Source organism: Gordonia otitidis NBRC 100426, from assembly GCF_000248075.1.
In the GTDB taxonomy this organism is placed as follows: domain Bacteria; phylum Actinomycetota; class Actinomycetes; order Mycobacteriales; family Mycobacteriaceae; genus Gordonia; species Gordonia otitidis.
The window spans coordinates 1-42,263 of sequence record NZ_BAFB01000238.1 but is presented as its reverse complement, the minus strand read 5'-3'; the positions used below and the strand labels follow the sequence as shown (position 1 = coordinate 42,263).

Sequence of the window (42,263 nt, the reverse complement as noted above, 5' to 3'; positions counted from 1 at the left end):
CCCCCGTGTCATTCGCGGCGCTGGCCGGACGTGACCGTGGCGATCGCTTCGACCCGGTGCGTCGAACTCCCATGCACCAGTGGCATGTCGACCACGGTGCGGTGTTCGAGGACGTCGGGCAATGGAAACGTGCCCGCTTCTACCCGCGCGGCGGCGAGGACATGACGTCTGCCGTTCTACGCGAATGTGCCGCCGTCCGTTCAGGGGTCGGCATTCTCGACGGTTCGACACTTGGCGTCATCGACGTCGCCGGCCGCGACGCGCCCGCCTTCCTCGACATGCTCTACACCAACATGATGAGCACCCTGCCGGTCGGCAGTATCCGCTACGGGGTGATGTGCGGACCCGACGGCATGGTGAAGGACGACGGCACCGTGATGCGTATCGCCGACGATCGCTACACGGTCTACACCACCACCGGGAACGCGGCGGCAGTCCTCGACTGGATGGAGGAGTGGCATCAGACCGAATGGCCGCAGCTGCAGGTGTTTACCACGTCGCTGACCGACCATGTTGCGACGTTCCCTGTCGTCGGTCCGCGGTCGCGCGACGTCGTGGGAGCCGTCTTCACCGAGCTGGACGTCAGCAATGACGCCTTCGGCTTCATGCAGTGGCACGACACCACGTTCGGCGGCGTACCTGTCCGAATCGGGCGTGTCAGCTTCTCCGGCGAGCTCGCGTTCGAGGTCAATGTGGCCGCGGAGTACGCGCTGGACATCTGGCACGCACTACTCGACGCCGGAGAGCCTCACCAGATCGCCCCCTACGGAACCGAGACCATGCACGTTCTGCGCGCGGAGAAGGGGTATCCGATCATCGGCCAGGACACCGATGGCACCGTGACGCCCCATGATCTCGGCATGAGCTGGGTGGTGTCGAAGAAGAAGGCCGACTTCATCGGCAAGCGTTCGTTCGCGCGGGCGTCGAACACCGACCCGTTGCGCAAGCACTTCGTCGGACTGCTCCCCACGGATGCGTCGACCGTACTGCCGGAAGGATCACAGATCGTCGCGCTCAGCGTCGACGGCACGCTGCCGCCCCCGCCGGTGCCCATGCTGGGCCACATCACGTCGAGCTATCGCAGCGCAGCGCTCGGGCGTCCCTTCGCGTTGGCCCTGCTGAAGGGTGGACGCGACCTCGTGGGTACGCGGGTGTCCGTACCCGTCGGTGACCGCCTCGTCGAAGCGGAGGTCACCTCTCCCGTGCTCGTCGACCCGGAAGGAACCCGACGCGATGGCTGACACCTCGCTCGCACCACGCTCACCGCTGGACGGCTGGGCGTCGACGTTCGATGCGCTCGCGCCAGCGGTGTACCTCGCCGAAACCCCTGTGGCCCAAGCGATCGTCCGCACCACCGATGCCGATGCCATTACACACCTCGCCCTACCGGGCGTCTGCGCGATGCGTCGCCACGACGACGGTGAGGTCGCCGTCTGGCTCGGACCCGACGAATGGCTGCTCTACCGCGCATACGTCAGCGGCCACGAGTTCGCAGCAGACATCGCTGCCCGCGGTCGCGACGGCGCATACGTCATGGACGCGACCGGGCAGCGTACCCGCCTCGTCCTCGGCGGACCCCACGCGCGCACGATAGTGGCCCACGGGTGCGCCATCGATCTGTCGGACACGGCATTCCCCGTAGACCGCGCCGTCTCGACCCTGCTGGCGCAGACCGGCGTCGTCATCCATCGGTCGACTCACGAATCACCCGATGGACTCGCGTTGTTCGTGCGCTCCTCGTTCGCCGACCATCTCGCCCAGTGGCTCGTCGACGCCGCGACGGAGTACGTGGTTCTCGACTCCTCGGCCCCATAGCGAAAGCACAGCCCATGCCGTCCACTTTCACGCTGACCCTCCGCTGCCCGTCCCGCGGAGGCATCATGCACGCGGTCTCCTCGTTCCTCTACAGCCACGGTTGCGAGGTCATCGACCACCGACAGTTCGACGATCCGACCACCCACACGTTGTTCGTACGAACCGAATTCGTGTCGGCGCGGCAATCGAGCGCCACCGACATCACTCGTGCGTTCGAGCATCTCGCCGCCGGGATCGACGCCGAGTTCGAGATCCACGACCAGACGCCGGCGCGAATCGTCGTCATGGTCTCGCGACTCGGGCACTGTCTCAACGACCTGATCTTCCGCTGGCGTGCGGGCACACTCGGGGGTGAGCTCGTCGCCGTCGTCTCCAATCACGTCGATCTCGAACCGATGGCCACGTCCGCGGGACTGCCGTTCCGGCATCTACCGGTCTCACCGGACACCAGGGCCGACGCCGAGACACGGCTGTTGGCCACGATCGACGAGTTCGACGCCGACCTCGTCGTCCTCGCCCGCTACATGCAGATCCTGTCCGACGAGACCTGTGCGAGACTGCGTGGCCGAGCGATCAACATCCACCACTCGTTCCTGCCCGGCTTCAAGGGCGCCAAACCGTATCACCAGGCACACGAACGCGGTGTCAAATACGTCGGCGCCACAGCACATTACGTGACCGCAGACCTCGATGAGGGACCGATCATCGAGCAGGAGGTCATCCGCATCGACCACACCCACGACCCGCACCGACTGGCCACCGTCGGCAGCGATGCCGAAGCTCTGGCACTCTCCCGCGCGGTGCGTTGGCACAGCGAGAACCGAGTGTTGATGAACGGCACCAGCACCGTGGTCTTCAGCTAGATCCGCACGTTCACACCAGATCCCGCAGGGCACCGGATCCCCACAAGCGCCAGATCCCCACAAGAAGGAAAAGCCTCATGCCAACACCCACAGTCGTCATCGTCGGCGCGGGGATCGTCGGGACCTCACTCGCCGACGAACTCACCGCGCGCGACTGGACCGACGTCACCGTCCTCGACCGCGGTCCGCTCTTCGCCACGGGCGGATCGACCTCGCACGCACCGGGACTCGTCTTCGCGACCAATCCGTCGAAGACGATGACCGAACTCGCCACGTACACGCTCGAGAAGTTCTCGGCGCTCGAGCACCCCGACGGCTGGTGTTTCAGCCATCTCGGCGGGCTGGAAGTGGCGACGACCGAGGCCCGGCTCGACGATCTCCACCGCAAGGCGGGATGGGCGGCCTCGCGCGGCGTCGAACACGAAATCCTTTCTCCCGAACAATGTCACGCGAAGTACCCACTCCTCGATCCCGACCGGATCGTCGGCGGATACTTCACCCCGCGAGACGGTCTCGCCAAGGCATTGCGCGCCGCGCAGGCACAGGCTGCGCGCGCGGCATCGCGCGGTGCTCGGTTCGTCGGCAATACCGACGTGATCGACGTCGTCGAACAGAACGGCGAGGTGCGCGGGGTGCGGACGTCCACCGGGGTCGTCGACGCCGACATCGTGGTGTGCTGCACCGGGTTCTGGGGCAGAGAGTTCGGGAGTCGTGTCGGACTGACCATTCCGCTTGTGCCGATGGCCCACCAGTACGCGTACACGACACCACTCGAATCGCGCCGTGGCGTCAATTCCGAGCTGGCAGAAGCGTCGTTGCCGATCCTGCGCCACCAGGACCACGACCTCTACTACCGCGAACACGGCGACCGACTCGGTATCGGCTACTACGGCCACCGACCCATGCCAGCCGACGTCGGCGCACTCGACTACGACACGACGATCTCGCTCGACGAGATGCCGTCGAAACTGATGTTCACGCCGGACGACTTCGCCGACGCATGGGAACAGACCGTGTCGCTCATCCCCGAACTGTCCACCGGCAAGGTCGACGACGGCTTCAACGGCATCTTCTCCTTCACACCCGACGGGCACTCGGTGGTCGGAGAGCATCGGGAACTGAAGGGGTTCTGGGTCGCCGAGGCGGTCTGGGTCACGCACTCCGCGGGTATCGCGCGCACGGTCGCCGAGTGGATGGTCGACGGGACGCCCGGCGTCGACACCCACGAGTTCGATCTGTATCGCTTCGAGAAAGCGGCCCTCACCGACGACTACATCCTGACGAGTAGTTCGCAGTCGTTCGTCGAGGTCTACGACATCATCCATCCGCACGACCAGCCCGCCGCACCGCGTGGCGTTCGCACCAGCCCGTTCTACGACCGCGAGGTCGACCTCGGCGCGCAGTTCTGGGTCGGCGGGCTGTGGGAGCGACCGGCATGGTTCGAGGCCAACGGTCCACTGCTCGATGAGCTCGTCGCCGGCGGCCTGCAGGTTCCGCAACGCGACGACTGGTCGGCGCGGCACTGGTCGCCTATCTCGGTCGCCGAGGCGTCGTGGACCCGCAGCCACGTCGCGATGTACGACATGACGCCGCTGACACGCTACGAGGTCTCCGGACCGGGTGCGGTCGAATTCCTGCAACAGCTGACCACCAACGACGTCGACAAGTCGGTGGGATCGATCACCTACACACTGATGCTCGACGACGCCGGCGGCATTCGCTCGGATCTGACCGTTGCCCGGCTCGGCGTCGAACTATTCCAGGTGGGCGCCAACGGACCGATCGACCTCGACTGGCTGTCCCGACATCTGCCGGCCGACCGCAGCGTGACCCTGCGCGACATCACGGGTGCCACCTGCTGCATCGGGCTCTGGGGTCCGTTGGCCCGCGAGGTCCTCGCACCGCTCACCCCGACCGACCTCACCAACGACGGGCTCCGATACTTCCGTTGTGTTCGGACAACGATCGGCTCCGTGCCCGTGACGCTGATGCGGGTTTCCTACGTGGGAGAACTCGGCTGGGAGATCTACACCGACGCCGAGTACGGCCGGGGTCTGTGGGACCTCCTGATGATCGCGGGGCAGGCGCAGAAGATCATCGCCGCGGGACGAATCGCGTTCAACTCCTTGCGGATCGAGAAGGGGTATCGATCAGCGGGTGTCGACATGACCACAGAGCACACGCCTGCGGCCGCTGGACTCGATTTCGCGGTGCGGATGACCAAGGACGATTTCGTCGGCAAGAAGGCGCTCGCGCACCGAACCTGCTCGTCGCGCCTGCGCACGCTGCGCTTGGACGACCCCGCCGCGGTCGTACTCGGAAAAGAGCCGGTGAGCGTCGACGGAGATGTCGTCGGATATGTCACGAGCGCGGGGTGGTCGCCCACTGTCGGTGCCTGTCTCGCGTACGCGTGGCTTCCGTCGGATCTGCCCGATTCGACCGCCCTTGAGGTCGATTACTTGCGCACGTCGTATGGTTCCTTAGTGATCTCGGATCCTGTGTTCGACCCCGAGATGGCACGAATCAAGCAGTAAGTGTCGACCGCTACCTGCGAAATGAGGCGCCATGGCGAACCTGAACGAAGTGCGAAAACGCTACACCCTCGACCCTGTGGTCTTCGGGGTGACCGCAGCACTCATCATCGCGTTCCTCATCTGGGGACTGGTCAAACCTCATAATCTCTCGTCCGTCTCGTCGGACGTCCTGAACTGGATCACCGACAACCTCGGCTGGCTGTTCATCCTCACCTCGACCGCCTTCGTGATCTTCGCGATCTGGCTGGCGGTCAGCAAGTACGGTCGGATTCCGCTCGGCAAGGACGGCGACAAACCCGAATACCGCACCGTGAGTTGGATCGCGATGATGTTCAGCGCGGGCATGGGCATCGGTCTGATGTTCTTCGGTGCATACGAACCGCTGTTCCACTTCGTCAAGGCACCACCGGGTTATTCGGCGCGCGACGTCCAGGTCGCCATGGCAACGACCATGTTCCACTGGGGATTCCACCCGTGGGCCATGTACGCGGTGGTGGGTCTGGCCATCGCGTACTCCACGTATCGCCTCGGTCGCAGTCAGCTCATGAGCGCGGTGTTCGCTCCGCTGCTGGGCAATTCGGCGAACGGCCCCATCGGCAAGATCATCGACATCCTCGTGATCTTCGCGACGCTGTTCGGCACCGTCGCCTCGCTGGGGCTCGGTGCGCTGCAGATCGGTTCCGGCCTCGACAAGGTGGGCTGGGTCAAGAGCCCGTCGACCATGGTGCTGGTCACGATCATCGCGGTACTCACCGCGGCATTCGTCGCCTCGGCTGTCTCCGGCATCGCCAAGGGCATCCAGTGGCTGTCGAACATCAACATGGTGCTCGCGCTGATCCTCGCGGTCTTCGTCTTCGTGGTCGGCCCCACCGTGTTCATCCTCAACCTGTTGCCCACCACGATGGGCGCGTACGCCAACGACGTCCTCGGCTTCTCGGCGCGGTCGGGTGCCACCGTCGACGCCGACGGCGAGAGCTGGTTGGCCTCGTGGACCATCTTCTACTGGGCGTGGTGGGTGTCCTGGACGCCCTTCGTCGGTATGTTCCTGGCGAAGATCTCCAAAGGCCGCACCATCCGTGAGTTCGTCGTCGGAGTCATGATCGTCCCGACCGTCGTGTCGCTGCTGTGGTTCTGCATCTTCGGCGGGTCGGCGATCCGGCAGTTCACCGACGGAAAACTGCCCTTCGATCCCGACACGAGCGCGAGCGAGGACACCCTGTTCGACGTCCTGGCGAACCTGCCGTGGACAGCGATCGCCTCAGCCCTGGTGATGATTCTCGTCGCCATCTTCTTCGTCTCCGGAGCCGACTCGGCGTCGTTGGTGATGGGCACGCTCTCACAACGCGGGTCACCCGAACCGAGCCGGTGGGTCACGATCTTCTGGGGTGTCTCGACCGGTGCGGTCGCCGCGGTGCTGCTGGCCGTCAGCGGCGACGACGGGCTCAACGGCATCAAACAGATGGCCATCATCGCTGCCCTGCCGTTCGTCCTGGTGATGGTGGGCATGTGCGTGTCGCTGTACATGGACCTGCGTCGCGATCCCCTGATCGTCGCGCGGACCATGCTGTCCGAACGCGTCGACGAGCACATCCGCGAAGAAGCAGTCAAGATCGAGACCAGCGAGTTCGCCGCACTCGATCCCGAGTCCGGCGATCCGATCGTCCCGCCCGTCAACGACACGGTCGAGACGAACTTCACCGGGGCACGCGTGCCCGGGGCGAAAGGCGACAGAAACGAATGACCACACCGCTCGCAGGCTTGATCGGCACGCACCAGCTCTACATCGACGGCGCATGGCGCTCGGCGTCCGACGGCGGTGTCCGAGCACTGATCAACCCTGCGACCGGAGCGGAGTTCGTCTCCGTCGACGAGGCCACCCCTGAGGATGCACGAGCCGCCGTCGCCGCGGCGCGCGCGACATTCGACGCGGGCGAGTGGTCGGCGACGACCGTGGCCGACAGGGCCGCGCTGCTGCGTCGCATCGCCGACCTCCTCGTCCGCGACAAGGCCGAACTCGCCCGCATCGAGACGCTCGACACCGGGAAGACCCTGGCGGAAAGTGAGATCGACATCGACGATGTCGAATCGGTCTTCCGCTACTACGCGGCGCTGATCGAGACCTCCGCCGACCGGGTGGTCGACGTGGGTAACCCAGCGGTGATCAGCCGCGTGGTGCGTGAGCCGATCGGCGTCTGTGTCCTCATCGCGCCGTGGAACTATCCGCTCCTGCAGATCTCCTGGAAGATCGCGCCGGCACTCGCCGCGGGCTGCACGATGGTCGTCAAACCCAGCGAGGTGACGCCACTGTCGACCATCGCGTTCGTCAGGCTGTGCGAGGAGGCAGGCGTCCCGGCCGGGGTGGTCAACCTCGTGCAGGGTTCCGGTGCTGCTCTCGGCTCCGCGCTCACCGACAATCCCGATGTCGACTTCATCTCGTTCACCGGTGGACTGCAGACCGGCATCGTGATCTCCGAGACCGCGGCCAAACACGTCACCAAGGTCGCCGTCGAACTCGGCGGGAAGAACCCCCACATCGTCTTTCCCGACGCCGAGTGGGAGTCGTCGGTCGATCAGGTGCTCACCGGCGTCTTCCTGCATTCCGGACAGGTCTGCTCGTCAGGCACTCGCCTCATCGTGCACTCGTCGATCGCCGACGACTTCGTCGACGCCCTGGTGGCCGGGGCCGGCACGATTCGCATGGGCGATGGGCTCGACCCGACCAGCAAGACCGGCCCCCTGGTGTCGCAGGCACAACTCGACAAGATGCACGCCTACGTCGCAGCCGCCAAGGACGAGGGCGCGGTACTGCGTTGCGGTGGCGGTCGACCGGACCGCGATGACCTCGATCCGGGAGGATACTTCTTCTCCCCCACCATCTTCGACCACTGCGACCGGTCGATGGCGATCGTCCGCGACGAGACGTTCGGACCGATCCTCACCGTCGAGCGCTTCGACACCGAGGAGCAGGCACTCGCCCTCGGGAACGACACCTCCTACGGGCTCGCCGCAGGCGTCCGGACGTCCGACGCCGCGCTCGGCGAACGCATGGTGCGCGGCCTCCGTCACGGAACGGTGTGGCTCAACGACTTCGGCTACTACACACCAGCCGCCGAATGGGGAGGATTCGGCAAGTCCGGTAACGGCCGAGAGCTCGGGCCAACAGGGCTCGCGGAATATCAAGAGACAAAGCACATCTGGCACAACACCGCGCCGTCGGCGTCGCGGTGGTTCGGACCGGAATGATCACATGATGAGGAACCATGGCCACAGAGTCCACGCCGACATCCACGCCGTCGACGACACCGGGGGCCGACGGCCTCGAAGACTTCGGATACAAACAGTCACTCGACCGTAGTATCGGTAAGTTCGCGAGCTTCGCCGCCGGCGTCAGCTACATTTCGATCCTCACCGGCACCTTCCAACTCTTCTATTTCGGTTTCGGCACAGCAGGACCCGCCTATCTGTGGTCGTGGCCCATCGTCTTCGTCGGACAGCTCTGCGTCGCACTGTGTTTCATGGAACTCGCGGCCAAGTACCCGGTGGCGGGGTCGGTCTACAACTGGGCCAAGCGGCTGGGCACCCAACTCGTCGGCTGGTCGGCGGGATGGCTGATGCTGACGGCGTCTATCGTGACGCTCGCCGCCGTCGTACTGGCACTACAGCTCAATCTGCCCCGACTGTGGAGTGGCTTTCAGATCTACGGCGACGGCACCACTGCGACGTCGTACGCGGTGAACGCCGTCATCCTCGGTGCGATTCTCATCGCGATCACCACCGCGATCAACGCGTGGAGTGTTCGTCTCATGGCGCTGATCAACAGCGTCGGGGTGTTCGTCGAATTGATCGCAGCCGTACTCATCGTAGTCATCCTCGCGTGCAACGTCACTCGCGGCCCCCAGGTCTTCTTCTCCACGCACGGCTACGGTGCCGGCGAGAGTGGCGGGTATCTCGGCGCCTTCCTTGTCGCGTCACTGGCCTCCGGCTACGTCATGTACGGGTTCGACACCGCCAGTTCTCTCGGCGAGGAGACCGTCGAACCTCGACGCACGGCCCCCAAGGCGATCCTGCGCGCCATCCTTGCATCGTTCGTGATCGGCGGCGCGATACTGGTGTTCGCGATCATGGCGGCCCCGGATCTCGACGACCCGAAGCTCGGTCGGCCTGACGGCAGCCTGCAGTACATCGTCGAGGCGGTAATGTGGGGCCCGCTCGGCAAGATCTTCCTCGTCGCGATCGTCATCGCGGTCATCGTGTGTTCGCTCGCGGTGCACACCGCCGCGATCCGCCTGATGTTCGCGATGGCGCGCGACAACGCACTGCCGTTCGGGGCACACCTGGCGAAGGTCGATCCCAAGCGTCAGACACCGGTGATTCCGGCCTTCGTGATCGGCATCCTCGCCGTGCTCATCCTGGTCGTCAACATCGGCCAGCCGAAGATCTTCACGGTGCTCACGTCGATCGCGATCATCATGATCTACCTTGCCTATCTCTTGGTGACGATGCCCATGCTGCTCAAGCGGTTTCGAGGAGAGTGGCCGCCGAAGGATCTCGCCGAGGGCGGGTACTTCACGATGGGCCGCTGGGGTCTGGCGGTCAATCTCCTCGCCGTCGTCTGGGGCATCGGTATGGCGCTGAACCTGGCGTGGCCGCGCTCCGCTGTCTACGGCACACCGTGGTTCAACACGTGGGGCGCCTTCGTCTACATCGGGATCATCCTCGGCCTCGGGTTGCTCTGGTACTTCACGGTGGGGCGTCGCCACATCGGGACCCTCGCGTCGCATGCGAGTTCACCCGCAGACGTGATCGGCGGAGGTCTCTGACATGAATCCTTCGCACGCTGTCTACGACTACGTCATCGCCGGCGGTGGTACCGCGGGATGTGTTCTCGCTGCGCGCCTCTCGGAGGACCCCGAGGTCACCGTCTGCCTCATCGAAGCGGGTCCGAGCGACGTCGACGATCCCGCCATCCTCGTGTTGGCCGACTGGATGCACCTGCTCGATTCCGGCTACGACTGGGACTACCCCGTCGAGCCGCAGGAGAAGGGCAACAGCTTCCTGCGGCACGCGCGTGCGAAGGTTCTCGGCGGGTGTTCGTCGCACAATTCGTGTATCGCGTTCTGGCCCCTGGCGCAGGGTCTGTCCGACTGGGAGGCGATGGGCGCCACGGGGTGGGGGCCCGACGGAGTACTGCCGTATGTATCGCGCGTCGAGAACAACGTGGCGACGGGTACATACCAGGGCTACCCGCATGGTCACAGCGGGCCGGTCGAGTTGCGCGACGTACCACCGAACGATCCGTGCGGGCAGGCAGTGCTGGATTCCGCGGCCAAGGTCGGGCTGCCGACCGTCGCCTTCAATCGCAACGACTGGCAACTGAATGCGGCCGGCTGGCTGCAGATCAACGCCAACGCGCGGGGCGAACGGATGTCGTCGTCGCACGCGTATCTGCATCCGATACTGGGCAAACGGCCCAATCTCACCGTGCTGACCGAGAGTTGGGTCAGCGAGATCGTGATCGATGACGCGCTGCGCGCGACGGGCGTGCGATATCTACGACCGGATCTCACTGGATACGACACCGCCGATGCCCGTCGTGAGGTGATCGTGACCGCGGGCGCCATCGATACGCCGAAACTGTTGATGCTCAGCGGTATCGGACCCGCCGCGCACCTGCGTGAGGTCGGGGTTCCGGTGCGCGTCGATTCGCCCGGCGTCGGCGAGAATCTCGACGATCACGTCGAAGGTCTCGTCTTCTGGGAGGCATCGCGGCCCATGGTCACCGAGTCGACGCAGTGGTGGGAGATCGGGCTGTTCGCGACCACGCAGGACGGTCTCGACCACTCGGACCTGATGATGCACTACGGCAGTGTGCCATTCGACATGAACACGCTGCGCTGGGGCTATCCGACCGCCGAGTCGGCATTCTGCCTCACTCCCAATGTGACGCAGGGCCTTTCACGTGGCACGGTCACGCTGCGGTCGCGCGATTTCCGTGATCGGCCGCGCGTCGACCCGCGATACTTCACCGACCCAGACGGGCACGACGAGGCCGTGATGCTCGCCGGCATCAGACTCGCGCGTGAGATCGGTGCGCAGAGCCCTCTGGCCGAATGGATCGAACGCGAACTCGCACCGGGGATCGACGCCGTCACTGACGACGAACTCGTCGACTACATGCACAAGACGCACAACACCGTCTACCATCCTGCGGGGACGGCGCGGATGGGCGCGACATCGGACCCGATGGCAGTGCTCGACCCCGAATTGCGTGTCAAGGGCGTCACGGGGCTGCGGGTCGTCGACGCTTCGGCGATGCCGAAGCTCCCCGTCGTCAACCCGAACATCACCGTGATGACCATGGCCGAGAAGTGCGCCGACCTGATCACGACGGCGCACCGCGGACGATGACAGCCAGCAGAGCGACGGGCGCGGCGGTACGTACACAACTCGCACCTCAGCGGGGTGTCGAGGAGATTATTGTCGTGGCGCCCCGCTCACGTCCACATTGTGTACGGAGACAATTGGGTGTACGGAGACAACCGGGTGTACGGAGACAACCGGCCCGGCCGGTCGAACCGCAAAGGTAGGCTCATGAGCATCATGAGCACAGACGACGCACCCGGCAGTGACCGGGCTGCGGCCGCTGACGCGCCCGACGGTGACCGGGCTGCGGCCGCTGACGCGCCCGACGGTGACCGGGCTGCGGGCGGCGCCGTGCAGTCCGTCGACCGCGCCCTACGGATCATGGAGCTCATCGCCGACGCCGGTACCGCGGGGATCACCGAGCTGTCCGTCGCTCTCGGCGTGCACAAGTCGACAGTCTCGAGAATCGTCGCGTCGCTGGAGTCACGCGGCTTCGTGGAGCAGGCCCCTGGTGGTCGGAAGTACCGCATCGGATTCACGGTGGTCCGACTCGCCGGCTCGACCACGGCCACCACCGACCTCGCCAAGCTCGGGCAGGACGTCTGCGACGAGGTCGCCGAGAGAACCGGCGAGACAACGAATCTCGCTGTCCTCGACGCCGCGCAGGCCATCAACGTCGTCGAATCGCAGGGATCGTCGAGCGTCGCGTTGAAAACCTGGATCGGCCAACCGTCACCGGCGCACGCCACGTCCTCGGGAAAGGCGCTGCTCACCGGCCTGAGTGAAGCCGAACTGCGTGCGCTCTACCCCGGCGGTCTGCCAGGTTTCACCGACAACACCATCACCGACGTCGACGAGCTCGTCGCCGACGTCGCCACCTCGGCCGCACGCGGTTGGGCACTCGCCGACGAGGAGCTGGAGGTCGGGCTGGTCGCGCTGGCCGCCCCCGTCCGCGATCACTCGGGAGCTGTCGTCTCCGCGCTCAGCATCTCCGGACCGCGCTACCGCCTCGACCCCGCGGACGCCCCCGAACTGGCCGAGGGCGTGGTCCGGGCGGCGAACACGGTCAGTCGGCGCCTGGGCTACCGCGGCTGACCACGCGGCTCGATGTGGGGCCGGTCGGGTCCGGCCCCGTGTGTTCACCGCTGGACTCGATTCACTGTCCGGGCAGCAGTTCCCGCACGGCGTCGATCGTGTCGGCCTCCGCGGCGGTCTTGTCCGGCCGGTACCGCAGCACACGCGCGAACCTCAATGCCACGCCACCGGGATACCTCGAACTCCGCTGAACCCCGTCGAGTTCGATCTCGACGACGATCTCCGGCCGCAGGAACACCGTGTACTCGGTGCGCGACACCTCATGCAGTGGGAACTCGTCGGTCTGCCAGCGGAGGATCTCGTCGGTGAGCCCCTTGAACGTCTTTCCGACCATCACCGGCGGTCCGCCGTCAGGGTCCCGCGCGCCGAGATGCAGATTCGACAGCCACCCTCGTCGACGCCCCGATCCCCACTCTGCGGCGATCACCACCAGGTCGAGTGTGTGGACGGGCTTGACCTTCTGCCACGACCGCCCTCGACGTCCCGCCGCATAGACACCGCTGCGCGACTTCACCATGACGCCCTCGTGTCCGGCGGCGATCGCGGCGTCGAACTGGGCCTGCGCCTGCATCGGGTCGGTGACCGAGGGGATGCGGAACTGCGGCGCAACGGAGTTGAGCGCGTCGAGTCGCTGTGCGAGGGGTAGGTCGATCAGATCGACCCCATCGAGATGCAGACAGTCGAAAAAGAAGGGCTGCAGCAGACGCGGGTTCTGTTCGTCGACCGCCGAACCGAACCTGCTCATCGTTTCCTGGAACGGCCGTGGACGTCCATCGTCGCTGAGCATCAGCGTCTCACCGTCGAGAATGACGGTGTCACAGGGAAGATCGCGCACCGCGGCAACGATGTCCGGTACGCGACTCGTCACGTCGCGCAATGTGCGTGTGAACACTTTCACGTCATCATCGTTGCGGTGCACCTGGATTCGCGCGCCGTCGAGTTTGAAGTCGACGACGACGTCCGGTCCGAGATCGGCGACCGCCGACGTCAGGTCGTCCGCGGGGGTCGCCAGCATCGGCGCGATGGCCCGACCGACTTCGAGGCGCACGCCGGCGAGTGCCTCTTCGCCGCCACGGGCTGCGAGGACCGCCGTCTCAGACAGAGACCCGGTCAGCATGTGCGCCTTCCGAACCAGATCGACGCGCTGATCCGTCGCGGCAGCAACGGCGTCGACCATCAATCCTGCGAGAGAACCCTGCCGTAACTCGCCGGTCAGTAATCTTCGCAGGAACCCCTGCTCGTCATCGGTCGCACGCCCGAAAAGCCCTGCCAGATAGTCGGTTCGCGCGGCTGCCGAACCCGCGCCCCGCGCAGCGGCCAGCAGCTCGAACACGTCGTCGACGTCCACGACGTCGAGCATCGGCTCCGCGACAGGTGCGACGTCGAGTGCCGCCAATGAGCGCCATCCGACGCCGAGCTTGCCCTGCGGCACCTCGCCCGACAGCCATGTGACCACGATCGGCATCTCATCGGCCGAGGCGGCCCGCAGCAGTTCGACGAGCTCGGCGGTCTTTCGTTTGCGCGAGCGTGTGGCAGCCATCTCGGCCGACGCCGTGACCACACGAGTGAGCTTCACGAGGCACCCCCGCCGTCGGCAGCCCCCGAGGATGCACGGCCAGATCCAGCGGTTCCACCCGAGTCATCGCCCTCCGCCGGCGTCTTCGCCGACGTCGAATCCTCTCGGCGCGCAGCCTCGACGGCGTCGGGGTAGTCGGCCTCGTAAGCCCGCACAGCGGCGCCGACGGTCGCGAACACGTGGTCGGGATTCAATCCGGCGAGCACTCCTTCGGTGAGCAGGTCATCGCCGAGTTCGGGGTCGACGCCCGCCAGCACGAAGTGCGCATTCCGCTTGTGCACGAAGGTGATCAGATCTTTCAGCATCGTCGATGCCGTGTAGTCGACATCGCTGATCACCGTGCAGTCGAGCACCATCCATCGCACCGGATGCGGTGCCGCCTTCACCAGGGCCATGACCTCGTCGGCGAATCGACTCGCATTGGCGTAGAACAGGTCGGCGTCGTAGCGGAAGACGATCAATCCCGGCATCGATTCGGCGCCGGGCGTGGCGGACTCGTACCGCCGGTGACGTCCGTGGTCGGAAACGCCCACGACGAACCGCTCCGGCCGATACTGACGCCTGACCATCGCCAGCAGCGACGCCCCCATCGCTGTGATGACACCGGTCTGCACTCCGAACACCAGCACGACGACCGCGGTGAGTATCGCGATGGTGAATTCGTACCTGCGTACCCGCCACATGCGGCGAAACTGCGAGACGTCGATCAGCCGGACGGCGACCACCGCGACGATCGCCGACAGGACAGCATGCGGGAGGTAACCCAGCGCGTCGTCGAAGAAGACCACGACGATCAGCGCCACCACCGCCATCGTCACGTTGGCCACCTGGGTCCGACCGTGTTCTTCCTCGACCAGTTGGGTTTTCGTCGGACTGCCGTTGACGACGAACGTCGACGAGAAGCCCGCGACGATGTTCGCCGCCGACAGGCCGACGATGTCGCGGTTGACGTTGGCCTCCTCACCGTGACGCTGCGCGAAACTCCGCGATGTTGCCGCGCTCTGCGCGAGAATCACCACCGCGCAACCGATCGCCACCGTCGCAGCCTTCGGGATGTCGACCCAGGAGACACCATCGGGGAGTCCGAACTGTGGCCACCCTCCATGCAGAGTGTCGATCACCGGGACGTCGTCGGACCAGCCGAACGCGTAGACCACGACGATCGACGCGACAACGACGACGATCGGCATCGGTATCCGCGTCAACCAGCGCCGCCCCACCGCGAGCAGCAGCAGGGTTGCGACCGCGAAAGCCACTGCGGCCCAACGGATCGAACCAAGTTCCTGGAGTACGTGCTCCCATCGCTCCCAGATCCGCCCGTCGCTGCCCGAGATGCCGAGCATGCCAGGTATCTGCCCGGTGAGCACACTGATGCCGGTACCCGCGAGAAACCCGACAAGAACTGCGGTGGAGAGGAAGTCGCCGAGGAAGCCGAGTCGTGCGAGCCGCGCCACCGCGAGCATCACACCGGTCACGATCGCGATCAGCGAGGCGAATCCCAGCCACTCCGCCGAATCCGGTTGCAATCCGGCCACCCCGATGCCCGCGATGCCCGATCCGAGTATGGCCGCCGTCGCGGAGTCGGCTCCGACGACCATCAACCTCGACGATCCGATGACCGCGAAGACGACGGTCGGCAGGATGATCGTGTAGAGGCCGGACACGACCGGCACGTGAGCAATCGTGCTGTAGCCCATCGATTCCGGTATGGCCACAGCGGCGAGGGTGACACCGGCGAGGATGTCTGCGCGCAGCCAGCTGCGTTGGTACCCGCGCAATGCCGGTGGCAGTGTCCGACGCACCGTCGCCGAGCGCGTCTCCGCCGCGCTCACGCCCGCTGCCTGCGACTCGACGGTTCGCTCACCCCGCCGAGGTTACCCGGCGCGGCACCCACGACGCCCGCCTTGGCGCCGCAGGTTCGTGACGCAGCGCTACTTCGCCACGCAGCGCTGCTTCGTCATGCAGCGCTGCCGATGGCGGCGTCGCCACGGGGATCGCGCTCGGCACGCTTGCGTCCGAACCCGGCGGCGAGCACCGGTCCCAACGCCGGTCGGCCAGGTCCCAGGAACACCAACAGCAGCAGCGACCAGCAGAACAACGCTGCCGCTTCGCCCTCGTTCTCGATGGGGAACAGCCCGTCACCCTGGTGCTTCCAGAAGTACGCGACGGCCATCGCCCCGGAGCCGATGAACGCGGCGATCCGGGTGCCGACACCCGCAATGATCGCCGCACCGCCGATCAGTTCGATCATCGCGACCCACCACGACGGCCAGGCCCCGAATTCGGCGGTGACGCCCGAGTACGGCGGGATCGGCCATCCGAACAGCGTCGACGTGCCGTGGCACAGAAACAGGAATCCGACAACGATGCGGAACACGCCCAGTGCCCACGGCGCAGCCCTATCGAGTGAGGTAAGCATTACCTTACTATCAGGCAAGCGTGGGCGGTCCGCAACCCGTCACACCTCGGAGAGATCCACCGTTCGCGTCTCACGCACCGACCACGGCGCGATCAACGTCAGCACGCCGGCGACCGCGAGGTACACACCCACCCAGGCGACACCGAAATCGAGCACCGCAGTTTGCGAGGCCCGTACCGCCGTATCCCGGTGTCATCGGGTGACACCGGGATACGGCACAGAAGAGCACGGCGCTGAAGGTCCGGCGCTGGGACGGGCTGGCGGGGTCAGCTACCCCGTTTGATCCATTCCTCGAGGTGCGGTGCTTCGTCGCCGACCGTCGTGCCGTCTCCATGCCCGGTGTAGACCTTGGTCTCCGGATCGAGCACGAAGATCTTCTCCTTGATGGATTCGATGATCTTCGGGAAGCTCGAGAAGGAACGACCGGTCGCGCCCGGTCCGCCGTTGAAGAGCGTGTCGCCACTGAAGAGCACGCCGAGTTCCGGCGCGTAGATCACCGACGACCCCGGTGAATGGCCCGGCGTGTTGATGATTTTCAACGACGTCCCCGCGACCTCGATCTCCTGACCGTCGTCGAGGTTGCCGGGCGTCACATCGGGGTGGGTCTCGTTCCACAACATGTTGTCCCCGGGATGCAACAGGATCGGCGCTCCGGTTTCCTTCGACAATTCCGGTGCCACAGTGATGTGGTCGTTGTGGCCGTGTGTCAGCACGATTGCCTTGACGGTCCGGTCTCCGACAGCGTCGAGGATGGGCTTGGCGCTGTGCGCGGCGTCGATGATCACCACCTCGCTGTCGTCACCGACTATCCAGACGTTGTTGTCGACGTCCCAGGTACCGCCGTCGAGCGAGAAGGTGCCGGACGTGACCACATTGTCGATGCTCGCGTTGCTCATGATTTCAGCTCTACCACCGAGCGCAGTACCTTGCCGCCCTTCATCGCCTCGAACGCTGCCTCGACGTCCCCGAGTCCGACGCGTTCGGTGACGAACTTGTCGAGAGGGAGTCGGCCCTGCTCGTAGAGATCGATGAGCATCGGGAAGTCGCGCTCGGGCAGGCAGTCGCCGTACCACGACGACTTGAGCGACCCGCCCCGCGAGAAGTAGTCGACCAGCGGCAGCTCGAGCTTCATCTCCGGCGTCGGAACACCTACCAGCACAACGGTTCCGGCGAGGTCACGCAGGTAGAACGCCTGCTTGTAGGTTTCCGGCCGACCGACGGCGTCGACGACGACGTCCACGCCGTTGCCGTCGGTCAGGTCCTGTACAGCGGTGACGACGTCGTCAACCTCTGCGCCATTGATGGTGTGGGTCGCCCCGAGCTCGGTTGCCCACTCCAACTTCGCCGGGTCCCGGTCGATCGCGATGATCTTCGTGGCGCCCGCCAGTCGTGCGCCCGCGATGGCGGCGTCGCCGACTCCGCCGCAGCCGATGACCGCGACGGAGTCGCCGCGTCCGACGTTCCCGGTGTTCATCGCCGCGCCAAGCCCGGCCATCACGCCGCACCCCAGCAGACCGGCGACAGCGGGATCGGTCTCCGGATTGACCTTGGTGCACTGCCCCTCGTGGACGATCGTCTTCTCGATGAAGGCTCCGATGCCCAGCGCCGGGGTCAGTTCCGTTCCGTCGGTCAGCGTCATCGACTTCGACGCGTTGTGGGTGTTGAAGCAGTACCACGGCTTTCCGCGCTTGCAGGCGCGGCACTCGCCGCAGACAGCACGCCAGTTGAGGACGACGAAGTCGCCGACCTCGACGTGTGTCACCTCCGACCCGACGGCCTCGACGATGCCCGCTGCCTCGTGACCCAACAGGAACGGGTATTCGTCGTTGATGCCGCCTTCCTTGTACGCCAGGTCGGTATGGCACACGCCGCACGCCTCGATGTCGACGACGACGTCGTTGGGTCCCGGGTCGGGCACGACCACGTCGACGAGTTCCGTGGCCGCGCCCTTGCTGCGCGAGATGACTCCCTTGACCGTTTGCGACATTCCGCTTTCAACCTCTCGATGGTGAGAACCTTGTACTCAACACAGTCTTGTGGCAGGCCACGAGACATGCATCCATCCGAATGGATGGTTCTACCTGGTCGAAAGTACAGGAATGTCGCCCCTTCGTTGCTAGTGATCCAGCGACCGGTAGAGCGCGGTCTCGAAGTCCATGTACTTCGTGAATGACGTCGGATCACCGAATGGCAGGATCTGCGTCGCCCAGTATCCGCCGTAGCCGTTCTTCCGATCGATCCAGTAGAAGAGATTCGCCAACCCAGCCCAGCCCAGCGAACCCGCTGGACGTCCGGTCGGCGCCTGTTCATTGTTGATCATGAACGGAAGCGACCACGACTTCGATTGGCCGGGAAAGAATTCCGCATCGTTCGACAGCGACGGGATCACACCCGGAAGCATCGTCACCGGTAGGTCACCGAGATGGTTCTGCACAGCCATCTCGACGGTCTCCTGCTTGAGCACCCGGCCGTGCTCCCCGGCCCCGTCGTTGAGCCACATCCGGATGAACGTCATGTAGTCGCCCACAGTGCCGTACAGTCCGTGACCGCCGAAGTCGACCTCCGGCGGCGACGGCAACTCGAAGTCCATCGGGGTCAGAGACCCATCGGCGTTGCGCGCGTGCATTTCGGCGAGCCGCGGGCGGAAGTCCTCACGCAGAACGAAACTCATGTTCTCGATACCCAATGGCGCGAAGATCCGCTCCTCGAATACCTCTCCGAGCCGCTTGCCGCGAAGTCGCTCGACGACCTGCCCGACCCAGTCGAGGTTGGTGCCGTACTGCCATCGTTCGCCCGGGTCGAAGAGCAGTGGCGTGGTCAACGCGGCTTTGGTCGCCGTGATCACACTCGGCTGGCCCTGCTCGTCGGCGAGCCGGGAGTAGACCTCATCGAAGAAGTCGTATCCGAAACCGCCGGTGTGAGTGAGGAGTTGCCGCGTCGTCGGAATCGACTTCGGTGCCCGGAGCCTTGGTGCGCCATCGTCGTCGAAGCCCTCGATCACCTGGAGTTCGCCGATCTCGGGTGCGTAGTCGGATGCCGGACGGTCGAGGTCGAGCTGCCCCTCCTCCACGAGCTGCAATGCCGCGGTCGCGGTGATCGCCTTGGTGGTGGAGAAGAGCGCGAAGACGTCGTCCGTGGTGATTGCGGCGTCGCCGTCGATGCGACGCTTACCGGCAGCCCCCTCGTAGATGTTGCCGCTGCGATCCGTCACCATCGCCACGACACCCGCCACGGGTGCCTCGGCGTCGATCGCCGACTTCAGAACGGCGTCCTCCGACCGGGTGAGCGTGCCCCGGTCGACACCGGTGATTGAACTGGTCATCTGATCTGTCCTTTCGATGAAAAACTGCGATTGTCAACGTTTTTCGTCATACGGTTGGCCGCTTCACGACAGCGCGAATCCCTTGTAGCCTGCTGCTGCGGCCTCCAACGTCGCAGCCCGGTAGGCCCCCACTCCGCCGACGTAGGACAGCACTCGCCTGGGCTTGCCCGGGACGTTGGAGCCGACATACCACGAGTGCGTCTTCGAGATGAGATTCGCATCGGCCAGTTCGTCGTGGTGGGCCACCCACGCGTCCTGACCCTCTTCGGTGGGTTCGATGACCGACTTGCCGTTGGCACGCAGGTACCCGATGGCGTCGCTGATCCACTCGGTCTGCTGCTGCAGGCAGGTCGTCATGTTGCACAGCGCAGCCGACGGCGCCAGCGGTGCACCGGTGGTCAACAGGTTCGGATAACCGTGCACCATCAGGCCCATGGTGGTGCGGATGTCGTGGCCCCAGTCCTCGCGGAGCGAGCGTCCGTCACGTCCACGTATGTCGATCCTGGTCAATGCGCCAGTGCCGGCGTCGAAGCCCGTCGCCATGACGATCACATCGAGTTCGTACAGCGTGCCGTCCTCGAGCACGATCCCCTCGGGGACGATTCGGGCGATCGGGTTGTTCTTGACGGGCACAGCCTGCACGTTGTCGCGGTGATAGACCTCGAGATAGCCGGACTCCAACGGCACCCGGTGAGTACCGAAACCATAGTCGGAGGGGATCAGCAGGTCGCACAGTTCCGGATCCTGCAGACGGGCGCGCATCTTCTCGCGCACGAACTCCGACACCTCTTCACTGACCTGCTCGTCGGAGAAGATCTCGGCAAACGACGCCAACCACAGCTTGAGCGAGCCGTTCTCGTAGTCGGCCTCGAGACGCTCCCTACGCTGCGCGGGCGTGAGGTCGGCCCACGCGACGTCGAAGTCGTACTCGAAGCCCGTGAAGGTGTTCGGCAGGTTCTCCCGCAGCTCGTCGAAGCGCGCTTTGTAGGCCTCGACGTCGTCGGGACCGTAGCTCGGATTCTTCATCGGCAACGCATATTGGGGCGTCCTGATGAACACCGTCAGTTGGTCGACCTGATCGGCGATCGTTTGGATGACCTGGATACCCGTCGCCCCGTTACCGATCACGCCGACGCGCTTTCCGGACAGTTCGACGCCGTCGCGTGGCCACCGTGCGGTGTGGAAGATCTCGCCGGAAAAGTCGCTCTGTCCCGGGAAGATGTCGGACATCGGCGCCGAGAGCATCCCGCAGCAGGTGACGAGGTACTGGGTGTCGATCGTTTCGCCACTGTCGGTGGTCACCGTCCAGCGGTTGGTCTCCTCGTCGAAGACCGCACTGGTGATCGTCGTGCCGAAGGAGATGTCGCGCCGCAGATCGAGCGCGTCGGCGACGTAGTTGAGCCACTGTTCGATCTCGCGTTGTCCGGGGAACCTGCTGCTCCAGCTCCAGCCTTTGTAGAGATCCTCATCGAACAGGTACTGGTAGATGTAGGCCTCGGAATCGAACTTCGCACCCGGGTACCTGTTCCAGTACCAGGTGCCGCCGACACCGGATGCCGTGTCGTACGCCCTGACGTCAAGACCCTGTTCACGAAGCTGATGCAGTTGATAAAGACCGGCGACCCCGGCTCCGATCACGACCGCGTCGAGTGTTCTGTCAGACATTGTTCTCCTCCATTGATGTGATTGTGATCACCTGGAGGTGAATGTTTGACCTGTCTCACATATCCGACGTGTCCCAAATTGGGACAGCAATCCTGTCCGATCGGTGGTGGTCGCCGGATGGCCACTCGATGAATAATCGGCTGTGCCGTGCGTCACAACGATGCGCGCAGGGCGGGAGGGAGCAGCACATGCGTGACAGACGAGATGAGCAGCTCCGTATCGCTGCTGCTCGTGCAGACTTCCTGGAATACGGCCCGCAGGGAGCAGCCGGTGTCGGCGACGTCGTCGCGGCGTCGTGGTCGAGAAGCGCGTCCGCGGGGCTCGACGCCGACAAGTACCAGGTCGCCTACCACGACGACATCGACTTCGATTCGCGGTTGGCGCGCTGTGCCCGGCCGGTCCTCGAACGGCTCACCGGCGACATGTCCGACGTCCCTGTCACCATCGCCCTCACCGACGCACAGGCCAGGATCGTCGACCGTCGCGATTGCTCGACAGCGGTTGGACGGGTGCTCGACCGCGTCGACTTCGACCGTGGATTCTCGTTCGAGGAGAGCAGTATCGGAACCAACGGGGTCGGCACGGTGTTCGAGGTCGGGGCGCCGGTGAGCGTCGTGGGCTCCGAACACTTCAACCAGTCGCTGGTCCAGTTCGCCTGCACAGGTGCGCCGATTCTCGATCCGCTGACCGGGCGGGTCGTCGGGGTGCTCGACGCGAGCATGTTGGCGGAGAGTTGGAACAGCCTCGTCGACGCGCTGGTGCGTTCAGCAGCGACCGACATCAGCCGCAATCTCCTCCTCGACCGGAGCCAGGACACCCGCGCCGTGTTCGAGACGTATCTTCGAGCTTCCGCCCGACCCGGTCGCGCTGTGATCGCCCTGGGCGAGACGATCATGGTGAACGAAGCTGCCCGCGCACTGCTGGATCCCGACGAACAGGCCACCATCGGCCAGTACGCCGAGTACTTGATGTCCAAGCACGACAACGCTTTACATACGGTGACCCTCGAGGGTGGCCGACAGATCCGGATGCGGACCACACACATCACCAGCCGCGGCGATGTCGTGGGAGTGGTGGCGGTTCTCGACGAGGATCGAGGCCGGCAGCCGGAGACGGATGCCGCCGAAACCGTCTCTCGGACGGCGGCGCTGCCGCCCTCTTCTGCTCACGGAATGCGCAGTCCGACATGGGTTCACGCGTACAACGAGGTCGTGCAGTCACTCGCGTGCGGTCGCGCGGTGGTCGTGGTCGGCGAGCCAGGCAGTGGACGCCTGTCTGTACTGACGGATGCTTTCCGTGGTGACAACCCCACTGCACCGGTGGTCGTCGTCGACATCGCACAGCCGTCCACGTGTAGCGCTCAACCGCCCCCTCCGACCGACGGGAACGGACTGCTGGTACTTCGTCACGTCGATGCCATCGACGGTCAAGTGCTCCCGATGTTGCGCTCTGCCATCGACGACGCCACTGCCGCGGGATACGTCCTCGCGGCTACCGCATCACCTCCGCGGGAGGCAACCGCCACAGACTTCGGAGGGCTCCTCGGATTGTTCGAGCACTCGGTCACGCTGCCGCCACTGCGCCTCCGCGGCCCAGACCTGCAACCGTTGGTGCACCGCATACTCAGGGAGCTTGCACCACAACGCACTACCCGCATCAGTCCGCAGGCCATGCGCATCATCGCCGCGTACTCGTGGCCGAAGAACCTGACGCAATTGCACTCGGCACTCGAGTCAGCTCTTCGACGACGACCCGTCGGAGAGATACAGCCCGAGGACCTGCCCGGTTTCTGCCGTACCACCGCCCATCGGGTCCTCACCACGCTGGAGGTCACCGAGCGCGACGCCATCGTCCGCGTTCTGGACGAATGCGGCGGTAACCGGGTTCGTGCCGCGCAGGCGCTCGGCATGTCCCGCAGTTCGATCTACCGCAAGATCCACAGCTACGGAATCACCGGGATCTGAACCCCCACCGCTGATCGAACAGGCCGGGGCTACCCCGCCGTGATCCCTGCACCCGCGGCGAGCAATCCAGCCTCGCCGCGATTGGACACCTGCAGCTTCTGCAGGATCGCCGCGACGTGGAACTTGATAGTGCTCTCGCTGACCCCGAGTTCGGCTGCGATCGCCTTGTTGCGTCGACCGAGCGCGAGATGGCCGAGCACCTCGACCTCGCGCGGGTTCAGTGAGGCCAGCAGGTCCTTCTCCGGTCGAGACACGGGTGTTTCCAGTGGTATTCGTGCCGTGACCCGGCTTCCCCAGCCGGCGAGTGATTCGACGTCGAGCACCCCGTCCACGGCTCGCAACCGTCCCGCCAGCTGTCGGGTCAGGCCATCGCCGTCGAGCTCGCCCTGTCCTTGGTCCCGGACGTCGATCACGAGGTCGTCGCCGCGACGCCCCCACGCGATTCGCAAGCGTGTCACGTGGGGTTGAGCGGCGACTGCGACGGCCACCGCCCGCACGATGGCCCGTGCCGCGTGGGCGATCTCGCCGGGCAGTGTCGCATCACCGTCGGGTTCCACGAACTCGACGTCGGCGTCGAGGTCGCGCAGCACCGGCTCGAGCTCTGCGCGCAGTCGGCGGAAGGCCACACCGCTGGCCTCAGTGGCGAGGGCCCGGTTGGTGTCTCCGACTGAGCGCAGCGCGATCAGAGCTGCGGACGCCGTCTCCGCCGCGACTGTTCGAGCGGCCCCGTCGTCGAGGTCGCGTGAGCGCAGCGTCCCGAGTATCGACGCCAGTGTGTCCTCGTGTTGCTCGGTCAGCTGCGTGATCGTCCAGGCCCGTTCTGTCGACGCGGCGCGAGACTCGGCGAGATAGTCGGGACTCGCCTGGGCCACCTGCTGCCGGATCGACGTTGCCACCAGGGCGAACCACGCAGCGAGCAGATCGTCGACGACGTGGGGCGTGCTCTTGGTTGTCGCGGTCGTCTTGGTTGCCCTGGTCGTTTTCGGCACCATCACCAGCAGTGTGTCGCTGACGTCGCGCACCGCGAGCACCCTTCGTCGCGAGCCCCCGATCACCGCGTGTCCGTGCAGGACGTTCCCGCGCGCGACCGACTCCTTGATCGCGTCGAGTTCGGCGATCGTCGCGCGCTCGACGATCGCGGCTGCGCCGGCCACCTTGCGGGGTCGGCCGGTGCACTCGCGGGTGTAGATGATCAGCGCGTCGTGCGGATGCGCCGATAGGAGGAACTTGGAGAATCGCTCGGCGATCCGCGGCAACGGGCCATTCACCACACCGACGAACTGCTGCCACCGAGTCGACGACAGCGTCGTCGTCGCATCGCTCGAGCGCTCGGACTGTACTTCCAGGGTCACTTCACCATTGTCACCCGTTGCTGATGATCACCTTCAGTGCGTGCTCGTCGGCCGCGTTGGAGAACGTGTCGTAGGCGCGGTCGAACTCGTCGAAGGTGAAGTGATGCGTCACGAACTTCTCCGGGGAGATGATGCCCTGCTCGATCTGGGTGAGCAGTTCGGGTGCCGTGGTTGCGTTGACCAGGCCCGTCGTCAGCGTCAGGTTGTTGATCCAGTCCCGGTCGATCGGCAATTCGACGGAACGGCCGTGCACTCCGACATTGGCGAGGTGCCCACCGGGACGCAGACAGTCCAGTGACGTGCGGAACGCGGGTCCGAGACCTACCGCTTCGATCGCGACGTCGACGCCGAGTCCACCACGACTGAGGGCCTTGATCTGTTCCACGGTATTGCCACCCGCGAGGATGTCGATGGTGTCGGTGGCGCCGAAGTCGAGTGACCGCTCGAGGCGAAACTTGTTGCCGTCCACCGCGATCACCCGCGACGCCCCACTCGACCGGGCGGTCATCACCGACGCGAGACCGACCGGCCCCGCTCCGACGACGGCAACGACGTCGCCCTCCTTCACGGCACCGTAGAGCACACCGATCTCAAAGCCCGTCGGCAGGATGTCGCTGAGCATGACACCCTGCTCTGCGGTCACACTCTCGGGCAGCGGGATGAGCCCGTTGTCGGCGAACGGAACCCTGACGAACTCGGCCTGCGTGCCGTCGATGAGATGGCCGAAGATCCAACCGATTCCGCCGACCGTCTGACAATGCGACGGCATGCCCGCCACGCAGTATTCGCACCGACCACATTTGGTGACGCACGAGATGATGACGCGGTCACCGACCTTGACACGAGTGCATTCCGGTCCGACCTCGGTGACGACGCCGACACCCTCGTGCCCGAGGACGCGCCCCTTGGTGACCGCTGGCACGTCGCCGGACAGAATGTGCAGATCGGTGCCGCAGATCGTCGTCGTCTCCACTCGGACGATGGCGTCCGTCGGATCCTGGAGTACGGGATCGGGAACGTCCTCCCACGCCTTGCTGCCGGGACCGTGATAGACGAGCGCTTTCATACCTGGCCTCCTTCGGGCCGCACAGCGGTGCGGCATGTCCCCCGGAATCCCCTCCCCAGTATGGGGTGCACCGCATCAATGGAGGCCGAGTTCGCGAAGCCGGTCTCAGGTTGAGACGGGCTGGCTCAGCCCGCAGACCCCAGGGCCGCCTGCAGTTCCGCCTTGGACATCGACGAGTACCCCTTGACGCCCTTCGCCTTTGCCTGCTCGCGCAGCTGCTTGACCGTCGGTGATTTGGCCTTGGCGGACTTCCCTGCCGTCTTCGTTTTGGATGCCGACGACGTCGTCGCAGACTTGGTCCCACCGGGCTGCTTCGCAGCACCGGTCGATGTGGTCGATCCAGCAGACTTTGTGGCAGCGGGCTTGGGTTTCGTTGCCGAGGTGCTCGGTGTGGGTTTCGGCGCGACGACGGCCCTCGCCGAGTCCTTCGTCGATGAGTCGCTGCCCTTGTTCTCGGCTTCGCCGGAGACGGCACCGATTCGCTTCAGCAGTTCCCGACGCAGTGCGTCGGTTTCGCTCGCTGCCTTGCCGATCTGTTTCTCTGCCAACTTCCGCACATCGTCGAGGCTCTGTTGGAGCTCGCCGATCTGCTTCTGCAGACGTTTGATTGCCTTCTTCTCGCCCATGCCTTGTGCCCTTCGTCGTCTCGTACGTACAGGACCCCCGTACCCGAGAGTAGGCACTCCGCTCCTGATGGAGGCGGATTATCGACGAGGTTGCCGTGTCGCGAGCGCGAAGACATCGTCGAGGTCGCGCCGGGCGCGTAGCGTGGGAAGTGTCGCACATCTATCGATCTCAGTCCGACGAGGAGGCGTCATGCCAGAGCGCGATCCGGGCCCGTCGATCAAGGACGACGAGCTCTACGAGAAGCTCCGAGACGAGGGAAACTCCAAGGAGAAGTCCGCACGTATCGCCAATGCGGCTGCCGCACAGGGGCGTTCGAAGGTCGGCGAGAAGGGCGGCGAGTCCGGGTCATACGAGGACTGGACGGTCGACGAACTCCGCTCGCGGGCAAAAGAACTGGGTTTGAGCAACTATTCGGACCTCAAGAAAGACGACCTGATCGACAAGTTGCGTGAGCACTGATCGCCTCGCCGTCACGCGAGGAGAAGTACCGCCAGTGCTGCGTCGCGCGGCACGGTGATGTCGAGGCCGGTGAGATTCTTGAATCTAGCTATCCGATTGAGAACAGTGTTGCGATGACAAAAGCTATGTCGCGCGGCCTCGTTGACGCTACCGGAGTCGAGGTAAGCGCCCACGGTATCGAGAAGCGCCACACGGTCGGGCTCTGACAGCTCGTCGAGTTCAGCACGGACTGTGGCCGTGAATCTCTGCCCACTGTCAAGATGAGCTTTGCTCAACTGGGCCCAGCGATCCTCGACAGTCCGCAGGCCGGGAGTGCTCGAGTCAGTCACCCGCAGAATATCCACTGCAGGCTGCACCGCCGCCGGAACCTGAGCGAGACCGTCGACCCTGAGGAGTAATCCTCCGTTCACCCCGTCCAGCGCCGTCGTCTGGCGTTCGACGAGATGCCCCTCACGGCTCACATCGTCGGCTGGCCAGAACACGACGACATGGCCGGGGCGACGCACCACATACATCTGTGCGTGCGATGCCTCGGCTCTCCGCGCCGCTCTGTGAGCCGCATCCGAATCGGTTTCGTCGAGTGCCGCGACACGAAAAAGGGCGTGAGGGTCGACGTCCAGCGCCCGCGCTATACGCGAGATCCGAATCGGGAGCGAGCCTCCCGGGGCAAACAGTTCTGCGAGATAGGCCTGCTGTTCTTCGCGCATGCTTGCCGACATCACAGCCCGCTCCTCGTGATGACTGTTCTGCACGCTTCGCGCATACTCGTCGACGACGGCCCACAGCTCGTCGACGTGCAACGCCAGCACAGCCATATCCGGCACAGTCGCCTGCCACAACAGTGCTGACCAGATGACATTGAAGTCGATGCGCACGGCGGCCACGAGATCGTCGGCGGGCACGCCTTGGCGCGCACGGCGGCGACCCAGCTCTGCGGGCACCGGGCCCAGTTCACTCACTGGGGTTTCCGACGACACAGCACGGAGGATGAGCCCGATCGACGACACCGCCGTTTCGCGCAGTTCCTCGTCGTCGATGAGTCCTGTTTCGTAGGTCGACGCCGCGCGAACCTCCGCCAAGAAGGCGTCGACGAGCTCGTCGAGCCTTGCTGTGGTCGCTTCGACCAGCGCCAACCAGCGTCGTCGCGTGTCCCGCCGCCGCTCTGCGAGATTCTGCATCAACCAAGCTCGCGGTTTCGGAGATTACGTCCCTGTGACGGGCACGTACCGCCCGATGACGGCGCAGGAACATCAGCGGTCATCGCCACAAGCCGTCGAGCTGCGCAAATACGGCACCCGGCGAGCTGAACGTCGTGAAACACGAACAACCGTGGAGTGTGCATATGCACATTCTAGTGTCGCCAATCGAGGGCGAGTGGCGATTCCGCATCGACCTGGACCGTGACACCGTTGTGTGAGACGACAACGACGTCCGCGAGACCAGCACGTTCGTACGGATGAGGACAGCACATGACACTCTCGACATCACAGCCGCAAGCAAGCGATGCCGACAAGGTCGACACCGCACCGATCGACCCTCCCCCCGCAGGGGCCGTGACTTCCGATATACCGGTCTCGTCTCTGGAGACCACCAAGAAGGTCGCGCTCGCCGCATTCGTGGGTACCGCAATGGAGTGGTACGACTTCTTCCTTTTCACCACCGCCGCGGCGCTGGTCTTCAACGCACAGTTCTTCGTCTCCGGAAGCGCAGCGGCGGCCACGCTTGCGTCGTTCGCGACCCTCGCGGTCGGATTCGCCGCCCGGCCGTTCGGCGGGTTGCTCTTCGGGTGGCTCGGCGATCGAATCGGCAGACGATCGGTACTTCTCACCACGATCGTGGGAATCGGAGTCTCGACGGTCTTGATCGGGTTGCTGCCGAACTACTACGCCATCGGCGTGGTAGCACCGATCCTGCTGGTCACCCTCCGCGTCGTCCAGGGTCTCGCCATCGGCGGTGAGTGGAGCGGTGCGGTTACTATCGCCGCCGAGAACTCGCCGACTGAAGAACGGGCGAAATGGGCGTCCGTCCCGCAGCTCGGTTCACCGGTCGGCACGATTCTCTCGTCGGGTGCATTCTTCATCACTGCGGGACTGATGTCAGAGAGCAACTTCGACGCGTGGGGCTGGCGCATTCCCTTCCTTCTCGCGCTCCCTCTACTCATCGCGTGCGTCATGCTTCGCTCGAGGCTCGAAGAGTCGCCCGCATTTCTGGAACTTCAGGAGGAGGGAGAGGTAGCGAAAGCCCCTGTTCTGCAGGTCTTCTCGAACAGCTGGCGCCAACTGCTCGCAGGAACCGCCGTCGGTCTGCTCGGTGTCGCGGGCTTCTACCTCGTCACTACCTTCGTGATCAGCTACGGCAAGCGTGTTCTGGATCTTCCGGCGAGTCTTCTCCTGTTCGCGACGCTGATAGCGGCCTGTGTCGAACTGCTCGTGATCTGGACAGGGGGCCGTTGGGGCGTCAAGTTCGGCGCGACCAGGGTCGTGATGTGTTCGGGCATCGTCACTGCGCTCGTCGCATTCCCGGTCTTCCTCGTGATCGGAACCGCCAACCCGGTGGCCGTGGTGATCGCCATGACTGTTGCAGTGGCGACGCTCTCCTACGCATACGCGGTGCAGGGGGCTATCGTTACGAGCCTGTTCCCCACCAAGATCCGATACAGCGGCGTAGCCATCTGCTCCAACCTCTCTGGAGTCTTCGGCGGCCTCGTCCCCCTGATCGCCGCATCGGTCCTCACGATCACCGGCGACACTCTGTGGCCCGCAGCAGTGATGCTGATAGTCATCTCTCTGCTCACGGCTCTCGGAGCTCTCGTTTCGCGTCGACTCCACGTGGCCGAGGAGGGTTTGCGGATCTGATCACACCCCGCCGTCCCGAGCAGCACAGTCCCGAGAGGAGTTCACGATGTCCGTTGTATCCGTTCCCGTCACCACCACCGAGCAACAACTGCGGGAGGAACTCGCCGCGGTATACCGCCTCGTCGATCACTTCAAGATGACCGACTTGATCTTCACTCATATCTCCTCGCGCCTCCCGGGAGACGAACCTAGATTCCTCATCAATCCGTACGGGCTGATGTTCTCCGAGATCACCGCATCTAGCCTGGTGGAAGTCGATCTGCAGGGCAATCTGGTTGCGCCGTCGCACTATCGGGTCAATCCGGCAGGGTTCGTCATCCACAGCGCGATCCACGAAGCACGCCGGGATGCACACTGTGTACTCCATACGCACACTCGTAGCGGATGCGCGGTCGCCGCTCAGGCCGATGGCTTACTGCCGCTCAATCAGATGTCGATGGAGTTCTACGAGCGCATCGGCTACCACGACTATGAAGGCATCGCCCTCGACCAGGACGAGAAGTCTCGACTGGTAACCGACCTCGGCGAGCACAACGCCCTGATACTACGAAACCACGGACTCCTCACCACCGGGGAGACCGCCGGTCGAGCCTTCATGCGGATGTTCTACCTCGATCGCGCGTGCGAGATCCAAGTGGCCGCGCAGGCTACCGGTGCACAACTCCTTGTTCCGCCGGCAGATGTCTGCGAGCACACCGCGAGGCAGATCAATCACGAAAGCTCGGACACCTCCGGCAACGACCTCGACAACAGCGACAGTTGGGATCTCGCGTGGGATGCGTTGCTACGCATGGCCGATCGCATTGCTCCTGACTACCGCGACTGACGTCCCGCTACGCCCAACCCCCTCGAAAAAATCCCGGAGATGCAATGACCGACATCATGCCCACGATCGAGTCGACACTCGACACCGATTTCCTCGTCGATTTCGCAACCCTGTCAACGTTCGGCGCGACGCCACGAGGCGGCGTCGATCGGCAGGCAGGGACGACCGCAGACGGGGAACAACGTGCCTGGTTGCACACTTGGCTTACCGATCACGGGTTCGACGTGAGATATGACCTGATCGGAAATCAGTTCGGCCTGTACACTTTCGATGCCGATGCACCCTATGTACTCACCGGATCGCACCTCGATAGTCAACCCCTCGGCGGTAGGTTCGACGGCGCCTACGGTGTTCTGGCATCGGCACACGCAGCCACTCGCGCGATCGCCCGCTGGCGGCAGTCCGGTGAGCGACCCACGTTCAACATCGCTGTGGTGAACTGGTTCAACGAAGAGGGCAGTCGCTTCACCCCCAGCATGATGGGGAGTTCGGTCTTCACCGGCAAACTCGCTGCGGCAGAGGCACTGTCCACCGTCGACTCAGCGGGTGTGAGCGTGCAGACGTCGCTGACGTCGATGGGTACCGTCGGAGATTTCGAGCCACCGAAGCTCAGCTCGTATGCCGAGATCCACATCGAACAGGGTCGCATACTCGAGAACACACACACGACAATCGGTCTCGTTGCCGCCACATGGGCGGCGCGCAAGTTCCGAATCACCGTCATCGGAGATCAGTCACACACCGGCGCCACCGTGATGGCCGACCGACGTGACGCTCTACTTGGTGCCGCCCACCTCATCGTATTCGGTCGTGAACTTGCCGACACCTACGCCGAAGCTCCTCTGCACACCTCCGTCAGCCAGATCGTCGCCGAACCGAACTCGCCAGTTGTCATTACACGTGAAGCCGTGCTGCATCTAGATCTGCGGTCACCCGACGACGAGGTACTGGAGAAGGCTGAGCACGATCTGACCACGCGTATCGCCGAAGTCGAGGACCTGGCGCAGGTCGACATCCGTATCGAGCGAACCCACGCCTGGAACGTCGACTCGTATCAGCCCGAAGGCGTCGCACTCAGTCGCGCCGTCGCCGACGACCTAGGACTTTCCCACCGGACCATGTACACCGTGGCAGGTCACGATTCCACGAATGTGAAAGATGTCGTACCCACGGTCATGCTGTTCGTTCCCAGTGTCGACGGCATATCCCATAACGAGGGTGAGTACACGCGCGACGAGGACTCGACGGCGGGAGTCGCCATGCTCACCGAGGTCGTGTACCGCATGATGGCGGGTCGTCTCTCGGATCGGCGGTGACACGCGATCGGCACGATCAGCGCATCCGTCACGCGGTGATCGTGGACGGCAAACAGATCCTGACGACGGATCATCTCACTCCTCCGCGGGGGTGGTCGTGGAGTATAGCGCGGACCGTACCCCGTGGTGAGGGAATCCACGCGTTGGCAATCAGCCCCGAATCGGGGACAGTCGGACCCTCCACACTCGACGCTCTACCCGATCTCCAGATCCTCCACGCCACCTCAGTGGGCACAGATCACCTCGACGAGGTTGCGGCAGCTGCTCGCGGTGTGATCACCAGCAACACACCTGCGTACTGCACTGCAGAAGTAGCTGACCATGCTCTCGCACTGGTCCTCGCATCAGTCCGACACCTTCCGATACTCGACCGCGAAATACGACGAGGACAATGGGCATTGCCGACTCGACCACCGTCGCTTCTTGCGGACACCACACTGGGTTTGTGGGGATTCGGCCCAATCGCACAAGCGCTGGCACATCGCGCAATCGCACTAAAAATGAAGGTCCTCGTCCACACGCGACGCCCGATCGACGACCACAGTGTGCGCCAGGTCTCCTGGGAGGAACTTCTGTGCTCCAGCAACGTTCTCTCCCTTCACGTCCCACTGATATCAGCCACGCGGGGACGACTCGATCGCGATGCCCTGTCACGCATGCCCGCGCGTGCACATCTGGTGAATGTCGCGCGCGGCGAACTGATCGACGAGGTCGCCGTCGCAAGGGCTTTGCGCGACGGCGACCTCGCGTCAGCGGCGCTCGATGTTCTCTCGACCGAACCGCCACCGGCAGACCATCCGCTCCTCTCAGCGCCGAACGTGTTGCTCACACCGCACGCGGCCTGGTTGTCGGACAGGAGTATTCATCGACCGGTGCAACGATTCGCCGATGTTCTCGCGGCGTCGATCAGAGCCGGATCACCGGTTTGATGGTCTTGCCGTGGTGCATGTCGTCGGTGGCGGCGTTGATCTCGTCGAGCTTGTAGTGCGCAACGATCGACCGCAGCGGGAATGATCCGCTGCGGTACAGGTCGACGAGGACCGGCAGGAGGGTCTCGGGTTCGCTGTCCCCCTCGGTGATGCCGATGACCTTCTTGCCCACCAGCATGTCCTGGACGCCGAGCGACACCTCCGCGCCCGCGACCGATGGTGCGCCGATGACACCGCAGGTACCGTCGACTCCGAGAGCGAGCACCGCGGTCTTGAGGACTGCGGGCACCCCGGTGGTCTCCACCGCGTAATCCAGACCGAGACCTCCGGTGAGCTTGCCGAGTTCTTCTGCGACATCCTGAGTCGACGCGTCGATGGTGTGGGTTGCGCCGAATTCCTTCGCCGTCTCCAGTCGCTCGGCGACCAGATCGATCGCGACGATCGTGGCGTCGGGAGTCTGCGAGGCCGCGTAGATCGCCGACAAGCCAACAGCACCGTTCCCGAACACGGCGATGGTCGAGCCGGGTTCTGGCTTCAGGATGTTCCAGATGGCACCGATACCGGTCTGCACGCCGCAGCCCAACGGCGCGATGATCGACAGGTCGTCGTCAGACAGGTCGTCGGCGACCTTGACGATGCTGCGCTCGGTCACGAGCGCCATCTCAGCGAACGACGACTGACCGAAGAAGCTGCCGCCGATCTCCTCGTCACCGCGATGCAGCGGTGCGCTGCCGTCGGGCCGCGTGCCGCAGATGAGGTTGCGCGGCACGAACTCGAGGCAGTACGCGGGATGCCCCGCGCGACACTTCACGCATCGGCCGCAACTGGTGAAACTGAGCAGAACCTTGTCTCCCGGCTTCACCTTGGTCACGCCGGCGCCGACGCGTTCGACGACGCCGGCCCCCTCATGGCCGAGGACACCCGGAAACTTGAACGGGATGGCACCGCCCTGTACTACCAGGTCGGTGTGGCACAGGCCGGCGGCGACGATGCGGACCACCACCTCGTCTGCGCGAGGTTCGTCGAGGGTGATCGTGTCGATGGTGAACGGCGCCCCGGTGGATTCGATGACGGCCGCACGTGTTTCGGTCATGGCTTTGGTTCTTTTCTTTCTCGGAGGGTGACGATGAAGGGATGTGTGGGTGAGTGACGTCAGGAGATACGCACCGGAACGGAGGCGAATCCCCGTGTGACATTGTTGAGCGCCCGTACCGGTTCGCCGGTCAACTCGAACCCACGCACACGCGGAACGAGCGCCTTGAACACGGCGAGGGCCTCGAGTCGGGCCAGGTTCTGCCCGGCGCAACCGTGATTCCCGAGGCCGAATCCCAGGTGGTCCATGGGATTCCGATCGACGTCGAAGACGTCCGGGTTCTCATAGTGGCGCTCGTCGCGATTGGCTGACCCGTAGCTGTGCAGCACGCGGGCGTCCTTCGGGATCACGACGCCTTCACCGAGGTCGACGTCGCGGGTCGTGGTCCGGGAGAAGTACTGGATGGGACTCTCGAGTCGGATGATCTCGTTGAACGCGGCCGGAACCTTCGAGGGATCGTCGCGCAGCTTCTGCCACTGCTCGGGATGCTGTGCGAACAGCCATGTTCCAGTCGACATCGCGTTGATGGTGGTGTCGAAGGCGGCGACCACGTAGGCAAGCAGCAGGCCGAGCGCATCGTCTTTGGAGATCTCGCCCTCGTAGGCGGCGTCGGCGATCGTCGCGCCGAATGTCCCGGGAGCGAGTCGTCTGGAGTCGAACATCTCGGTGACGTACTCGACCGAGCCTGCCAGCTTGGGCATCGCATTGGCCATGCGTTCGTTCTGCGGCCCGCAGCAGTCGAAGCTGCCCGCTGCGAAGTCGAGGAGTTTGGCCCGTTCGTCGGCAGGCCAGCCGACGAGATCCATGATCACATTCACCGGCAGATCCTCGGCAAGGTCTGTGACACCGTCGAATTCGCCCATCTCGACGAGTCGTTCGGCGAGTTCGTCCGCGCGCTGATCGATGGTCTCGGCCAGCGGACGGAGCTGGCGTGGTCCGAGGCGATCGGTGAACAGCTTGCGCAGCTTCGTGTGGACGGGCGGGTCTACCGCGATGATCGCGTGTGCCCACGCCTCGTTGATGACAGGGTTCAGGCCGGGGCCTGCCGCCGACGAGAAGGTCTCCCAATCGCCGAGCGCCTCGCGCACGACGTCGTAGCGGGAGAGGAACCAGATGTCATGGGCGGTCAGACGCGTCGCGGGACCGAGATCGCGCAAGGTCTTGTACAACGGAAACGGATTGTCCAGTGCCTCATCGGTGAACAGATCGATGTCACTGTCGACCGAGATCGGGGCTGTTGTCATTGTGACGGTTCCTTCCTCATTGAAATTGAACTGTTGGGACGTTCTGGGGTCGGCGTGCCTGCCTCCGCAGTTTGGCGACGGGGATGCGGTGATTGACTGCTGCGACCGTCGTTCCGGCCGCGCCTGCCCACCGAACGAGTGCACAACGGTCGTCGAGATCACCCTTGATGACCTCTGGTTCGCCCTCTGGTGGAATCGGTCCTGCGATCTTGTAGGCGATGCCGAACGCTTCCGTCCAGAAGTAGGGGTCAGGTGTGTACGTTTCCCTGGGACCGTCGACGAGCGTTCGAGCGACCGCCTTCGCCTGGCCGATGGCGTTCTCCCAGTGCGGCATTCGCCGATACTCACCAGACTGCGGGAGCAGGGCGACATCGCCGGCGGCGAGGATCTCACCGGGCGCGAAGCCGTCACCGTGCGCCCTGGCGTAGTCGTCGACGACGACCCACCCCTGTGCGTCGAGAGCAACGCCGCTTCCGCGCAACCATTCGGTGTTCGGCATGTCGCCGATCGCCGTGACCACAACGTCTGCCGGGAAGGCACGTCCATCACGCGACGTGACACGACGAACCTGCCCCGACTCCTCGCATTCGACGACGACCCCGGCGGGGCAGACCTCGACCTTCACCCCGTGCTCGTGCGCGGCGGCCAGAGTCAAGCGGCCCAGCGTCTCACCCAGGACCGGCACGAGCGGAGTCCTGACGTCGATGACACGCACGCGTGCCCCGAACGAGAGAGCGGCAGAAGCGACCTCCATGCCGAGGAAACCACCACCGATCACCACGACGTCAGCGGCATCACGAAGCGCGTCCCGTAGCCGGAGGGTGTCGTCGATCGTGCGCACGACGTGCTGTCCGGTCCCGTCGCCGAGTCGTCGTGGGCGTCCGCCACTGGCGATGACGAGGTTGTCGTACCCGATCACCCGGCCGTCGGCCAAGGCCACCTGGCGCGCTGCCACGTCGAGCCCGATCACGGCACTCGACACCCGAACCTTGATCTGGTCGCTGGGAGAATCGGGCAGCAGCACCGAGTTGTCGGCATCCGTCCCTTTCAGCACTCCTTTCGACAGCGGTGGGCGCGCATATGCCTGGTGCCTCTCGTCCCCGAGAACCGTGATGGGGTGCGGATATCCGAGGTCGGCCAATTCACTGGCAGTCGTCATGCCCGCGAGACCGCCGCCGACGATCACGACACCGCGTGCGCTCATCGCTGTGTCTTCGCGAGCTTGAGAGCCGCCACCGGGCATGCGCGGGTGGCCGCTTCCACCTTGTCGGCGAGCTCGTCAGGTATCTCATCCATCAGAATGGTGAGCATTCCCTCGTCGTCGGTCTCGAAGACCTCGGGAGCGACTTCCTCGCAGAAGCCGAATCCATCGCAACGCGGTTCGTCGAATTCGACGCGCATCGTTCCTCCTCCGCTCGTGGACGTGATGTACCCCACTGGGGAAGTACTGATGCAATGGTGGTCACATACGGGATTCGGGGCGTCCGTAGGACTACTGCAGTGCCTACGGCAGTGGAGGTGCCGCAAGTGGGCTACCGCCGAGGACGACTCCACAGCGCTTAAGATCGCTGCCGATGCGCTATCTCACGCGCTCGTATGCGCGGCGATGTACCAGGAGGCGAGTTCGGTTCTGGTGTGAAAACCCAGTCGCACAAGGGCTCGTTCGACGTGGCTCTCGACGGTGCGCACCGAGACCACGAGCCGCTCGGCGATCTGCTTGTTGCTCATACCGCGTGCAACCATTGCGGCGATCTCGGTCTGCCTGCTGGTCAGTGGATTGTCGAGTGCCTGTCCTGCGACCGACTGTGCCGGCGGGGAGTCGTGCGCGTCTTCGGCGCACTCGTCACCGCACAACGGACAGCACCCGCCAAGCGGTACGGAGACCGACGTCTGACCGTCCTCACCCAGCACACGCGTGTCACCCAGTACACGCTCCACCAGTTCCGCGTGTGAGCGATCGGCGAACATCCGGAGGTGATCTCGCAACCTGCTGGGCGACAGCTCTGTTCGAACCCCGATCTCGCAGCGGGCGTGACGTTCTGACAGGTCGGGACCGAACGCTGCTATCGATGTCCCCGACCGGTCCCACAGCGCTCCCGCTGCGCCCAGGAGTTCAGCCGAACGATCGGGGTCACCTGCCGACTGTGCGATCCACGCGAGCAGTTCGGTCATCAGCGCGGTACCGACGGAGTGATTGAAGATCACATGAAGCGCCACGGCCTCCCGCCCGAGCGTCTGCGCACTCTCGAGGTCACCGCACAACCAATGATCCAGCGCACGGACCCATTGGATGTAGGACCGGTCCCACCGCTCGTCGTGTTCGGCGCACACGGCCAACGCATCGGCCGTGACGGCCCGACACTCCTCGCTACGCCCCACCAGTGCCAACGCCAACGCGTACTGGAACGAGGCCGACAGGTAGCCGGCCCACTCACCACAGCCGCGCAATGCCGTGGTGGCGACACGGTAGTTGTCGATGGCGAGATCCAGTTCTCCGGTGAAGAGCGCTGTCAGGCCCCGCAGCTTGTGCACGTAGCCGTCGATCAGCGGATCGTCGAGTTCGAATGCCAGACGCGCACATTCACCGAGTCGACGGTCGGCAGCACGCTGCTCCCCCTGGAGCAGACAGACCCAGGTGGCGACCCAGAGTGCGTTGGCACGGATGTGCGGTGCCACGTGATCGGATGCCGCGTTGTCGAGCAGTTGGTCTGCCCGACGTCGCCCTTCCGCGATGTGGCCGTCGGCGTACCACCGAAATCGCAGGGCGCTGAAGATTTTCAGCGCCGTCTCGTAGTCATGACGTGCAGTGCACCAGTCCATCGCCGCGCGCACGTTGCTCCGCTCGTCGCGCAGGCTCTCGACCGCCACCTGCTGATCCGGGCCACACCAGGTCTCGGCGATCGCCTCGGTGAGCTCCAGGTAGTACCGGCAGTGGCGTCGTGCGATTTCCTGCGCCTCGCCGAGCAGAGCCAAGCGCTCCGCGCCATACTCCCTGATGGTCTCGAGCATCCGAAATCGTCTGGTGGGGCCGGTCGTGTCCACGTACAGCAACGACTGATCGATCAGTTCGCCGAGCAGATCCACCATGCCCGACTCACTCGGCACCGCGTCGTCGGACTTCGCCTCGTCAGATACGACGCCGGCGCACACCCCTTCGGCCGCGGTGAGATCGAATCCACCCGCGAACACAGACAGGCGGGCCCAGAGTCGACGCTGCGAGGGGGTGCACAGCGCGTAACTCCAGTCGATCATCGCGCGCAGGGTCTGCTGACGCGGCGCGGCGCAACGACTTCCCTTGGACAACAACGCGAAACGATCGGACAAACGCGCTACGAGCTCCGACAACGTCAGGGTGCGTAAGCGTGCGACGGCGAGTTCGATCGCCAGCGGTGACCCTTCCAGCCGGATGCACAGTTGCGCCGCGTCGGCGGCCGTGGCGTCGTCGAGCCTGAACTCCGGCGCTGCGGCGGCAGCCCGCTCGGTGAGCAATCGCACCGACTCGTACTGTGCGACCGAAGCGGCGCTGTGGTGTTCGTCGTCCGGTGGGATCGTCAGATGCGGGACGCAACACAGGCGTTCCTCGGTGATTCCCAACGAGATCCGCGACGTTGCCATGATGTGCACGCGGCTCGACGACCGCAGGATCGCGTCGGTGATCGCCGTGCTGCCCTCGAGCACGTGCTCGCAGTTGTCGAGCACCAGCAGCATCTCGCGAGCGTAGAGATGGTCGATGACCTTCTGTACCGGATCTCGCGCAGATTGGTCGCTGATTCCGAGGGCGTGGACGATCGCCGCCGGAACCTCAGCGTCGTCGGAGATCGAATCCAGCTCCACCAACGCGACGCCGTCGCGGTAGAGCCTGCCGACCTCGCGCGCCATCTCAACTGCGAGACGGGTCTTTCCGACGCCGCCCGGACCTGTCAGCGACACCAGTCTCGATGCCCCGAGCGCCGCGCGGATCTCCGACATCTGTCGCCGACGACCCACGAAGCTGGTCGAGCGGATCTCGCCCCGCCGCACACCGTTGGGCAGGTCGATACCCGCTGCGCCGGCGACCGACGACGCCGGAGTCACCCCTGTTGTCATGCACAGCCCTTCGTTGCACTGTGAAGATCGTCGACCTATGTAGGAGAACCCGTGCCGAGGTTTGGGTTGGACGCACCCGGAACCCTCGACACAACAACGGCGGTCGTCGACAGCGGTGGTGTCGACGACCGCCGAGTGATCAGGCGTAGATCGACTTGTAGACGAGGTAGGAGTCCAGCGACTGCGGCCCGAGTTCGCGCCCGATACCGCTGTCCTTGACGCCGCCGAACGGTGCACCGGGATCGGGAAGGTAGCGATTGATCCCGATCGTGCCGGTCCGCACGCGACGTGCGACATCGCGACCACGATCGGGATCCGACGTCCACACACTGCCGCCGAGGCCGTAGTCCGAGTCGTTGGCGATCGCGATCGCGTTGTCGACGTCGGAGTAGCGGATCACCGACAACACCGGCCCGAAGATCTCCTCCTGGGCGATCGTCGACTTGTTGTCGACGTCGGCGAACAAGGTCGGCTCGACGAACCATCCACGGTCGCGGTCGCTTCTGCCCCCGCCGACCACCACACGAGCGCCGTCGCCCTTGCCCTTGTCGATGAATCCCTCGACACGGTCGCGATGTGTGCGGCTGGCCATCGGACCGATCATCGTCGACGCGTCGAGCGCGTCACCCACGGGCAAGCTGGACATGAACGCGGCGAGCGTGTCGACCACCTCGTCATACCTGTTGTCGGGGGCCAGGATTCGGGTCCCCAGATAGCATGTCTGACCATTGTTGACCAACAGGCTCTCGAAGAGCCGCTCCCCCATCACCGACAGGTCGAGGTTCGCGTCGTCGAGCACGATGGCCGCCGACTTCCCGCCGAGTTCGAGCGTGACCGGGCGCAGCATCTGCCCGCAGGTGGTGGCGATCTGCCTACCCGCTGCCGTCGAGCCGGTGAACGCCACCTTGTCGATGTCGGGGTGGGCAACCAGGTAGGCGCCGATCTCCCGTCCACCGGGGACGATGTTGACCACCCCCTCGGGAATGTCAGTCTCCGCCACGGCTTCGGCGAACAAGAAGGCGTCGAGGACCGTCTCCGGAGACGGCTTGAGAACGATCGCACAGCCCGCCGCCAAGGCGGGGGCGTGTTTGAACGCGGCAAGTGCCTGAGGGTAGTTCCACGGAGCGATCGCACCGACAACGCCGACCGGCTCGCGGCGCACGTAGGTCTTGCCGCCCATGAGATGGTCCTGCTCGACCTCGAACTCGAAGCCACGCAACAGATTCGCGTAGTACCTCAACAAGATCAACGGGAATCCCGCTTCGAGCTGCGACGAAATGGTGATCGGCATACCGTTCTGCGCCGACACCCGGCGAGCCATCTCCTCCCCCTTGGCCTCGAGCTTGTCGGCGAGCTGATCGAGTGCATCCGCGCGACGAGCAGGCTCCCAGTTCGCCCACCCCTGCGGATCGTCGAATGCCCTGCGCGCGGCGGCGACCGCGGCATCCACGTCGGCTTCTGTGGCCGCGGGTACCGAGCCGATGGGCTCCTCGGAGCTCGCCGAGATGACGTCGATGCGCTCGTTCGACGCGGGTGTGGTCCATCCGCCGATGAAGAGCTTGTCGTAGGTGATCATGTCGTTCTTCTCTCTGTTGTGGACTGGATGCGGGTTGTGGACTGGATGCGGGTTGTGGGCTGGATGTGGACCGCAGATGTCAGGACACGAGCGCGATGGGAAAGTGTTCCCACGCACGCAGCGTGTTGTTGTGGTGTCGACGGGGGACCCCGACGACGTCGAGTCGTCGGAATCTGCGCACGAGTGCGGTGAGAACCGCCTCGGCTTCAAGCCGCGCGACGTGCTGTCCGACGCACTGGTGAATGCCCATCCCGAAGCCGACATGGCCCGAGGGATCACGGGAGAGGTCGAAGGAGTCGGGGGCACGCCACCGACGCGGGTCCCGGTTCGCCGATCCGAGGAACATCAGGATCTTCTTACCGTCCGGCACCAGATGGTCGCCGACCATGACCGGATGCGTCGCGGTACGGAAGAACGTCTGCACCGGCGACTCGAGACGCACAGCCTCGTCGAATGCGATTCGGGCCAGAGATGGGTTGCGGCGCAGCATTTCCCACTGATCGGGATGCGTGGCGAAGCTCGCGAGCACCGCTCCGATACCGAGCACGGTGGTGTCCACGCCCGCCGACAACAGCGAGCGCACGATGGTCGGGGCCTGCTCGGCGGTGATGTCACCGCGGTCGGCTGCGGCCCAGATCTGTCCACCGAAGGTGGGCTCGCCGTCGTACACGGTCGCCGACAGCGACTCGCGTGCACACTGCTCGTTCACCCACGCCGAGATCTCGCCGATACGTGGAAGTCCCTTCTGTACGAGTTCGTTCGACGGCCCGAACGCGTTGAACAGATGGTCCCCGTAGGGCAGCAGATTCTCGCGGCCGTCGAGGCCGACGCCGACCGCGTCGGGAAAGACGCGCAGCGGGAACTTCTGTGCGATGTCGGTGATCGCGTCGAGTTCGCCGTCGGGCAGCGAGTCGACGAAATCCTCGGCGTCGGCGAACCAGTGCTCACGCAGTCGGCGCAGCGCACGGGGGCTCAGGATCGACGACAACACCGACCGAGGTGCGTCGTGGACTGGAGGATCGCTCTCCAGCAGCAGACTCGGCGGGCGCCAGGGCTTTTCGAACCGGAAGTTGCTCAGGCCGACGCCAGCGCCGGACTGGAAGGACTGCCAGTCGGTGAGAGCAGCATGGACCTCTTCGTACCGTCCCATCGCGTAGACGTCGTAGCGGGTGAGATGGACCAACGGGTCCGGCGTCGCGTAGCGCCGTATGGAATTCG

At 64.8% G+C, this 42,263-nt stretch carries 32 protein-coding genes and 1 pseudogene; 15 read left to right on the top strand and 18 right to left on the bottom strand.

What is annotated here, in order from left to right; translation table 11 throughout:
- The 9 genes from GOOTI_RS22560 to GOOTI_RS22520 all read left to right on the top strand — a co-directional run.
- Positions 1-1,241: glycine cleavage T C-terminal barrel domain-containing protein (locus GOOTI_RS22560; RefSeq protein ID WP_007240915.1), on the top strand; the 1,241-nt coding region annotated here is incomplete at its 5' end.
- On the top strand, positions 1,234-1,815 hold the full coding sequence (locus GOOTI_RS22555) for a sarcosine oxidase subunit gamma (protein ID WP_007240914.1): 582 nt from the start codon (positions 1,234-1,236) through the stop codon (positions 1,813-1,815). The genes GOOTI_RS22560 and GOOTI_RS22555, both read left to right, overlap by 8 nt.
- Before the next feature lie 14 nt (positions 1,816-1,829).
- Positions 1,830-2,678: a formyltetrahydrofolate deformylase gene (purU, locus tag GOOTI_RS22550; RefSeq protein ID WP_007240913.1), complete on the top strand. Its 849-nt coding sequence runs from the start codon at positions 1,830-1,832 to the stop codon at positions 2,676-2,678.
- A 77-nt stretch (positions 2,679-2,755) separates the two neighbouring features.
- The gene (locus GOOTI_RS22545) at positions 2,756-5,212 is read left to right on the top strand and encodes a GcvT family protein (protein WP_007240912.1); all 2,457 of its coding nucleotides are present in this window, start codon (positions 2,756-2,758) and stop codon (positions 5,210-5,212) included.
- A 31-nt stretch (positions 5,213-5,243) separates the two neighbouring features.
- Positions 5,244-6,953 (top strand): BCCT family transporter, encoded by a 1,710-nt coding sequence (locus tag GOOTI_RS22540; protein ID WP_007240911.1) that lies wholly within the window; start codon positions 5,244-5,246, stop codon positions 6,951-6,953.
- Positions 6,950-8,455: an aldehyde dehydrogenase family protein gene (locus GOOTI_RS22535; protein WP_007240910.1), complete on the top strand. Its 1,506-nt coding sequence runs from the start codon at positions 6,950-6,952 to the stop codon at positions 8,453-8,455. Before GOOTI_RS22540 ends, GOOTI_RS22535 begins: the two co-directional genes overlap by 4 nt.
- 17 nt (positions 8,456-8,472) lie before the next feature.
- Entirely contained in the window at positions 8,473-10,032 is a 1,560-nt protein-coding gene (locus GOOTI_RS22530) for an APC family permease (protein WP_007240909.1), read from the top strand.
- Between the two features lies 1 nt (position 10,033).
- Positions 10,034-11,620 carry a GMC family oxidoreductase gene (locus GOOTI_RS22525; RefSeq protein WP_007240908.1) on the top strand — a complete coding sequence of 529 codons (1,587 nt, stop codon included), beginning with the start codon at positions 10,034-10,036 and terminating at the stop codon, positions 11,618-11,620.
- A gap of 192 nt (positions 11,621-11,812) precedes the next feature.
- A complete protein-coding gene (locus GOOTI_RS22520) occupies positions 11,813-12,670 on the top strand; it encodes an IclR family transcriptional regulator (RefSeq protein ID WP_007240907.1) in 858 nt (285 codons plus the stop codon).
- Positions 12,671-12,731: 61 nt separating this feature from the next.
- Here the strand turns inward: GOOTI_RS22520 and GOOTI_RS22515 are convergent, their stop codons facing one another.
- The 7 genes from GOOTI_RS22515 to GOOTI_RS22485 all read right to left on the bottom strand — a co-directional run bounded on the left by GOOTI_RS22515 (position 12,732) and on the right by GOOTI_RS22485 (position 21,652).
- Positions 12,732-14,246 carry an ATP-dependent DNA ligase gene (locus GOOTI_RS22515; protein ID WP_007240906.1) on the bottom strand — a complete coding sequence of 505 codons (1,515 nt, stop codon included), beginning with the start codon at positions 14,244-14,246 and terminating at the stop codon, positions 12,732-12,734.
- Entirely contained in the window at positions 14,243-16,078 is a 1,836-nt protein-coding gene (locus tag GOOTI_RS22510) for a SulP family inorganic anion transporter (RefSeq protein WP_007240905.1), read from the bottom strand. Before GOOTI_RS22510 ends, GOOTI_RS22515 begins: the two co-directional genes overlap by 4 nt.
- Positions 16,079-16,203: 125 nt before the next feature.
- Positions 16,204-16,665 carry a DoxX family protein gene (locus GOOTI_RS22505; protein WP_007240904.1) on the bottom strand — a complete coding sequence of 154 codons (462 nt, stop codon included), beginning with the start codon at positions 16,663-16,665 and terminating at the stop codon, positions 16,204-16,206.
- Between the two features lie 266 nt (positions 16,666-16,931).
- Positions 16,932-17,561: an MBL fold metallo-hydrolase gene (locus GOOTI_RS22500; RefSeq protein WP_007240903.1), complete on the bottom strand. Its 630-nt coding sequence runs from the start codon at positions 17,559-17,561 to the stop codon at positions 16,932-16,934.
- Positions 17,558-18,652, bottom strand: a complete 1,095-nt coding sequence (locus tag GOOTI_RS22495) for an S-(hydroxymethyl)mycothiol dehydrogenase (protein ID WP_007240902.1) — start codon at positions 18,650-18,652, stop codon at positions 17,558-17,560. The genes GOOTI_RS22500 and GOOTI_RS22495 overlap by 4 nt, the downstream gene beginning before the upstream one ends.
- Before the next feature lie 129 nt (positions 18,653-18,781).
- Entirely contained in the window at positions 18,782-19,987 is a 1,206-nt protein-coding gene (gene acmB, locus GOOTI_RS22490) for a methyl acetate hydrolase AcmB (RefSeq protein WP_007240901.1), read from the bottom strand.
- A 63-nt stretch (positions 19,988-20,050) separates the two neighbouring features.
- Positions 20,051-21,652, bottom strand: a complete 1,602-nt coding sequence (locus GOOTI_RS22485) for a flavin-containing monooxygenase (RefSeq protein WP_007240900.1) — start codon at positions 21,650-21,652, stop codon at positions 20,051-20,053.
- Between the two features lie 188 nt (positions 21,653-21,840).
- On the opposite strand from GOOTI_RS22485, the gene GOOTI_RS22480 reads away from it, so the two are divergent.
- Positions 21,841-23,616, top strand: coding sequence for a sigma-54-dependent Fis family transcriptional regulator (locus GOOTI_RS22480; RefSeq protein WP_007240899.1), 1,776 nt, complete (start codon positions 21,841-21,843; stop codon positions 23,614-23,616).
- A 29-nt stretch (positions 23,617-23,645) separates the two neighbouring features.
- Here the strand turns inward: GOOTI_RS22480 and GOOTI_RS22475 are convergent, their stop codons facing one another.
- The 3 genes from GOOTI_RS22475 to GOOTI_RS22465 form a co-directional block, all read right to left on the bottom strand.
- A complete protein-coding gene (locus GOOTI_RS22475) occupies positions 23,646-24,962 on the bottom strand; it encodes a helix-turn-helix transcriptional regulator (protein ID WP_373279046.1) in 1,317 nt (438 codons plus the stop codon).
- Between the two features lie 16 nt (positions 24,963-24,978).
- Positions 24,979-26,034 carry an alcohol dehydrogenase catalytic domain-containing protein gene (locus GOOTI_RS22470; RefSeq protein WP_007240897.1) on the bottom strand — a complete coding sequence of 352 codons (1,056 nt, stop codon included), beginning with the start codon at positions 26,032-26,034 and terminating at the stop codon, positions 24,979-24,981.
- Positions 26,035-26,159: 125 nt separating this feature from the next.
- Positions 26,160-26,660: a hypothetical protein gene (locus GOOTI_RS22465; RefSeq protein ID WP_007240896.1), complete on the bottom strand. Its 501-nt coding sequence runs from the start codon at positions 26,658-26,660 to the stop codon at positions 26,160-26,162.
- Positions 26,661-26,850: 190 nt separating this feature from the next.
- Here GOOTI_RS22465 and GOOTI_RS22460 point away from each other — a divergent pair, with 190 nt between their 5' ends.
- Positions 26,851-27,120, top strand: a complete 270-nt coding sequence (locus GOOTI_RS22460; RefSeq protein ID WP_007240895.1) for a DUF7218 family protein — start codon at positions 26,851-26,853, stop codon at positions 27,118-27,120.
- Between the two features lie 11 nt (positions 27,121-27,131).
- Here GOOTI_RS22460 and GOOTI_RS22455 read toward each other — a convergent pair whose 3' ends face one another.
- Positions 27,132-28,298 (bottom strand): RsbRD N-terminal domain-containing protein, encoded by a 1,167-nt coding sequence (locus GOOTI_RS22455; protein ID WP_039994581.1) that lies wholly within the window; start codon positions 28,296-28,298, stop codon positions 27,132-27,134.
- Positions 28,299-28,589: 291 nt separating this feature from the next.
- On the opposite strand from GOOTI_RS22455, the gene GOOTI_RS22450 reads away from it, so the two are divergent.
- From GOOTI_RS22450 to GOOTI_RS22435, 4 genes are read left to right on the top strand one after another with little or no spacing between them, the layout of a single operon-like run.
- The gene (locus GOOTI_RS22450) at positions 28,590-29,975 is read left to right on the top strand and encodes an MFS transporter (protein ID WP_007240893.1); all 1,386 of its coding nucleotides are present in this window, start codon (positions 28,590-28,592) and stop codon (positions 29,973-29,975) included.
- Between the two features lie 46 nt (positions 29,976-30,021).
- Positions 30,022-30,801 carry a class II aldolase/adducin family protein gene (locus GOOTI_RS22445; protein ID WP_007240892.1) on the top strand — a complete coding sequence of 260 codons (780 nt, stop codon included), beginning with the start codon at positions 30,022-30,024 and terminating at the stop codon, positions 30,799-30,801.
- A 44-nt stretch (positions 30,802-30,845) separates the two neighbouring features.
- The gene (locus GOOTI_RS22440) at positions 30,846-32,117 is read left to right on the top strand and encodes a M20 family metallo-hydrolase (RefSeq protein ID WP_007240891.1); all 1,272 of its coding nucleotides are present in this window, start codon (positions 30,846-30,848) and stop codon (positions 32,115-32,117) included.
- Positions 32,114-33,046 (top strand): 2-hydroxyacid dehydrogenase, encoded by a 933-nt coding sequence (locus tag GOOTI_RS22435; RefSeq protein ID WP_051998045.1) that lies wholly within the window; start codon positions 32,114-32,116, stop codon positions 33,044-33,046. Before GOOTI_RS22440 ends, GOOTI_RS22435 begins: the two co-directional genes overlap by 4 nt.
- Here GOOTI_RS22435 and GOOTI_RS22430 read toward each other — a convergent pair.
- The 7 genes and pseudogenes from GOOTI_RS22430 to GOOTI_RS22400 form a co-directional block, all read right to left on the bottom strand.
- On the bottom strand, positions 33,024-34,139 hold the full coding sequence (locus GOOTI_RS22430; protein ID WP_007240889.1) for an NAD(P)-dependent alcohol dehydrogenase: 1,116 nt from the start codon (positions 34,137-34,139) through the stop codon (positions 33,024-33,026). The genes GOOTI_RS22435 and GOOTI_RS22430 overlap by 23 nt on opposite strands.
- 59 nt (positions 34,140-34,198) lie before the next feature.
- Positions 34,199-35,383, bottom strand: coding sequence for a cytochrome P450 (locus tag GOOTI_RS22425; RefSeq protein WP_007240888.1), 1,185 nt, complete (start codon positions 35,381-35,383; stop codon positions 34,199-34,201).
- 16 nt (positions 35,384-35,399) lie between these two features.
- A complete protein-coding gene (locus tag GOOTI_RS22420) occupies positions 35,400-36,587 on the bottom strand; it encodes an NAD(P)/FAD-dependent oxidoreductase (protein WP_007240887.1) in 1,188 nt (395 codons plus the stop codon).
- Positions 36,584-36,784: a ferredoxin gene (locus GOOTI_RS22415; RefSeq protein ID WP_007240886.1), complete on the bottom strand. Its 201-nt coding sequence runs from the start codon at positions 36,782-36,784 to the stop codon at positions 36,584-36,586. The genes GOOTI_RS22420 and GOOTI_RS22415 overlap by 4 nt, the downstream gene beginning before the upstream one ends.
- A 183-nt stretch (positions 36,785-36,967) precedes the next feature.
- Positions 36,968-39,469 carry an ATP-binding protein gene (locus GOOTI_RS22410; protein WP_007240885.1) on the bottom strand — a complete coding sequence of 834 codons (2,502 nt, stop codon included), beginning with the start codon at positions 39,467-39,469 and terminating at the stop codon, positions 36,968-36,970.
- Between the two features lie 139 nt (positions 39,470-39,608).
- Positions 39,609-41,045 (bottom strand): aldehyde dehydrogenase, encoded by a 1,437-nt coding sequence (locus GOOTI_RS22405; protein ID WP_007240884.1) that lies wholly within the window; start codon positions 41,043-41,045, stop codon positions 39,609-39,611.
- Positions 41,046-41,124: 79 nt separating this feature from the next.
- Positions 41,125-42,263: pseudogene (locus GOOTI_RS22400) on the bottom strand (cytochrome P450); the annotation flags it as partial.

Excerpts from the sequence above, each read along its gene's own strand:
- GOOTI_RS22555 (WP_007240914.1), top strand. The coding sequence starts at position 1,234 with ATGGCTGACACCTCGCTCGCACCACGCTCACCGCTGGACGGCTGGGCG.
- purU (WP_007240913.1), top strand. The coding sequence starts at position 1,830 with ATGCCGTCCACTTTCACGCTGACCCTCCGCTGCCCGTCCCGCGGAGGC.
- GOOTI_RS22545 (WP_007240912.1), top strand. The coding sequence starts at position 2,756 with ATGCCAACACCCACAGTCGTCATCGTCGGCGCGGGGATCGTCGGGACC.
- GOOTI_RS22540 (WP_007240911.1), top strand. The coding sequence starts at position 5,244 with ATGGCGAACCTGAACGAAGTGCGAAAACGCTACACCCTCGACCCTGTG.
- GOOTI_RS22535 (WP_007240910.1), top strand. The coding sequence starts at position 6,950 with ATGACCACACCGCTCGCAGGCTTGATCGGCACGCACCAGCTCTACATC.
- GOOTI_RS22530 (WP_007240909.1), top strand. The coding sequence starts at position 8,473 with ATGGCCACAGAGTCCACGCCGACATCCACGCCGTCGACGACACCGGGG.
- GOOTI_RS22525 (WP_007240908.1), top strand. The coding sequence starts at position 10,034 with ATGAATCCTTCGCACGCTGTCTACGACTACGTCATCGCCGGCGGTGGT.
- GOOTI_RS22520 (WP_007240907.1), top strand. The coding sequence starts at position 11,813 with ATGAGCACAGACGACGCACCCGGCAGTGACCGGGCTGCGGCCGCTGAC.
- GOOTI_RS22505 (WP_007240904.1), bottom strand. The coding sequence starts at position 16,665 with ATGCTTACCTCACTCGATAGGGCTGCGCCGTGGGCACTGGGCGTGTTC.
- GOOTI_RS22500 (WP_007240903.1), bottom strand. The coding sequence starts at position 17,561 with ATGAGCAACGCGAGCATCGACAATGTGGTCACGTCCGGCACCTTCTCG.
- GOOTI_RS22495 (WP_007240902.1), bottom strand. The coding sequence starts at position 18,652 with ATGTCGCAAACGGTCAAGGGAGTCATCTCGCGCAGCAAGGGCGCGGCC.
- acmB (WP_007240901.1), bottom strand. The coding sequence starts at position 19,987 with ATGACCAGTTCAATCACCGGTGTCGACCGGGGCACGCTCACCCGGTCG.
- GOOTI_RS22485 (WP_007240900.1), bottom strand. The coding sequence starts at position 21,652 with ATGTCTGACAGAACACTCGACGCGGTCGTGATCGGAGCCGGGGTCGCC.
- GOOTI_RS22480 (WP_007240899.1), top strand. The coding sequence starts at position 21,841 with ATGCGTGACAGACGAGATGAGCAGCTCCGTATCGCTGCTGCTCGTGCA.
- GOOTI_RS22470 (WP_007240897.1), bottom strand. The coding sequence starts at position 26,034 with ATGAAAGCGCTCGTCTATCACGGTCCCGGCAGCAAGGCGTGGGAGGAC.
- GOOTI_RS22465 (WP_007240896.1), bottom strand. The coding sequence starts at position 26,660 with ATGGGCGAGAAGAAGGCAATCAAACGTCTGCAGAAGCAGATCGGCGAG.
- GOOTI_RS22460 (WP_007240895.1), top strand. The coding sequence starts at position 26,851 with ATGCCAGAGCGCGATCCGGGCCCGTCGATCAAGGACGACGAGCTCTAC.
- GOOTI_RS22455 (WP_039994581.1), bottom strand. The coding sequence starts at position 28,298 with ATGCAGAATCTCGCAGAGCGGCGGCGGGACACGCGACGACGCTGGTTG.
- GOOTI_RS22450 (WP_007240893.1), top strand. The coding sequence starts at position 28,590 with ATGACACTCTCGACATCACAGCCGCAAGCAAGCGATGCCGACAAGGTC.
- GOOTI_RS22445 (WP_007240892.1), top strand. The coding sequence starts at position 30,022 with ATGTCCGTTGTATCCGTTCCCGTCACCACCACCGAGCAACAACTGCGG.
- GOOTI_RS22440 (WP_007240891.1), top strand. The coding sequence starts at position 30,846 with ATGACCGACATCATGCCCACGATCGAGTCGACACTCGACACCGATTTC.
- GOOTI_RS22430 (WP_007240889.1), bottom strand. The coding sequence starts at position 34,139 with ATGACCGAAACACGTGCGGCCGTCATCGAATCCACCGGGGCGCCGTTC.
- GOOTI_RS22425 (WP_007240888.1), bottom strand. The coding sequence starts at position 35,383 with ATGACAACAGCCCCGATCTCGGTCGACAGTGACATCGATCTGTTCACC.
- GOOTI_RS22420 (WP_007240887.1), bottom strand. The coding sequence starts at position 36,587 with ATGAGCGCACGCGGTGTCGTGATCGTCGGCGGCGGTCTCGCGGGCATG.
- GOOTI_RS22415 (WP_007240886.1), bottom strand. The coding sequence starts at position 36,784 with ATGCGCGTCGAATTCGACGAACCGCGTTGCGATGGATTCGGCTTCTGC.
- GOOTI_RS22410 (WP_007240885.1), bottom strand. The coding sequence starts at position 39,469 with ATGACAACAGGGGTGACTCCGGCGTCGTCGGTCGCCGGCGCAGCGGGT.
- GOOTI_RS22405 (WP_007240884.1), bottom strand. The coding sequence starts at position 41,045 with ATGATCACCTACGACAAGCTCTTCATCGGCGGATGGACCACACCCGCG.